Origin of the sequence: Nocardia macrotermitis (assembly GCF_009604405.1) — a bacterium.
Lineage (GTDB): Bacteria > Actinomycetota > Actinomycetes > Mycobacteriales > Mycobacteriaceae > Nocardia > Nocardia macrotermitis.
This window is the reverse complement of the sequence record NZ_WEGK01000014.1, coordinates 173,015-228,647: the sequence shown is the minus strand read 5'-3', so window position 1 is coordinate 228,647 and position 55,633 is coordinate 173,015. Positions and strand designations below refer to the sequence as shown.

The 55,633-nt window shown below is 65.8% G+C and carries 58 protein-coding genes, 4 tRNA genes and 2 pseudogenes (1 of these 64 only partly in view); 33 read left to right on the top strand and 31 right to left on the bottom strand.

Annotated features, from left to right (window positions below):
- Nucleotides 1–852: 852 nt before the first annotated feature.
- Nucleotides 853–3,882, top strand: a complete 3,030-nt coding sequence (locus NRB20_RS28760) for an alpha-mannosidase (RefSeq protein WP_153414505.1) — start codon at nucleotides 853–855, stop codon at nucleotides 3,880–3,882.
- A 108-nt stretch (nucleotides 3,883–3,990) separates the two neighbouring features.
- Here the strand turns inward: NRB20_RS28760 and NRB20_RS28755 are convergent, their stop codons facing one another.
- Nucleotides 3,991–4,776 (bottom strand): acyl-CoA thioesterase domain-containing protein, encoded by a 786-nt coding sequence (locus NRB20_RS28755; protein WP_153414503.1) that lies wholly within the window; start codon nucleotides 4,774–4,776, stop codon nucleotides 3,991–3,993.
- Between the two features lie 125 nt (nucleotides 4,777–4,901).
- Here NRB20_RS28755 and NRB20_RS28750 point away from each other — a divergent pair, with 125 nt between their 5' ends.
- Both NRB20_RS28750 and NRB20_RS28745 read left to right on the top strand, forming a co-directional pair.
- Nucleotides 4,902–5,339, top strand: coding sequence for a MarR family winged helix-turn-helix transcriptional regulator (locus NRB20_RS28750; protein ID WP_319945518.1), 438 nt, complete (start codon nucleotides 4,902–4,904; stop codon nucleotides 5,337–5,339).
- Nucleotides 5,340–5,495: 156 nt separating this feature from the next.
- Nucleotides 5,496–6,680: pseudogene (locus tag NRB20_RS28745) on the top strand (MFS transporter); the annotation flags it as partial.
- 44 nt (nucleotides 6,681–6,724) lie between these two features.
- Here NRB20_RS28745 and NRB20_RS38530 read toward each other — a convergent pair.
- From NRB20_RS38530 to NRB20_RS28730, 3 genes are all read right to left on the bottom strand, one after another.
- Entirely contained in the window at nucleotides 6,725–8,029 is a 1,305-nt protein-coding gene (locus NRB20_RS38530; RefSeq protein ID WP_153414501.1) for an alkaline phosphatase family protein, read from the bottom strand.
- A 67-nt stretch (nucleotides 8,030–8,096) separates the two neighbouring features.
- Complete coding sequence (locus NRB20_RS28735; RefSeq protein ID WP_319945517.1) at nucleotides 8,097–8,924, bottom strand: aminoglycoside adenylyltransferase domain-containing protein; 828 nt, start codon at nucleotides 8,922–8,924, stop codon at nucleotides 8,097–8,099.
- A 78-nt stretch (nucleotides 8,925–9,002) separates the two neighbouring features.
- Nucleotides 9,003–9,680, bottom strand: coding sequence for a hypothetical protein (locus tag NRB20_RS28730; RefSeq protein ID WP_153414498.1), 678 nt, complete (start codon nucleotides 9,678–9,680; stop codon nucleotides 9,003–9,005).
- Nucleotides 9,681–9,698: 18 nt separating this feature from the next.
- Between NRB20_RS28730 and NRB20_RS37725 the strand changes: the two genes are divergently transcribed.
- Nucleotides 9,699–9,863, top strand: coding sequence for a hypothetical protein (locus NRB20_RS37725; RefSeq protein ID WP_194290041.1), 165 nt, complete (start codon nucleotides 9,699–9,701; stop codon nucleotides 9,861–9,863).
- Here the strand turns inward: NRB20_RS37725 and NRB20_RS28725 are convergent.
- From NRB20_RS28725 to NRB20_RS28680, 11 genes and pseudogenes are all read right to left on the bottom strand, one after another.
- Nucleotides 9,846–10,532: an arsenate reductase/protein-tyrosine-phosphatase family protein gene (locus NRB20_RS28725; protein ID WP_406603887.1), complete on the bottom strand. Its 687-nt coding sequence runs from the start codon at nucleotides 10,530–10,532 to the stop codon at nucleotides 9,846–9,848. The two genes, NRB20_RS37725 and NRB20_RS28725, sit on opposite strands and share 18 nt — an antisense overlap.
- A gap of 296 nt (nucleotides 10,533–10,828) precedes the next feature.
- Entirely contained in the window at nucleotides 10,829–11,212 is a 384-nt protein-coding gene (locus NRB20_RS28720; RefSeq protein WP_153414496.1) for an alpha/beta fold hydrolase, read from the bottom strand.
- A pseudogene (locus NRB20_RS39675) lies at nucleotides 11,158–11,304 on the bottom strand (alpha/beta hydrolase); the annotation flags it as partial. The gene NRB20_RS28720 and the pseudogene NRB20_RS39675, both read right to left, overlap by 55 nt.
- A complete protein-coding gene (locus tag NRB20_RS28715) occupies nucleotides 11,301–11,798 on the bottom strand; it encodes an oxygenase MpaB family protein (protein ID WP_319945515.1) in 498 nt (165 codons plus the stop codon). The pseudogene NRB20_RS39675 and the gene NRB20_RS28715, both read right to left, overlap by 4 nt.
- A gap of 250 nt (nucleotides 11,799–12,048) precedes the next feature.
- The gene (locus tag NRB20_RS39385) at nucleotides 12,049–12,162 is read right to left on the bottom strand and encodes a hypothetical protein (RefSeq protein ID WP_319945520.1); all 114 of its coding nucleotides are present in this window, start codon (nucleotides 12,160–12,162) and stop codon (nucleotides 12,049–12,051) included.
- Entirely contained in the window at nucleotides 12,149–13,360 is a 1,212-nt protein-coding gene (locus tag NRB20_RS28705; protein WP_227833958.1) for an NADH-ubiquinone oxidoreductase-F iron-sulfur binding region domain-containing protein, read from the bottom strand. Before NRB20_RS28705 ends, NRB20_RS39385 begins: the two co-directional genes overlap by 14 nt.
- Nucleotides 13,357–13,923, bottom strand: a complete 567-nt coding sequence (locus NRB20_RS28700) for a ferric reductase-like transmembrane domain-containing protein (RefSeq protein ID WP_153414490.1) — start codon at nucleotides 13,921–13,923, stop codon at nucleotides 13,357–13,359. Before NRB20_RS28700 ends, NRB20_RS28705 begins: the two co-directional genes overlap by 4 nt.
- Nucleotides 13,920–14,903, bottom strand: a complete 984-nt coding sequence (locus NRB20_RS28695; RefSeq protein ID WP_153414489.1) for an FAD:protein FMN transferase — start codon at nucleotides 14,901–14,903, stop codon at nucleotides 13,920–13,922. The genes NRB20_RS28700 and NRB20_RS28695 overlap by 4 nt, the downstream gene beginning before the upstream one ends.
- Complete coding sequence (locus tag NRB20_RS28690) at nucleotides 14,900–15,202, bottom strand: hypothetical protein (protein ID WP_153414487.1); 303 nt, start codon at nucleotides 15,200–15,202, stop codon at nucleotides 14,900–14,902. The genes NRB20_RS28695 and NRB20_RS28690 overlap by 4 nt, the downstream gene beginning before the upstream one ends.
- Nucleotides 15,203–15,295: 93 nt before the next feature.
- Nucleotides 15,296–16,519, bottom strand: a complete 1,224-nt coding sequence (locus NRB20_RS28685) for an oxygenase MpaB family protein (protein WP_153414485.1) — start codon at nucleotides 16,517–16,519, stop codon at nucleotides 15,296–15,298.
- 114 nt (nucleotides 16,520–16,633) lie between these two features.
- Nucleotides 16,634–17,494 (bottom strand): oxygenase MpaB family protein, encoded by an 861-nt coding sequence (locus tag NRB20_RS28680; protein ID WP_153414483.1) that lies wholly within the window; start codon nucleotides 17,492–17,494, stop codon nucleotides 16,634–16,636.
- A gap of 218 nt (nucleotides 17,495–17,712) precedes the next feature.
- Here NRB20_RS28680 and NRB20_RS28675 point away from each other — a divergent pair, with 218 nt between their 5' ends.
- Nucleotides 17,713–19,362 carry an acyl-CoA synthetase gene (locus NRB20_RS28675; RefSeq protein WP_319945514.1) on the top strand — a complete coding sequence of 550 codons (1,650 nt, stop codon included), beginning with the start codon at nucleotides 17,713–17,715 and terminating at the stop codon, nucleotides 19,360–19,362.
- 266 nt (nucleotides 19,363–19,628) lie between these two features.
- Nucleotides 19,629–20,273 carry a TetR/AcrR family transcriptional regulator gene (locus tag NRB20_RS28670; protein WP_153414556.1) on the top strand — a complete coding sequence of 215 codons (645 nt, stop codon included), beginning with the start codon at nucleotides 19,629–19,631 and terminating at the stop codon, nucleotides 20,271–20,273.
- A gap of 4 nt (nucleotides 20,274–20,277) precedes the next feature.
- On the opposite strand, the gene NRB20_RS28665 is transcribed toward NRB20_RS28670, so the two are convergent.
- Nucleotides 20,278–21,090 carry an SAM-dependent methyltransferase gene (locus NRB20_RS28665; RefSeq protein WP_319945512.1) on the bottom strand — a complete coding sequence of 271 codons (813 nt, stop codon included), beginning with the start codon at nucleotides 21,088–21,090 and terminating at the stop codon, nucleotides 20,278–20,280.
- 231 nt (nucleotides 21,091–21,321) lie between these two features.
- Between NRB20_RS28665 and NRB20_RS28660 the strand changes: the two genes are divergently transcribed.
- Both NRB20_RS28660 and NRB20_RS28655 read left to right on the top strand, forming a co-directional pair.
- Complete coding sequence (locus tag NRB20_RS28660) at nucleotides 21,322–22,395, top strand: FO synthase (protein WP_227833974.1); 1,074 nt, start codon at nucleotides 21,322–21,324, stop codon at nucleotides 22,393–22,395.
- Nucleotides 22,388–23,857, top strand: a complete 1,470-nt coding sequence (locus tag NRB20_RS28655; protein WP_153414479.1) for a flavin-containing monooxygenase — start codon at nucleotides 22,388–22,390, stop codon at nucleotides 23,855–23,857. The genes NRB20_RS28660 and NRB20_RS28655 overlap by 8 nt, the downstream gene beginning before the upstream one ends.
- A gap of 60 nt (nucleotides 23,858–23,917) precedes the next feature.
- On the opposite strand, the gene NRB20_RS28650 is transcribed toward NRB20_RS28655, so the two are convergent.
- The gene (locus tag NRB20_RS28650; protein ID WP_153414477.1) at nucleotides 23,918–24,391 is read right to left on the bottom strand and encodes a MerR family transcriptional regulator; all 474 of its coding nucleotides are present in this window, start codon (nucleotides 24,389–24,391) and stop codon (nucleotides 23,918–23,920) included.
- Nucleotides 24,392–24,881: 490 nt separating this feature from the next.
- Between NRB20_RS28650 and NRB20_RS28645 the strand changes: the two genes are divergently transcribed.
- Both NRB20_RS28645 and NRB20_RS28640 read left to right on the top strand, forming a co-directional pair.
- Nucleotides 24,882–26,102 carry a tyrosine-type recombinase/integrase gene (locus NRB20_RS28645; protein WP_153414475.1) on the top strand — a complete coding sequence of 407 codons (1,221 nt, stop codon included), beginning with the start codon at nucleotides 24,882–24,884 and terminating at the stop codon, nucleotides 26,100–26,102.
- A 20-nt stretch (nucleotides 26,103–26,122) separates the two neighbouring features.
- The gene (locus tag NRB20_RS28640; protein WP_153414473.1) at nucleotides 26,123–26,773 is read left to right on the top strand and encodes an HAD family hydrolase; all 651 of its coding nucleotides are present in this window, start codon (nucleotides 26,123–26,125) and stop codon (nucleotides 26,771–26,773) included.
- Here the strand turns inward: NRB20_RS28640 and NRB20_RS28635 are convergent, their stop codons facing one another.
- Entirely contained in the window at nucleotides 26,774–28,039 is a 1,266-nt protein-coding gene (locus tag NRB20_RS28635) for a transcriptional regulator (RefSeq protein WP_153414471.1), read from the bottom strand.
- 157 nt (nucleotides 28,040–28,196) lie between these two features.
- On the opposite strand from NRB20_RS28635, the gene NRB20_RS28630 reads away from it, so the two are divergent.
- The 20 genes from NRB20_RS28630 (at nucleotide 28,197) to NRB20_RS28535 (ending at nucleotide 40,635) form a co-directional block, all read left to right on the top strand.
- On the top strand, nucleotides 28,197–28,445 hold the full coding sequence (locus NRB20_RS28630) for a helix-turn-helix domain-containing protein (protein WP_153414469.1): 249 nt from the start codon (nucleotides 28,197–28,199) through the stop codon (nucleotides 28,443–28,445).
- A 157-nt stretch (nucleotides 28,446–28,602) separates the two neighbouring features.
- The gene (locus NRB20_RS28625; protein ID WP_153414467.1) at nucleotides 28,603–28,917 is read left to right on the top strand and encodes a hypothetical protein; all 315 of its coding nucleotides are present in this window, start codon (nucleotides 28,603–28,605) and stop codon (nucleotides 28,915–28,917) included.
- Nucleotides 28,918–28,991: 74 nt separating this feature from the next.
- Nucleotides 28,992–29,669 (top strand): hypothetical protein, encoded by a 678-nt coding sequence (locus NRB20_RS28620; RefSeq protein ID WP_153414465.1) that lies wholly within the window; start codon nucleotides 28,992–28,994, stop codon nucleotides 29,667–29,669.
- 194 nt (nucleotides 29,670–29,863) lie between these two features.
- Entirely contained in the window at nucleotides 29,864–31,738 is a 1,875-nt protein-coding gene (locus NRB20_RS28615; protein WP_153414463.1) for a hypothetical protein, read from the top strand.
- Entirely contained in the window at nucleotides 31,735–31,992 is a 258-nt protein-coding gene (locus NRB20_RS28610) for a hypothetical protein (protein WP_153414461.1), read from the top strand. The genes NRB20_RS28615 and NRB20_RS28610 overlap by 4 nt, the downstream gene beginning before the upstream one ends.
- Complete coding sequence (locus NRB20_RS28605; protein ID WP_153414459.1) at nucleotides 31,989–32,162, top strand: hypothetical protein; 174 nt, start codon at nucleotides 31,989–31,991, stop codon at nucleotides 32,160–32,162. The genes NRB20_RS28610 and NRB20_RS28605 overlap by 4 nt, the downstream gene beginning before the upstream one ends.
- Nucleotides 32,159–33,073, top strand: a complete 915-nt coding sequence (locus NRB20_RS28600) for a helix-turn-helix domain-containing protein (protein ID WP_153414457.1) — start codon at nucleotides 32,159–32,161, stop codon at nucleotides 33,071–33,073. The genes NRB20_RS28605 and NRB20_RS28600 overlap by 4 nt, the downstream gene beginning before the upstream one ends.
- A complete protein-coding gene (locus tag NRB20_RS28595) occupies nucleotides 33,070–33,531 on the top strand; it encodes a hypothetical protein (RefSeq protein WP_153414455.1) in 462 nt (153 codons plus the stop codon). Before NRB20_RS28600 ends, NRB20_RS28595 begins: the two co-directional genes overlap by 4 nt.
- Nucleotides 33,528–34,838: a hypothetical protein gene (locus tag NRB20_RS28590; RefSeq protein WP_153414453.1), complete on the top strand. Its 1,311-nt coding sequence runs from the start codon at nucleotides 33,528–33,530 to the stop codon at nucleotides 34,836–34,838. The genes NRB20_RS28595 and NRB20_RS28590 overlap by 4 nt, the downstream gene beginning before the upstream one ends.
- 201 nt (nucleotides 34,839–35,039) lie before the next feature.
- The gene (ssb, locus tag NRB20_RS28585; protein ID WP_153414451.1) at nucleotides 35,040–35,528 is read left to right on the top strand and encodes a single-stranded DNA-binding protein; all 489 of its coding nucleotides are present in this window, start codon (nucleotides 35,040–35,042) and stop codon (nucleotides 35,526–35,528) included.
- A 26-nt stretch (nucleotides 35,529–35,554) separates the two neighbouring features.
- The gene (locus NRB20_RS28580) at nucleotides 35,555–35,770 is read left to right on the top strand and encodes a hypothetical protein (RefSeq protein ID WP_153414449.1); all 216 of its coding nucleotides are present in this window, start codon (nucleotides 35,555–35,557) and stop codon (nucleotides 35,768–35,770) included.
- 2 nt (nucleotides 35,771–35,772) lie between these two features.
- Nucleotides 35,773–36,270 (top strand): hypothetical protein, encoded by a 498-nt coding sequence (locus tag NRB20_RS28575; protein WP_153414447.1) that lies wholly within the window; start codon nucleotides 35,773–35,775, stop codon nucleotides 36,268–36,270.
- On the top strand, nucleotides 36,270–36,602 hold the full coding sequence (locus tag NRB20_RS28570) for a hypothetical protein (protein WP_153414445.1): 333 nt from the start codon (nucleotides 36,270–36,272) through the stop codon (nucleotides 36,600–36,602). The genes NRB20_RS28575 and NRB20_RS28570 overlap by 1 nt, the downstream gene beginning before the upstream one ends.
- Complete coding sequence (locus NRB20_RS28565; RefSeq protein ID WP_153414443.1) at nucleotides 36,602–36,907, top strand: hypothetical protein; 306 nt, start codon at nucleotides 36,602–36,604, stop codon at nucleotides 36,905–36,907. Before NRB20_RS28570 ends, NRB20_RS28565 begins: the two co-directional genes overlap by 1 nt.
- Nucleotides 36,907–37,368 carry a hypothetical protein gene (locus NRB20_RS28560; protein ID WP_153414442.1) on the top strand — a complete coding sequence of 154 codons (462 nt, stop codon included), beginning with the start codon at nucleotides 36,907–36,909 and terminating at the stop codon, nucleotides 37,366–37,368. The genes NRB20_RS28565 and NRB20_RS28560 overlap by 1 nt, the downstream gene beginning before the upstream one ends.
- Nucleotides 37,368–37,559 (top strand): hypothetical protein, encoded by a 192-nt coding sequence (locus NRB20_RS28555; RefSeq protein ID WP_153414440.1) that lies wholly within the window; start codon nucleotides 37,368–37,370, stop codon nucleotides 37,557–37,559. The genes NRB20_RS28560 and NRB20_RS28555 overlap by 1 nt, the downstream gene beginning before the upstream one ends.
- On the top strand, nucleotides 37,556–38,332 hold the full coding sequence (locus NRB20_RS28550) for a DUF2637 domain-containing protein (protein WP_227833957.1): 777 nt from the start codon (nucleotides 37,556–37,558) through the stop codon (nucleotides 38,330–38,332). Before NRB20_RS28555 ends, NRB20_RS28550 begins: the two co-directional genes overlap by 4 nt.
- Nucleotides 38,332–38,508: a hypothetical protein gene (locus NRB20_RS28545; RefSeq protein ID WP_153414438.1), complete on the top strand. Its 177-nt coding sequence runs from the start codon at nucleotides 38,332–38,334 to the stop codon at nucleotides 38,506–38,508. Before NRB20_RS28550 ends, NRB20_RS28545 begins: the two co-directional genes overlap by 1 nt.
- On the top strand, nucleotides 38,505–38,708 hold the full coding sequence (locus tag NRB20_RS28540) for a hypothetical protein (protein ID WP_153414436.1): 204 nt from the start codon (nucleotides 38,505–38,507) through the stop codon (nucleotides 38,706–38,708). Before NRB20_RS28545 ends, NRB20_RS28540 begins: the two co-directional genes overlap by 4 nt.
- A 1,294-nt stretch (nucleotides 38,709–40,002) precedes the next feature.
- On the top strand, nucleotides 40,003–40,635 hold the full coding sequence (locus NRB20_RS28535) for a hypothetical protein (protein ID WP_153414434.1): 633 nt from the start codon (nucleotides 40,003–40,005) through the stop codon (nucleotides 40,633–40,635).
- 118 nt (nucleotides 40,636–40,753) lie between these two features.
- On the opposite strand, the gene NRB20_RS28530 is transcribed toward NRB20_RS28535, so the two are convergent.
- The 3 genes from NRB20_RS28530 to NRB20_RS28520 all read right to left on the bottom strand — a co-directional run bounded on the left by NRB20_RS28530 (nucleotide 40,754) and on the right by NRB20_RS28520 (nucleotide 41,008).
- Nucleotides 40,754–40,825, bottom strand: a tRNA-Val gene (locus tag NRB20_RS28530).
- A 16-nt stretch (nucleotides 40,826–40,841) separates the two neighbouring features.
- A tRNA-Cys gene (locus NRB20_RS28525) sits at nucleotides 40,842–40,912 on the bottom strand.
- Nucleotides 40,913–40,935: 23 nt separating this feature from the next.
- Nucleotides 40,936–41,008: transfer RNA gene (locus tag NRB20_RS28520), tRNA-Gly, on the bottom strand.
- Nucleotides 41,009–41,415: 407 nt separating this feature from the next.
- Here NRB20_RS28520 and NRB20_RS28515 point away from each other — a divergent pair.
- Nucleotides 41,416–41,487, top strand: a tRNA-Val gene (locus NRB20_RS28515).
- 239 nt (nucleotides 41,488–41,726) lie between these two features.
- Here NRB20_RS28515 and NRB20_RS28510 read toward each other — a convergent pair.
- Together NRB20_RS28510 and NRB20_RS28505 are read right to left on the bottom strand one after the other, a co-directional pair.
- Nucleotides 41,727–42,164 carry a hypothetical protein gene (locus tag NRB20_RS28510; RefSeq protein ID WP_227833956.1) on the bottom strand — a complete coding sequence of 146 codons (438 nt, stop codon included), beginning with the start codon at nucleotides 42,162–42,164 and terminating at the stop codon, nucleotides 41,727–41,729.
- Nucleotides 42,165–42,283: 119 nt separating this feature from the next.
- Nucleotides 42,284–44,335 (bottom strand): PhoX family protein, encoded by a 2,052-nt coding sequence (locus NRB20_RS28505; RefSeq protein WP_319945511.1) that lies wholly within the window; start codon nucleotides 44,333–44,335, stop codon nucleotides 42,284–42,286.
- Between the two features lie 366 nt (nucleotides 44,336–44,701).
- On the opposite strand from NRB20_RS28505, the gene NRB20_RS28500 reads away from it, so the two are divergent.
- Nucleotides 44,702–46,000, top strand: a complete 1,299-nt coding sequence (locus tag NRB20_RS28500; protein ID WP_153414432.1) for a glycoside hydrolase family 27 protein — start codon at nucleotides 44,702–44,704, stop codon at nucleotides 45,998–46,000.
- 20 nt (nucleotides 46,001–46,020) lie between these two features.
- Here the strand turns inward: NRB20_RS28500 and NRB20_RS28495 are convergent, their stop codons facing one another.
- The 5 genes from NRB20_RS28495 to NRB20_RS28475 form a co-directional block, all read right to left on the bottom strand.
- Complete coding sequence (locus NRB20_RS28495) at nucleotides 46,021–46,824, bottom strand: SAM-dependent methyltransferase (RefSeq protein WP_319945510.1); 804 nt, start codon at nucleotides 46,822–46,824, stop codon at nucleotides 46,021–46,023.
- Nucleotides 46,825–47,058: 234 nt separating this feature from the next.
- Complete coding sequence (locus tag NRB20_RS28490) at nucleotides 47,059–47,406, bottom strand: hypothetical protein (RefSeq protein ID WP_227833955.1); 348 nt, start codon at nucleotides 47,404–47,406, stop codon at nucleotides 47,059–47,061.
- A gap of 59 nt (nucleotides 47,407–47,465) precedes the next feature.
- Complete coding sequence (locus NRB20_RS28485; RefSeq protein ID WP_153414430.1) at nucleotides 47,466–49,901, bottom strand: ATP-binding protein; 2,436 nt, start codon at nucleotides 49,899–49,901, stop codon at nucleotides 47,466–47,468.
- 38 nt (nucleotides 49,902–49,939) lie between these two features.
- A complete protein-coding gene (locus NRB20_RS28480; protein ID WP_153414428.1) occupies nucleotides 49,940–50,551 on the bottom strand; it encodes a DUF6879 family protein in 612 nt (203 codons plus the stop codon).
- The gene (locus tag NRB20_RS28475) at nucleotides 50,544–50,855 is read right to left on the bottom strand and encodes a hypothetical protein (RefSeq protein WP_227833954.1); all 312 of its coding nucleotides are present in this window, start codon (nucleotides 50,853–50,855) and stop codon (nucleotides 50,544–50,546) included. Before NRB20_RS28475 ends, NRB20_RS28480 begins: the two co-directional genes overlap by 8 nt.
- A gap of 122 nt (nucleotides 50,856–50,977) precedes the next feature.
- On the opposite strand from NRB20_RS28475, the gene NRB20_RS28470 reads away from it, so the two are divergent.
- Nucleotides 50,978–51,844: a methionyl-tRNA formyltransferase gene (locus NRB20_RS28470; protein ID WP_227833953.1), complete on the top strand. Its 867-nt coding sequence runs from the start codon at nucleotides 50,978–50,980 to the stop codon at nucleotides 51,842–51,844.
- Between the two features lie 6 nt (nucleotides 51,845–51,850).
- Here NRB20_RS28470 and NRB20_RS28465 read toward each other — a convergent pair whose 3' ends face one another.
- The 3 genes in view from NRB20_RS28465 to pglZ are tightly spaced (at most 5 nt apart) and all read right to left on the bottom strand, a layout consistent with a single transcriptional unit that may run on beyond the window.
- Nucleotides 51,851–53,995, bottom strand: a complete 2,145-nt coding sequence (locus NRB20_RS28465) for a DEAD/DEAH box helicase (RefSeq protein ID WP_319945509.1) — start codon at nucleotides 53,993–53,995, stop codon at nucleotides 51,851–51,853.
- Nucleotides 53,992–55,344 carry a BREX system ATP-binding protein BrxD gene (gene brxD / locus NRB20_RS28460; protein ID WP_227833952.1) on the bottom strand — a complete coding sequence of 451 codons (1,353 nt, stop codon included), beginning with the start codon at nucleotides 55,342–55,344 and terminating at the stop codon, nucleotides 53,992–53,994. The genes NRB20_RS28465 and brxD overlap by 4 nt, the downstream gene beginning before the upstream one ends.
- Nucleotides 55,345–55,349: 5 nt before the next feature.
- A protein-coding gene (gene pglZ / locus NRB20_RS28455; RefSeq protein WP_153414426.1) for a BREX-2 system phosphatase PglZ crosses the window boundary here: on the bottom strand, nucleotides 55,350–55,633 show its end. Its footprint extends 2,308 nt past the window's final position; the window shows 284 of its 2,592 coding nt (coding positions 2,309–2,592); its start codon lies beyond the right edge, outside the window — the gene reads right to left on this strand; the stop codon is at nucleotides 55,350–55,352.

Below are 55,633 nucleotides of genomic sequence, written 5' to 3'. Positions count from 1 at the left end.
ACTGACTCACCGAAAGGGTGCTCCTGCAACTGCCATATTCGAACCTAGACAACTCGAATTATCGCAGGTCAGAGCACCCTTTCCTCATACCGACACACGGTGTCGGAATTCCGGTGAATGCGCGAGGCTAGCCTGGATCTTGCGCCGGGCCTGCGGCCCGGCGTGATCGGGTTCGGATTGGTTGTTTGCCGCTGATCAGCGGCTTTCGGGCAATCTTGGGTGGCCCGGTCGGCGGGATGGATCGCACCCACCCACATCGACCCCACCCGCACCCCACGCGTCAACCACCGCCACCACGCCGCAGAACTCCTCGCCCAGATCGTCGCGCGAATCCATACCCGCCGGGAACGAGAACGCGCGGCGCACCAGCGTTGGCTACGGGAACGAAAACCCGGCGACCTCGCCGCCTGACCCCGGGGCATCACCACCTACCCCGAGGCATCACCGCCTGCCCCGGGACATCACCGGCTCCCCCGGGATATCACCCGGCTACCCCAGGGGCATCGCCGCCTGGTCAGGGCGATCGAGACTTTGCGGGACTGCGAATCGTCGCCACGGCAGGATGGAAGAGGCTCACCAGTGCGACGCCTACGGCCGACGTGGACTCGATCGGCTGCATGAATTCCAGCGAGCGGCTCGTGAGTTCCGAATCGACGCCCTGGTCCGCGAGATCCACTCCGGCGCAGACGACAGACGCGCGAGACACCCGCCCACGACCGGTACCGGCACACTCCAGCCCCGGAACCCGCACGCGCCCTCCGGAATTCACCGCACCGCACGGAAAGTTCACCATCTTCGCTGACAATGGGGACGCAGCTTCGTCACGTCCCCGGTCCGATGGGAGCCAGCGTCATGCACGATGACCGCCTGTTGATCGAAGGTCGCCTCGCGCGCGTCCTCGCCGAACGAATCGTTCCGGCGATTCACGCGGAGTCCAGGCCACTGGCCGCGAGTGTGTGGGTCGCGCCCGGAGAGCCGGTGCCGGTGGCCGAGGGGATTGCCGCGCCGCGTACGCCGATCGAATCGGGTGCGCGGTGGGGTGCGCCCTGGGGAACGAGTTGGTTGACCGTCGAAGGGGCGGTGCCGGTGGAGTGGGCGGGGCGGGTTGTGGAGGCGGTGATCGATCTCGGGTTCGATTCGGGGATGGCCGGTTTCCAGTGCGAGGGGCTGGTGTATCGGGCGGACGGGTCGCCGGTGAAGGGGTTGCATCCGCAGAACAGTTGGGTTCGGGTGGCCGCGCCCGCGGTCGGGGGCGAACGGGTGCTGCTGCATGTCGAGGCGGCGTCGAATCCGATGGTGCCGTTTCCCGGACCGACGCCGCTGGGCGATCGGACCACCGCCGGTGACGAGCCGCTGTACCGGTTGGGGCGGCTGGAGCTGGCGATCTTCGACGAGGAGGTCTGGGAGCTGGTCCAGGATCTCGAGGTGCTCGGCGAACTCATGCACGAGATGCCGGACAATCCCGCGCGACGTTACGACATCGCCCGCGCCATCGAACGCGCCCTGGACGCCATCGATCTCCAGAACGTGAACGCCACCGCGTCCGCCGCCCGCGCCTGCCTGACCGAGGTGCTCGCCGCCCCGGCCGTTCCCTCCGCGCACACGGTCTGCGCGGTCGGACACGCGCACATCGACACCGCGTGGCTGTGGCCGCTGCGCGAAACGGTCCGCAAGATCGCCCGCACCACCGCCAACATGTCCGCGCTGCTGGCCGACGCACCCGAATTCGTCTACACGATGTCCCAAGCGGCGCAATACGATCTGCTCGCCCGGCACCGGCCGGAGATCTACGCGAAGGTGCGCAAGGCCGTGCAGGAGGGCCGGTTCGTACCCACCGGCGGTATGTGGGTCGAGGCGGATACGAACATGCCGGGTTCGGAGGCGATGGCGCGGCAGTTCGTCCACGGCAAACGTTTCTTCCTCGAGGAATTCGGCACCGAGATCCGCGAGGTGTGGCTGCCGGACACGTTCGGCTTCGCCGCCGGGCTGCCGCAGATCATTCGCGCGGCCGGATGCACCCGGCTGCTCACGCAGAAGATCTCCTGGAGCCGCACCAACCAGTTCCCGCACCACACCTTCCTGTGGGAGGGTATCGACGGCACCCGGATCTTCACCCATTTCCCGCCCGTCGACACCTACAACTGTTCGATGATGGGTCGCGAAATCGCCCATGCCGCACGCAATTTCAAGGACAAGGGGCGCGCGTCGACCTCGCTCGCGCCGACCGGCTTCGGCGACGGCGGCGGCGGGACGACGCGCGAGATGATCGCCATGGCCGCCCGCATGCGAAACCTCGAAGGTTCGCCGAAGGTGGTGTGGACCGATCCCGCCGACTTCTTCGACCGCGCCGAGGCCGAATACACCGACCCGCCGGTGTGGGTGGGCGAGCTGTATCTCGAACTGCATCGCGGCACGCTGACCAGTCAGGCCGGCACCAAACAGGGCAACCGGCGCAGTGAACATCTGCTGCGCGAGGCCGAGTTGTGGGCCGCCACCGCGACGGTCCGCACCGCCGCCGAGTACCCGTACGAGGATCTGGACCGAATCTGGAAAGTGGTGCTGCTGAACCAGTTCCACGATGTGCTGCCCGGATCGTCCATCGCCTGGGTGCACCAGGAGACCGAGCAGGCGCACGCCGAGGTGGCCCGGGAACTGACCGCGATCATCGAACAGGCGCAGTGGACGCTCGGCGGCGAAGAGGCCGGACCGAACCTCTTCAATCCCGCACCGCACGAATGGTTTTCGATCCCGGCGGGCGCGGCGGGCCCGGCGCAGCCGCACCACCCGTGTGTGGTGACCAAACGCGCCGAGGGCGGATATGTCATGGACGACAGCCTGATTCGAGTCGAGATCGACGCATGCGGCCTCGTCGTCTCCGCCTTCGACCTCACCCGCCAACGCGAAACACTCCCGCCGGGCGCGACCGCGAACCTGCTGCAACTACACCCCGACCTGCCCAACGAATGGGACGCCTGGGACGTCGACCGGTTCCACCGCAACCGCGTCACCGACCTCACCGACGCGGATTTCCTTGCTGTACAGCCGGATTCACGATCAGGCGCAGTGGTGCGGATCGGCCGCTCGTTCGGCTCCTCCACCGTCGAACAGACCCTGTCCCTGCGCGACGGAGCCCTGCACATCGACACCGGCGTGGACTGGCACGAGACCGAGAAATTCCTGAAACTCGCCTTCCCCCTGGACATTCACGCCGACCGCTACGCCTCGGAAACCCAGTTCGGGCACATGTTCCGCCCGACCCACACCAATACCAGTTGGGAATACGCGCGTTTCGAGGCGTGCAACCACCGCTTCATCCATCTCGCCGAACCCGGCTGGGGCGTCGCCCTGGTCAACGACGGCACCTACGGCCACGACGTCACCCGCACCGTCCGCCCCGACGCCGGAACCACCACCACCGTGCGCGCCTCCCTGCTGCGCGCACCCCGCTTCCCCGACCCGCACGCCGACCAGGGCCCACATCGCTTCCGCCACATGCTGATTCCCGGCGCGAACATCACCGACGCGGTCCGCGAGGGCTACCGCGTCAACCTGACCACCCCGCGTCGCGGCGTCGCCACCCCCGTCGCCCCGCTGTTCACCATCGACAACGACGCCGTGGTCGCCAGCGCGATCAAACTCGCCGACGACCGCAGCGGCGATATCGTCCTGCGCGTCTACGAGGCCGACGGCGGCCGCGCCACCGCCCTGATCACCCCCGGATTCGAATACTCCGGCTTGCAGCTCTGCGACCTCCTCGAACGCCCTGTCCCCGAGGATGTTTCAGCCCACACCGAAGGAGACACCGGAGTCCGCCTGCAACTCAGGCCCTTCCAGCTGGTCACGCTCCGCTTCACCCGGACTCCGGCGCAAGGCGCCCACTGAACTGCGGCCCGAGGCACTCGGCATCGGGCCGCACGCCCAAAAGCCCCGCACCTCAACCGAATCCGGCGCGAGACCGCTCCCGCGACCGATCGAGCCCGCGGCGAGCGACTACTTGTCGCCCGAAAAGTCGATCTGCGCAGCGGCATTCGACACCGCGGTAACCATCCCCGTCCCGATCGGCCCGCTCGAATCGAACAACGTCGCCGTCCCGACCGACAACCCATTGGCCGTCATGTGCGTCTCGGCGTGCAGACCGATCCGATCCCCCACCGGCAACCGATCCAGCGCGACAGTCAGATCCGCGTTGATGTACCCGACCCCCTGCGACCCCCAGTTGGTCACCAGACTCGTCGACTCCGCGGCGATCACCGCCTGCACGAACGGACTCCGCTCCTCCCCCTCGACCGCGGTCAATGGCACGATCCACAGACTCTTGCGCCCGGAGTTCTGATGATCGGCCATGCTCGTGGACCACTCGTGGTCGCTGCGATGCCACCAGTCCAGACCCGCGTCGGCCGGCGGGTCGAACGGATGCTCCGAATGCCATTCGTCTCCCGGCGGCGCGTCGGTGGCACGCAACTGCACCAGCCGCGCCTCGGCGACCTCCACCTCACCCTGCATCACCTTGGCCGCGGTCACGTGCACCCGACGTCCCGCGCGCACCACCTCGGTCCGCACCTCGAGCGGCTGCCCCTTGGCCGCCTTGAACAGATCGATGGTGAATCGCGCCGGCACGAACCCGTCCAGACCGTGCTCGCGCTCGAGTGACCGCGCCGCCGCCGCGCAGACCGCGGGACCGTTGAGCATGTCCGCTCCCCAACGGCCGTACGCCCACTTCTTCGGGACGTAACGCCCATCGTCGTCGACGGTGAACATGGACGGCATATCGCTCATGTGTCCCATATTCCCGTATCGCCGAATCGCGCTTCACCCCGGACCGGGCCCGACCAGGGTTCCGAGACGTGGGTCACCCGCCACCGAAATTAACTTAGACACCCTAATGAGGTAAACTAATAAGCGTGGGTGGAAGGATTTCCGAGGACGATCTCGCCACGGTGACCACGCTTCGGGCGTCGGTCATGCGGCTGGCTCGCCGCCTGCGTCACCAACGGGTCGAGCACACCCTGAGCTCGACCGAGATGCAGGTCCTGGCAACACTTTCCCGCACCGGCCCGGCGACTCCGGGTGAGCTGGCCCGTCAGGAACACGTCCAGCCGCCGTCGATGACCCGGATCATCGCGCTGCTGGAGGACAAGGGGCTGGTCCGGCGCGACCCACATCCGCAGGACCGGCGGCAGGTGCTCGTCATCGCCACCGAGCCCGCCGCGGAGATCTTGGAGCAGAGCCGTCGACTGCGGGACGCCTGGTTGGCGGACCTGGTCGGCGAGCTCACGGAGGAGGAGTGGGCGCTGGTGCGTTCGGCCGCTCCGGTGCTGGAACGTCTCGCGCAGCTGTGACTGCCGAACGTCCGGAACCGCGACCGAGCCCATCGCGACCCGGAGAGGCAGTACGTGAGATCGAGCGACACCGACGAGAAGGACCCCACCCACAACACCCCGAACACTGATCCGGACTCCACCGACCTGGTGCCGCCCAGCCGCTCGCGTGTGGGCATGTTCACCTCCCTGCGAGTCCGCAACTACCGCTATTTCTTCCTCGGCCAAGTGGTTTCCAATACCGGCACCTGGATGCAGCGCATCGCCCAGGACTGGCTGGTCCTGAGCCTGACCGGCAGTTCCTTCGCCGTCGGCATCACCACCGCCATGCAGTTCCTGCCGATGCTGCTGTTCGGCCTCTACGGCGGGGTGATCGCGGATCGCTTCCGCAAACGCCGGCTGCTGATCCTCACCCAGGCCGCCATGGGGGTGCTGGCCGCGGTGCTCGCGGTCCTCACGCTGACCGATGCGGTGCACGTGTGGCACGTCTACCTGCTGGCCCTGCTGCTGGGCATGGTCACGGTGGTGGACAACCCGACCCGGCAGACGTTCGTCTCGGAGATGGTCTCGCGCGGGCAACTGCGCAACGCGGTCAGCCTGAACGCCGCCAACTTCCAAACCGCCCGGCTGATCGGACCCGCGGTGGCCGGTGCGGTGATCGCGGCGGTCGGCTCGGGCTGGGCCTTCGCGATCAACGCCCTGTCCTTCGCCGCGGTGATCGGCGGACTGCTATTGATGCGGCCCAACGAATTACACATCATGCCGCGCGTGCCACGCGAGAAAGGCCAACTGCGCGAAGGGCTCGCCTATGTGCGGGCCCGGCCGGAACTGATCTGGCCGATCGTGCTGGTCGGCTTCATCGGGACGTTCGGATTCAACTTCCCCACAGTGCTTTCCGGCTTCGCGTACGACATCTTCCACATCGACGCCGGGCGCTACGGTCTGCTCAATACCGCGTTGGCGGTCGGCTCGCTGGTGGGCGCGCTGCTGGCCTCCCGGCGCGGCAAGATGCGGTTGCGGATGATCGTGTTCGCGGCGGTGGCCTTCGGGGTGCTCGAATCGGTGACCGCGTTCGCGCCGGAGTACTGGGTGTTCGCCGCTGGGTTGACCATCGTGGGGCTGCTCGGGATGACGTTCAACACCTCGAGTAATTCCATGGTTCAGCTCGGTACCGAGGCGGCGATGCGCGGGCGGGTGATGTCGCTGTACATGATGGTGTTCACCGGCGGCACGCCGATCGGCGGACCGATCGTCGGCTGGGTGACCGAGCGGTTCGGGCCACGGATCGGGTTGTTCGCGTGTGGCGCGGTGTCCGCGTTGGCGGCCCTCGTCGTCGCGCGGATTCTGGCTCGCCGCAGCGGATTACGGCTGCGGGTTTCGCGGCACGGTGTCGAGTTCGTGCCCCGTCAGTCTGCGGTCGCGCGCGCTGAGGTTGCTTCGACGGCGGTCTCGAAGGTAGCTCCGGCCGGAGTTCCGGAAGCCGTTGCGGTGACGGTCACGGAGGTCGCTCCGGCTGAGGAACCCGAAGTCGCTCCGGCCGCGGTGTCGCGGAGTGCTCGGGCGGCGGTTTCGCGGAGCGCTCCGGTGGTGGTGATGAGCGGGACCAACTGTTCGTCGGCGGTCCATGCGCCGTGATGTCCCAGCAGCGTCGACTCGAGCGGTTCGCGTTCCGGGCGCACCAGGACGGTGCCGCCCCGGGCGACGGCGATCAGGTCCCCGATGCGGGCGGTGATGATCGCGTCGGTCGGGGTCGGGCCGAACCAGTGTTCGTCCAGGGCCTGTTCGCGGGTGACAACCGTTGCGTGCGTGGATAATCCGCCGGACCAGCAGTCGTGCGCGTCGGTGCGGGCGGCGGGGTTGTCCAGGTAGATGTGCCGTACCCGCGCTTCGCCGCCGATGAGCCGGACGTCGCGGTGCAGTTCGGACCGGGCGTCCAGGTCGATGACGTTGTCCGCCAGGATCATTCCGTGATCACCGGTGATCAGCAGCGAGCACGTCGCGGGCAGTTCGCCGAGCAACTCGGCCACGCAGGCGTCGACCTGACGCAGCATCGCCAGCCACTGCGGCGATTCGGGACCGTGCAGATGTCCGGTCGCGTCGAGATCGGCGAAATAGGCGTAGGTGAAACGGGATTCGACGCCGGGATGCATCGCGGCCGCGAGGATGCCCGCGCGTAATTCGTCCAGTGTCGCGGCCGGGTGCAACGTTCCGGGGGCGCGGAAAGCGGCCCGGGTGAGTCCGGAGTCGCGCTGGTAGGCCGGGACCACGTAATGGATCTCGATGCCGTGCGCCGCGAGATCCTGCAACCGGCTCGGCCGCTGCTGCACGGTCTCGGGCGGATGGGTGGACATGGCGTCGTCGCCGGTGGCGGTGTCCAGACGCCAGCGCAGGGCATTGAGCAGACGCGGGCCGTCGACGTCCGGGACGGCGAAGGTGTAGCCGATGACACCGTGCGTGGCGCACGGTGCGCCGATCGCGAGGCTGGTCAGGCTGGTCGCGGTCGTCGCGGGGAATCCGGCGGTCAGCGTGGTGGCGACGTGGGCGGCGAGGGTGGGTGCGACGTCGCGGTGGCGGGCCAGCAGTTCGGCTCCCAGACCGTCGATCAGCAGCACCACGACGTCACGGTGCGGGACGAGGCCCAGCGGGTCGGCCGCCGCGATCCCGAAGGAGGCGGCGACGGACGGCAGGATATCGGCGAGTGTGTACGTCATCGTGGTCCATGCTGCCCGATCGGCCGCGCCGACGCCCGTATCCGCCTGTCCCGCAATCCGGCCGCGTTCAGCTCGGGTCTGGCACGTCATCCGCGGATTCGCATTGTCGACCGACCGTTTCCTCAACCACCTCGCGTACCCAGTTCAGAAACTCTCGCACTTGGTCGGGCGGCAGGTCGGACGCCTCCGCGCGCGGTCTCTCGAAACTGCGCAACGCACTGCCGACAATCAGCCCGAAGTCCGGCTCGGATTCTGAAATCACCTGCCCTGCACGATATTTCGCCACCCATCGACCGGTACGGCAGAAGACGACCGCCCGGCAACCGTTGAGCACCCGATTGTCGCTCATATGCCCGGCATCCCGCGCCTGGTCACGCACCGAATCCAGCACCGCCGCAAGCTGATCCGCACGCGCGGGCGCGGCCAGCACCTCCCGCACCGGCCTCCCGAACAGCAGCCGCCCCGACTGGAACCCGATCGCCCGATCGATGACGAACCAGAACGCCGGTGACTCCGACGAATCGAACGACACCTGATACCGCAGCAGCGGCCCGGTATTCAGATTCAACCGGAATCCGGCCACACCGGCGGGCCTCGCCGCGAAATCGGCGTCGTACAGCACCAGCTCCAAACCCGCTGCGGGACAGGGCAGATCCGTGAGCGAGTCCGCCAGCTCCCGCACCGCGCGGTCCGGCAGCGACGGCTCGACCACGACGTTCACATCGACATCACTGCGCCCGTGCCGGTAATCCCCCAGCGCGATCGATCCCACAGCGAACACGCTCACCAGACGCGATCCGCACACCGCATCCGACCGCCGCACCAACTCGGTCAGATAGGACCGCAATTCGGCGGGTACGGCCGGCGGATCGGCAAGACGGTCAGCCCTCGGCACAGCATCACCTCTCACATTGCGCGACAACGGATCACGAGCGACCGGGTCGTGGGACCCGAGTGCGCACGCGGTGCCGGATCACGGGTGCTCGGCATCGGGGGCCGGTGGGATATCGATCGGGATCTCGCCGCCGAGGTGGTATCCCTCGTTGAGCCGCAACGTATCTCCGCTCCAGAACCGGCCCGGGTCGTACCAGTTCGCACGACGCTCGGGCAGCAGACCCATCGACTGATAGGTCAGCGCCACGACCTCCGCGCAGTACGCGCTGCTCAGATCCTGGCCCGGCACCGGATCACCGTGCGCCACACGCCTGCTGTCCCGCACCCGCGCCAGCCGCCCGCCGAACCAGCGCGCGGCCAGCGTCGAGGTCGACGGGAACGGCAGCCCGTCCAACCGGGCCACCGTGCGCAGCGCGGCGTCCTCCATCTCGTGGGTCACCGGACGGTCGAGCTGGCGCAGCCACGCGCTCTGACCGTAGCGATGCGCCCACACCAGCACCGCCTCGCGCAGATCGTGCAGTTGCGCGCCGCGCTGATGCTTGCCCGACCACATGTCCGGCAGCGATCTGCCCAGTTCGGCGTGCCAGATCAGCACCGGCAGATCGTCCACCGCGATCACCATGCCGACATGATTCACCGGACTGTTCGTGGTCATCCGGATCGCCCGGTCCGCCGCCGAATGTCCCCGGAACAACCACAGATCCCCGGTCCTGGTGAGCTCGAGAGCCCGGTCCAGGTGGATGCTCGTACCCGCCATGACAAGTAGCCTAGGCATATGCGGTGGTGGAAGGTACTGGGTTTGGCGGGCGCGGCGGGCGTCGCGGCCACGGGTGTGGTGATCGTGCGCGCGGAACGCAAACGGCGTTCGTACACACCGGATCAGATCCGCGACCGGCTGCACGAGCGGGTCGCCGAACTCGATTCAACAGGCGATCGGTAGATCCAGGCTCGCCAGCAGATCCCTTACGCGACGGTCGATCTCGTCGCGGATCGGCAGGATCTCGGTGACCGACAGCCCGGCCGGATCGTCCACGATCCAGTCCTCGTAGTGGATGCCGGGCACCAGCGGGCACATGTCCTCGCAGCCCATGGTCACGATGATGTCGGCCGCGCGGATGATCTCGTCGGTCCAGCTCTTGGGGAACTCGTGGGAGATGTCGATCCCCGCCTCGGCCATCGCCGCGACCGCGCCCGCGTTGAGCCCGCCGCTCGGCTCCACCCCGCCGGACCAGGCCAGCGCCCGGCCCTGCGCGTAGTGCTCGAAGAAGCCCAGCGCCATCTGCGAACGTCCGGCGTTGAACGTGCACAGGAACAGCACCACCGGAATCGCGTGCTCGATGCGTCCCTCGACGCGGGCCCGCGCGTACAGCCGCTGCCGCGCGAACCGCTCGGCCAGCAGCGGCAGATACAGCTGCACCGACGCCTGGGTGCCGAGTTCGGCGTAGGAGTCGAAGAGGTATTCGTGAATCGTGTTGGCCTCGAACAGGATGGTGAACTCGCAACACAGCCGACGTTCGGCACGGGCCAGCGCCGTGCTCTGGACGATGTCCAGCAACCGGTACGCCGGGGTGATCTCGGCGTATCCGTTCCCGTGGTTCCGTTCGGGTATGGCCACGATATTCACGATCGCATCGGTGCAGCTCGGCGGCAACCGAACTCATGATGAATCCGGTTGAACCTTCCAGCAACGAAAAATCGTACCGGTGACCAAAGGCGCACGGTTTCAAGGTTCTTCGGAGCAATCCGCCCGAAATCCCTTAGCTCAGCTAATCTTTCACCTGGAAATATCGAAGTTCCGAATATCCAAGTAGCCCTGGGTAATTCCCGTCGTCACCGTACCGCATCGGTGACATATCAACGCAACGAATATTTTCCACGCATTTGCTGCGCCCGCACCGGACGCCGCTACGCGCCCGCGGGTCCGATGTACTCCTGGATCAGGTCGCCGACCACCTCAGGCTGTTCGAGCTGGAGGAAATGCCCCGCACCGGACACCGGGACGATGCGACTCCCCTGAGGCAGCCGACCTCGAACGGCATCGAACAGCTGCGGGCGCAGACAGCCGTCGGACACACCGTGCAGTTGCAGGCTCGGTTGCTGCGGCCGCGCCATCGCATAGTTCTGGAACGCGGCGTGCCGATCCGAAAGCCGGTGCGGCCGTGCGAAACTGCGATAGTAGCCGATCACCGCGCTGCGCTGCGCCGAATCCTGGACGGACTCGGCCAGATACCGCAGATCCTCGCCAGATGACGCCACGTCCAGGCCGTGTCCGGATAGCCGTGCAGGCACAGCGCCAGGGGTGCGCCCGGGTCGCCCCAGGTCAAGGCGTGAATCCGCACGTCATCGAGGTCGAAGGTCCGCCGACCGGCCGTCGCGCTCACAACTCCCCCTCACTGCCGCCGAAGATCTGCCACCCGACCACCACACTCACGACTCCACCTCGCCGATACCCGCGCCCGGACGTCACGCCCCTCCCGCACGGCCGTACTCTCGCCACTGCTTTCGACAATCTGCGGCCTCGATTCGGGAGGGGCTCTTCCATCTCGTAGCGCGCCTGACGCACGTAACGAGCCCGCCGCGGCGTCACCGAGAGGCTCGCACGCACCCCGGCGGCATAGGTGCGCAGAGCCAGCCGATCACCGGGTTTCACCTCGACGCCCAGCAGCTCACGCGCGGCCGGGTACTGCATGGCCCGCACCGCACCGTCGGGTATCGACCGCACCGACCACCAGTCCGGCCGCAACACCTGGCCGACGAACCGCTCCCCTTCGGGCGTCATCCGCAACCGGGTCGCACACGCCTCATCGAGATATGCGACACCGCACGCTTCTTGTGCTGCCACAGGCCCGTGGTCGCATGCCGTTAGGTGGATCACTGCCCCTGCGAGAACTCGGGCCCGCCGGATATCCCGACGGGCCCGAATCCTCCTGCCCGAACTCAGGATTCGATATTCCGCAGGGCGACCGGGCCCGCACTACCGAACCCCGAGGATCCCAGGTCCAGCTGGTTGAGCAGGTTCTGAATCGCGACCCAGAAATCCATCTGTGTACTCCTTGTCTACCGTCCGCGACCGGGGATCGGCCGTGGATCTGTTCACTGCGAGCCGCGCCGATCGGCGCGGAATTTCATCGCCGCCAGCGCAACGCGCGCGACGGACAGAGTTTGATCGCCTCCGCGGCGAGCCCCGGATCGGGGGCGGCGTCGCGGAGTATCGGATATCCCCAGTCATCGAGATCGATTGCGCCGGATAGGATGTGGGCGCAGATCCCGTGTCCGGTGCAGGCGATGCGATCGACGGTGAGCAGGCTGGTATCCGAGGGTGCTGCGGTGCCGAGCAGGCGGTTCATCGCTGACATGGTGACGTCCTGAGGATGTGACGGGTAACGACGTTTCGGTGGACGGCGAGCGGGTGCCGAACACCTCGAGCGCCGAGGTGAGGAATCCGGTGACCCCGTCGGGATAGCCGCACGCACCCCGACCGGACACCTGAACAAGCCTGCGCGACAACCGATCCGCCGTCCCGACGGGCGGCCGTACTTGCAACACACCGCGCAGATCCTCGAGTATCGCGGGCAATCCGAACATGCAGGGCCCGCACTGCCCGGCCGACTCCCCGACCGCATACTCCAGCACCTCGAGCAGATCCGCCCACGGATCGATCCCGGCCTCGATGACCCGCAGCGTCCCGGCCGAGGAGCGAATCCCGTAGCGCGCCAAACTCTCCCGCGACCAGAGCACATCCCCGGCATCGTCGGCGGACAGGAATCCCCCGCCGAGCCCGCCGACCCACACCGCCTGCATCGGCACCGTGAGTCCCCCTGCGCGATCGAGGATCTCACGCAGCGGAACCCCCGCCTCGACCGAATGCACACCCGGCGAACCCACCCCGTTGGCGAGGGTGATCAACTGCGGTCCCGGCTCCTCGAAGGTGCCGAACGCACGAAACCACTCCGGCCCGTTCTCGGCGATCTGCTGTACGCGCCAGACGGTTTCGGCATTGAGCACCAGGGTCGGCGGCAGCTTGCGCCCGTGGGGATCCCGACTCCCCGCGGCCACGGGTTGCGAGCGCATGAGCGGCCGGGCCGGGCCGCCGTATGCCAGCCGCACCAACGCCGACTCCTCCGAGGACACATACCGCGGCGGCACCACGACGGTGTCCACCCGAGCCGCGCGCAACACCGCCAACGTCTCCGAATCCCGGTGTGCCGCAACCCTTACGTGTCTACGCGTGAGCTGCTGCGCGCCCTCCAGCACCTCGGCCAGATGATGCGCGATCACCCAGGCGTCCTTCTCCGAATCCGGCTCGCCGTCACAGGCATTCACGATCAGCTCGGCGTTGTGCCGTTCGGCCAGTTCGAGTTTCACGCCGGTGGCGAATCCGGCCCCGCCGCGCCCGGTGAGCCCGGCGGCGAGCAGTAGTTCGGACAGTGCGCTCATGTCCACTCCTGTGCGGCGATCTCCGCGCGACGACGGGTATCGGGATTGCGCGAGAGCCACCGCCACGCCGCCACGAGCGCCATGGCCGCGCCGCAGGCGACCGCGACCCCGAGCAGCACCGGACTGTCCGGAGCACCCGTGGTCAGCGCGTGCACGATCGCGATCGGCCCCATCGCGTAGGCCAGATAGTGCACCGCCCGCCACACCCGCACCGGCAGCCGATGTCGCAGCAGCGAGGTCAGGTTCAAGGTGAGCAGGATGTCGAATGCGATGGTGCCCAACGCAACCCACTCACGACGGTACCCGGCGGCGAACGGTACGAGCACCGACCACCAACCCAGATGCACATAGGTGTCCACCAGCGCGGTCAGGATGTGCACCGCGAGGAAGACGACCATGCCGAGCGCGAGGGTGCGATGCAGGCCCATCGCCACGGCCGTGGCCGCACTGTGCGGGCGCGGGCGCGCGCTGGTCAGCATGCCCAGCAGCACGATGAGCGTGACCAGGATCAGGCTGACCACACCCGCCGCGCGCGACAGGTACCACAGCCACGGGCTGGTCATGACGCCCGCTGCCGTACGCCACCGGCCGGGGCGGGCCACCCGGGTGTGGTGGTGACCTCGTGTTCGGCGGTGGAAAGCCTTGCGGGAACGCCACGTTCGGCCAGCCAGCCCGGCGCGCGCTCGTCCAGGATGATCGCGGCGGTCGAGGCCGCGTTCGCCTGCACCGCGTCCGGTCCGGCACAGGTCACCTGCGCCCAGCGGGTGCGGGCCGGCCGTCCGGTACGCGGATCGATGATGTGATGCTGGGTGCTGCCCCGATGCGTCCAGGTCCGCAACCGGGTCGAGGAGGTGGCGAAGGCCTGCCCGGTGGAGCGGACCACCTGCTGCACGCCACCTTCCCAATCCTGTACTCCCACAGCCCATCCACCGTCCGGCGGGACACCGCCGGTCGCGATGTCACCGCCCAGGTTGACCAGGAATCCGCCCGCGTAGCGCGCGGCCAGCTCGGTGGCGAGCGCGTCGGCCGCCCACGCCTTGGCACTGGCCCCGAGATCGAGCATCGTCCCGGCGGGAACCGTTACCTGCCAACGCTCTTCGTCGAAGGTCGCCGCCGCACAGGGCGCCGGATCGTCCCCTGCCGGACCCGACGCCCCGGTCGCACCGCGAGCGCGCACGGCGTCGAGATCGTCGTCGTAGCCACACGCCGCCAGCATCGTGCCCAGCGACGCGCACACCAGCCCTTCGGTCTGACGCTCCACGCGCATCGCCGCCCGCAGACACGAACCGAGCGTCCAGCCGACCGTGACCCGCAGCGAGCCACGGTCGTCCGTACGCGCCAATTCCACACTGCGGCAATTGATCTGCCACAGCTCCGAATCGTGCCGGAACCGCGACGCGGCCCGGTCCAGTTCGTCCAGGCGGGCCCGAACCAACCGGGTCGCGAAGGCCAGTTCGCGGGCGTCGGTGCACACGATCACGACGGTTGTTCCGATGGCGGACAACGTCGTCGACGCGCTGACGGCCGCCCGCGTACCGGTCATGACCCGGCCGTGTTCGTGTGCGGTGGCTTCTTCGTGTTCTGCACCGTGGGCGTCGGTGTCCAGGTCGGCTCCGGAGACTGTTGCTCGGTCAGATCCCGTTGCAGTGCAACGGAATCCGACAGCGGTCTCGTCGCGACCCAGACGCCACCGGATGTTTCGGCCGACGCGGTGTCCGCCAGGCCGAAAGTACCTTCCTCCCTGGCCGTTTCCACCGTGAGACCGGCGATCGCGAGGACCGCGGCCACGGAGATGCCGGCCGCGACCCGACGGATTCGCCGCAAATTCTGGCTGTAGTTCATCGGATCTGTCCTTCCGTGCTCGACCACCCGACTGCGGCGGCATACAGACCACGGGCCGATCACCCGTGCGCCGCAGCGGGCGGATGGGGTGAATTACCGGTTGGTCTGGGGGATTTCGATGCTCAGCGGCATCCGCAGCTCGGAGATGTACCACAGGACGAACTGGCGCAGGAACTCGTCGAACATCCAGTACGCGTCCTTGGAGGGCGGCACGACCCCGAGGATGCCCTCACGCACAGCGAGGAACGGACCCCAGCTGAACTGCAACAGCGGTCCCCAGACCGGCTCACGCGGAATGGCCAGCCAATCGGCGATCTTGTCGCCCAGGATGAATCGGGTGAAAGCACCCAGGATCGGCCTGCTGAGCAGGGTCAGATCCAGGTCGGCACCGAGATTCAACAGGTCGTTGGACAGCGCCTTACCCTCCGGCGTGGGCGCGATGATCGGATCCAGCACCTGCGCGGCCTGGATATTGGCCTGATCCCACGACACGGGGATGTACTCGTCGCGGATACCGAGCAGATGCCCGGCCAGTTGCCAACTGTGCAGGTAGCCTTCCGATTCCGCGGCCGGCATGGGGATCTTCCACTCGGTCAGCACACGCATGATGGTGGTGCCCAGGCTGTGCCAGGTGACCATCATGTCGTCCTGGCTGATCGGGATGTGTCCCTTCGGCCAGACCGGCGCGGTCGGCAGCAGATGCCGCACGGCAGCGTGGATGATCCGCGTCTTGACGCAGGTCACGACCATTTCCCCGCCGGGACCGTAGGCGTTGACCGTGCCGATGTCGTACCCGAATTTCGCGGTCTTGGCGATGCGCTCCTTCAGGTGCGACCCCCCACGGGAGTAGTACACCGCGAGCGCCTCGTGCGGGATGACGTTCGCCATCATGCCGCTGGCGAACGCGTACAGCACCCCGAGGTACGTCCCGCGCCGCTGGGTGAACTGGAACGAGTTGGCCAGCTTGCCCTGATCGGTCCACGACGGCAGCTGCCGCGCGTATTCCATGAAGTCACGCAGATTCTTCGGCAGCCCCGCGGGAATCGGCTGATCGTTCTTGATCCACGTCGCCAACAGCCGGTTGACCTGCGGCACATCCGCGTGGTCCATCACGTCGGCGATCACCGGATCGGCTTCCGAGTCCCACACCGTCATCGGGTCCGCGCCCTTGCCGCTACCGAGAACCGAACCGCTGGGCGACCAGGTCCAAGGCTCTGCCCTGACCGTTCGCGCGCCCAGTGCGAGCGCGCCGGCGGCTCCTACGAAACCACTGCCGACCCGCAACGCGTCACGTCTGTTGAGTCCGATGCCATCCATGCCACGTTCCTCTTCGTCGAGTCACTGATACAGAGATACAAAGTGTGCATCTGCGTATCTCTATATCAGCACACTGTGTCTGCCATCACAAGCCGAGTAACCGGATTTTTCCCGCTAGACAAGCGGTTTCCCCTGCGCGTGCCGGGCCCGCATCTCGTGCAGATACGTCTCGAACGGGTACAGCCGGTAGCTCTCCGGTAGCACGGTGAACACCGCGCCGATCGCCCGCATGATCACCTCGAACGCGCGCTGCCGGCCCGGACCCCACTCCATGTCCAGTTCGTCCCGGAACTGTTGCGGCAGATAGCCTGTGGTGAAGAACCGATTCGCCCGCCGGAACAGGGTCCGCTGCACCGCGCCGTACGGCCCGAGATCGACGACCTGCTCGAGCAGGTACCGGCGCACCTCGGCGTCGAAGGACAACGTGCCGACCCGGGAGTCCCAGTACTCCGCGAATGCGGCCCGATCCGCGGGCCACATCTCCGGCCGCACCTGCAACGTGGTGCCGAAGCGCGCGGCCTCGTGATACAGCTCGTCGGCGGATTCCTCGTCGATACCGCCGTACAGGAAGGTCAGCGAATCCAGCGTGCCGCGATACAGGCACGCGGCGACCCACAGCTGCAATTCGGGGTTGAAAGCGTTGTACGCCACCGGACTCGACGCATCCGAGCGGACCTGGCGATGCGCGGTGTTCACCGCCGCGCGATAGGTCTCGCGATCCTCGTCGGTGCCCAGCATCGCCACGGCCAGGTAGGTCAGGGTGGTGCGGCCGCGCTTGCGCGGATGCAGGTCGTAGCGGCCGCTCTCGACCTTGCTCTCGATCACGCCCCGGCCCACCGGCGGCAGCCCCAGTTGCATGATGACGTTCGCCGGGCCGCCCAGCAGCGCCGCGGGACCGGCCATGAACCGCCGCCGCGCGGGCGCGGAGTCGTCGACCGGATCGTTCCGACGCAGGAATCGGGTGGGGAGAGACATGAGAACTCCACGAGTCGATGAGATGATTTTCACACCATCATGTCAGCGCGGATTGCGCCTGACAATGCTCGGGGTCGGGACTCGCGTCTCGGCAAGCGATGTTGTAAGTTACTGAACATTCTTGTTCACCTATTGTGACCTGCGCAACTCGGCAGCGCTAGTAACATGCTCATACGCAGGTGAATTCACTCATATCAGCGATCGATCAGGAGTGGTAAGTGAGGGCACCATCGAGTTTCAAAGCGGCGTCGAAGGCGATCGCGGAGCCCCTCGCGGCACTGTCGGTGCTCTTCCGGCGCGGCGTCGTCGAACCCCACCACCCCATCGAGCTGATACGAACCGTGCATGATTCCGGCATCTACGGTCCGTTCGTCACGGTCCTGCGCCACGCCCGGCGCACCCGGCCCGGCTCGAACGCCCTGATCGACGAACGCGGCACCCTCACCTTCGAACAGCTCGACGCGCAATCCGACGCGCTGGCCCGCGGCCTGGCCGCCTCGGGTCTGGCCCCGGGCACGGTCGCCGCGCTGCTGTGCCGCGACCACCGCGGCATGATGCTCTCGCTGCTGGCCGCCGGGAAGCTCGGCGTGCGAATCGTGTTGATGAACACGGGATTCGGCGGTCCGCAGCTGGCCGCGGTCGCCGAGCGAGAGCAGGTCGGCGCGATCCTGCTCGACGAGGAATTCCTCGGCCTGCTCGGCGACGTTCCCGAGAGCGTGCCCCGATTCCTCACCTGGACAGACGATCCCGACCTCGCGTCCGGGCCGATCGCGACGGTCGACGCCCTGGTCGAGGCCCACCCCACCGGCGCCCTGGCCGCCCCGGAACGTCCGGGCGGCATCGTCATCCTGACCAGCGGCACCACCGGCACGCCCAAAGGCGCTCCGCGCGACAAGGTTTCGCCGCTACAGTCCGCGCAGTTCCTGGATCGCATACCGCTGCCGCGTGACTCGGTGATGATCATGGCCGCGCCCACGTTCCACGGTACCGGCCTGTCCCAGCTGACGCTGGGCTGGGCGCTGGGCAACGCGATCGTCTGCCGTCAGCGCAAGTTCGACGCCGAGGGCACCCTCGCCGATATCGCGAAACACGGTGCGGCAGCACTGGTTCTGGTGCCGACCATGTTGCAGCGGATCGTCGATCTCGGCGAGGAGGTGCTGTCCCGGCACGACACCTCGAGCCTGCGGGTGGTGTTCGCGGCCGGGTCCTCGCTCTCCCCTGACCTGAGCCGCCGCACCGAACAGGTCTTCGGCGAGGTCCTGTACAACCTCTACGCCTCCACCGAGGTCGCCGTCGCCGCGGTGGCCACGCCCGAGGACATGCGTTGTGCGCCAGGCACGGTCGGCCGTCCGCCGGTCGGTTGCCGGGTCGCGATCTACGACGAGCAACGCCGCGTCGTCACCGAACCGGGCGTGATCGGCGCCATCTTCGTCTCCAGCGGCCTGAGCTTCTCCGGGTACACCGACGGCCGGCACAAGGAGATCGTCGACGGCCTGCTGTGCAGCGGGGATCTCGGCCATTTCGATTCCGCCGGAAGGCTTTTCATCGACGGCCGGGAGGACGACATGATCGTCTCCGGCGGCGAGAACGTCTATCCGCTCGAGGTCGAGAACCTGCTCGTGGACCGGCCCGACGTACTCGAGGCCGCTGTGGTCGCCGTCGACGACCGCGATTTCGGTAAACGGTTGCGCGCGTTCGTCGTCCAGGCCGCGGACGCCCCCGGCGACGCCCAGGAGATCATGACCTACGTCAAGACGCATCTGGCTCGGCACAAGGTGCCGCGCGAGGTGATCTTCCTCGAGGAACTGCCGCGCAACGCCACCGGCAAACTGCTGCGTCGCGAACTCGAACAACTCGATGTGGGCTGAATCGAGGTAAGCGCGGCAACCGCCACCTTCCCCCTCCACATCGCGGGTCGCCCCGGTGATCCGCGATGTTCCCGCGCATTTTCCGCAGCGAGTCCGGCAAACCGGGTGATACGCTGAATCGAACGTCGTATCTCAGTATCATCCGACGCGGTCAACCGAGATCAACGTCGGCGTATCGTCACATATTTCGCCGTCGCACTCCGGTCGTCGCATCGTGGGCGGAGATCGCGTGGGTAGGAGGAGTCGTGGCAGACGCGGAATCGGGGATGGCCTCGGGGGCGGAGCGGTTGATCGCCCGCGCCTACATCGAGGCGCTCGAACAGGTCGACGAGGTGGACGAAATCCGTTTGCGCCTACTGGATTCGGCGTACGAGCAGTTCTGCCGAATGGGTATCCAGCGCTCGACCATGGAGGATGTCGCACGGCGCGCCGAGGTTTCGCGGATCACCGTCTATCGGCGTTTCGCGACCAAGGACACCCTGGTCGAACAGGTGATCCTGCGCGAATTCCGGCGTTATTTCGATCAGTTCCTGGTGGATATCCGCCAGGCGCGCACCGTCAGCGACCGGGTCGTCATGGGTTTCGTCAGCTCACTGCGGGCAATCCGGGGCAACCCGCTGATCGGCGGGATGCTGGCCACCGATCCAGATCTGCTGGTCAGCATCCTGATGCGGGACGAGGGACGCACGGTCGCCGCGGTTCGCCAGTTCGTTGCCGGACAGCTGCGCCGGGAACAGGGCGCGGGCAATATCGGTGCCGGGGTCGACACCGATATGGTCGCCGAACTCATGGTCCGGGTCTGCGCGTCCTTCCTGGCGATTCCGAGTCAGCTCATCGATCTCGACGACGAAACCCAGCTCACCAGTCTGGCCGAGCGTTTCCTGGTCCCGATGCTCGAGGCCCCGGCGTGATCGCTCAGACCTTGCGGCCGATCGCGCCCCACAGCGACACCTGCTTGTCGTGGCTCGGCGGATGTTCGATGCCCTCGTTGCGCCAGCGGTGGATCACCTCGACGCCCGGCTCCAGCAGTTCCAGGCCGTCGAAGAACCTCGCCACCTCCGCGCGACTGCGCGGACGCACCGGAATCCCGCGGTCGATGTAGACCTGCAACAGCCGCATCATCCCGTCCGGATCCTCCGGGCCGTCGTCGAAATCCGTTGTCACATGGGACATTGCGAGATAGGAGCCGACCGGCAGCGGTTCCATCAGCGCCCTGACGACCTCGTACACATCGCCCGGGACGAAGTGCAGCAGCGCCATCAGCGACACCGCGACCGGCTGGGTCAGATCCAACGTCTCGGTCAGTTCGGGCGAGGCCAGGATCGCGGCCGGATCACTCGCGTCGGCCTGGACGTAGGCGGTGCGGCCCTCGTCGGTGCTGACCAGCAGCGCCCGCGCGTGCGCCAGCACGATCGGATCGTTGTCGACGTACACCACCCGCGCGTCGGGCGCGCCCTCCTGCGCGACCTGGTGCAGATTGGGTTCGGTCGGAATACCGGTGCCGATGTCCAGGAACTGCCGCACACCCTGCCCGACCAGGAATCGCGTGGCGTGCCGCATGAAATCACGGTTGGTGCGGGCGGTCACCCGGACCGCGGGGAAATTCTGCAACGCCTGCTCGGCCGCGACCCGGTCGGCATCGTAGAAATCCTTGCCACCGAGGAAATAGTCGTACATCCGGGCGGGATGCGCTACATCGGTGCGCAGATCGATCGGGCCGTCGGCCACGGCGAACTCCTTGTCACGTCGAATTCGTACCATGCACATATACCCCATCGGGGCAAGTAGCCCAACGTATTCCGGCATACCGACCCCGAGCCTCCCTGCCCCCAGAACGCACTCGGGGGCGGGTTTCGCCGGTTCGAGCGAAGGGACCGCCTCGACGCTCGGGGAGCCGCCTCCACCGGTGAGCAGGCTGCGTGCCGAGGCGTGTCGGTGGGCGGCGGTATGGTTGGCGTCGTGGGTGATGTTGTTGTCGCCGGATCCGGTTTGCCTGATGCGGGCTTGGTGCGCAAGTGGCTCGACGAGGCGGCCGACGCCCCGGCGGACCTGCCCGACGAGGGCTATATCGCGCTGCTCGGCGCCGACGGGCCGGAGCTGGAAGAACTGTGTCGGGCCGCCGATCGGCTGCGCCGACAAGCCGTCGGCGATGTGCTGACCTACGCGGTGAACCGCAATCTGGACACCGCCGCGGTCGCCGGTACCGGCGCGCCCGCCCGCGCCCGGCTCACCGCCCTGGTAGCCGAGGCGCGCGAGCTGGGCGCGACCGAGATCTGCATGCAGGGCCCGCTCCCGGCCGACACCGACGACGACTATCTGGCGTTGATCGAGACCATCGCCGCGGCGGGCCCGATCCACCTGCACGCCTTCCGCGTCCCCGAACTCCTCGACGGCGCCGCGCGCCGGAATCTGCCCCTGCCCGATTTCCTCGCCGCCGCCCGCGCCGCCGGACTCGGCTCGGTCCCGGGCACGGCCGCGCGCATCCTCGACGACGAGGTCCGCGCCCGTATGCTCGGCGGCCCCGACCTGCCGGTGCGCCGCTGGACCGAGGTGATCGAGGCCGCCCATCGCGCGGGCCTGTTCTCGACCTCCACCATGGTCTACGGCCACATCGAAACCCCCGCGCAGCAGCTCGCCCACCTGCGGCTGATCGCCGAAATCCAGGACCGGACCGGCGGTTTCCACGAATTCATCGCGATGCCATTCACCCCCGGCCCGGTCTCCCCCGGCGTCGGCGCGCTGCCCGGCCCGACCTGGCGACAGACCCGCGCGGTCCACGCCGTCGCACGCCTGCTGCTGCACGGCCGGATCGCGAACATCCAGGCCGCGTGGCCGAAATTCGGATTCGACGCGGCGCTCTCGCTGTTGCGCGGCGGGGCCAACGACCTCGGCGGACTGCTCCTGGACGGCGCGCTGGCCCCCGATTCCTTCGCCGAGGCCGGAATCACCCTCACCACCCGCGAGGTCGAGCGGGCCGCGCACACCCTGGGCCGCACCGTCCGCCAGCGCACCACCGGATACGCCGATGTCTGAACTCACCCATGTCGACGTGCTGATCGTCGGCGCCGGTTTCGCAGGCATCGGCATGGGCGCGCAACTGGCCCGGCGCGGACGCGAATCGTTCGTGATCATCGAACAGGCCGACGACGTCGGCGGCACCTGGCGCGACAACCGCTATCCCGGTGTGGCATGCGACATTCCGGCGCACCTGTACTCCTTCTCCTTCCTGCCGAATCCGCGGTGGAAGCGAATCTTCGCCGAGGGCGCGGAGATTCACGAATATCTGCGCACCTGTGTGCGGCAGGAGGGCCTGGAACCGCATCTGCTGCTGAATTGCACACTGCGCCAAGCACAATGGAACGAAGCCGACGGCCGCTGGATCGTGCACACCAGTCGCGGCAGCTTCGCGGCGGTCACGCTGGTCGCGGCCACCGGACGTCTCACCGAACCGAAGATCCCGCGGGTGCGGAATCTGCGCGAATTCCGTGGCAGGCATTGGCATTCCGCGCGCTGGAACCCTCGGGTATCGCTGGTCGGCAAGCGTGTCGGGCTGGTCGGGACCGGCGCGTCCGCGATCCAGATCCTGCCGCGGCTCGCCGGTGAGGCCAGCGAGGTCGTCGTCTTCCAACGGTCCGCGCCGTACGTGCTGCCGCGTGGCGACCGCCTCTACAGCCACGAGGAGATGTCGCAGTTCGCGGCCGACCCCGCCGCCATCTCCACCCTGCGCGACGAACTGTTCGCCGAGGCCGAACGCAGCATCCCCGCCCGCAAACGGCGGCATCCCGAAATCGATCTGCTCCAGCAGCGAGCCCTGGACCACCTGTCGAGCCAGGTCCCCGACCCGGAACTGCGCCGGCAGCTGACACCCGATTACGAGATCGGTTGCAAGCGGATCCTGTTCTCCGACGACTACTACTCGTCCCTGCAACTCGACCACGTCCGGCTCGAGCCGACCGAGGTGACCAGGGTGACCGACGCGGGCGTGCAGGCGGCGAGCGGAAACGTCTACGACCCCGAAATACTCGTGTTCGCAACGGGTTTCGACACCACCCAACTGCCCATCGCCCGGCAGATCCTGGGCCGGGGCGCCCTGCCGCTGGCCGAACGCTGGAGCGAGGGCATGGTCGCGCACGCCTCCACCACGGTCGACGGTTTCCCGAACATGTACGTCCTGGACGGCCCGAACGCCGCGCTGGGCCACAATTCGGCGATCTACGTCATCGAGACGCAGATCGATTACGTGCTGGGCGCGCTGGACCACCTGGCCTCCACCGCGGACACGGTCCTCGAGGTCACCCCCGAGGCCGTGCGGACCTCCACCCGCCGCATCGATGAGCTGGCCCGCGACACCGTCTGGACCCGGGGCGGCTGCACGAACTGGTACCGCGACGAACGCACCGGCCGCCTGACCCTGCTGTGGCCGGACTCGGCGACCTCGTTCCGGCAGCAGAACGCGACGTTCGACATCACCGCCTACCGCGCGTCGGCGGTGTGAGGCGGTGCGGCGCTGATCATGGTGCACCGCAGCCGATTCGGACGGGGTGACCGGTCTAGATCAGCGGTGCGCGCGCACAGCCTCCGCCAGCCACGCGAACGCCGGTACGGCCCGCTGTCCGAGCGGGCGATCGTCGATGAGGCTCAACAACTCCCAGTACCGTTCGACGCGCGGTTCGGCGACCAGGTCCAGCCATTCGAGCAGTGCCGCGGTCTCGGTCGGCCCGAGGTCCGTGGGCACGATGCGATCGAGAACCGCACGGCCGGAATCGGATTCGGGCGCGGTCCCCTGTTCGACGGCCCGCCCGGCGTGCTCGAGCACCTCCCGCACCCGCGCCAGCCCAACCCCCAACTCCCGCAGGGTCCGCACCAACTCCAACCGCCCCACCGCCTCGACCCCATACAACCGATACCCACCCGCCGACCGCCCCACCGGAGGTATCACCCCCGCATCCGACCAGAACCGAATAGTCCGAGCCGACAACCCGGTCCGCTCCGCCAACTCCCCGATCGTGTACCGCACCACGTCATCCATCCCCCCAACCTCCACCTTCCACCCACTGGAACGTCAAATCGACCGACCGCGAGCCTGGCTCCTCTTCAGCAGCGAGTCCTCGATTGCCTCGAAGATGACAACGTCATGATGCCGGTATGGGAAATCCCGCAAGAGGTCTGCGGCCGTGGGATGCCCCCATCGGCTTCGGAGAAGAAAGCGGATAGTTTCAGGCCCCGAACCCCACGCTTACCCCACGAAACAAGTCAGCCCCGGTGAAACCGGGGCTGACTTGCTATTCGGTGCGCGATACTGGGATTGAACCAATATTGTGTCCTGGTGTCGCAAATCTTCGACACCAGCAGCGATTCGCATATTTAGCCTATCTACCAGCAGTTATTCTGATGGACAACCATGAATATTGATGAACATACGTGGACATCAGACGGGCACGGATTGGGCAGAAATCCGTTGATTGGGCACAGATTGGGCACTACGATTGGCCTCATTGTTGATCGGGCAAGGAGGTTGCATGGCACGGAAGGATGGCGAAGTCAAACGGTCGTTCGGAACGATTCGCCAGCTGCAATCGGGACGCCATCAGGCTCGGTATACGGGACCAGACCTACGACGCCACAAGGCCCCTACGACCTTCGCAACAGAGGACGATGCGAAAAACTGGCTTCGAGGTGTGCATCGAGAGATTCGAGATGGTCTGTGGACTCCCCCCGGAGTGACGGGGTCCGTCAAAGGCGGGCTGACCTTCAAGGAGTACGCGAACGACTGGTTGAAGCATCGGCTCGTCAAAGGTCGGCCGTTGAAAGACCGAACCCGAGAGCACTATCAGGACATCCTTGATGATCACATCTTCCCGGAGCTCGGTACTCTACCGCTGAAATCGATCAGCCGAGAAGATGTGCGCGAGTGGTACGACGCCACGCTGATCGACCGGCCAACCTATCGGGCGCACGCCTATTCACTGCTGCGAACAATCCTCGGCACTGCTGAGGACGAAGAGAAGATTCCCGCGAATCCGGCCAAGATCCACGGTGCCGGGTCCGTTGACCCGGTACACGAAGCACCTCCGGCAACGTTGCAAGAGTTGGATCTGATCGTCGCTGAGATGCCTGATCGGTTGAGACTCATGGTCCAGCTGGCCGCATGGTGTGCCCTTCGTTTCGGCGAACTGACCGAACTACGGCGATCTGACATCGTCCGGGTCGATGGGCGCACCGTGATTCATGTGCGCCGCGGCGCTGTCCGAACCAAGAAACAGGGGCGAACCGCGACAACGCCGAAATCCCGTGCTGGAGTGCGCAAAGTCAACGTTCCGCCGCACCTCAATAGCGCAGTTCGGGATCACCTTCGTGATCACGTCGCCCCCAAAAGTGATGCTCTGCTCTTCCCCGCTGGCCATGGAGGCCACTTGGCCCCGAGCACGCTCTATCGGCACTACTACCGAGGACGTGAATCTGCGGGTCGAACGGATCTGCGTTTTCATGATCTTCGCGTCACTGGTGCGACGATGGCCGCGCACGCTGGCGCAACGTTGAGGGAGCTACAGGCCCGTCTGGGCCACACTACGGCGGCTGCCGCGCTGAGATACCAACGGGCTGTTGAGAGTCGGGACGTTGAACTCGCGGACAAGCTCTCCGCCATATCCAAAGTCACACCGAAGTCGGGTACCGATGAGCCAGTTGCATCGAGGCGGCACCCGGTCAACAGATTGCCTCGACGGCAGCCTCGAACATGAAGAACGGTACGGTTGGGAACATGATTTCGGCGGTGGTCTTCGATGTGGGTGAAACGCTGGTTGACGAGACTCGCGAGTACGGCACTTGGGCCGATTGGCTCGGCGTTCCGCGACATACGTTCGTCTCGGTCTTCGGAGCAGTCATTGCGACCGGCCAGGACTATCGCGAAACCTTCCAGGTGTTCCGCCCAGGGTTCGACCTACAGAAGGAGCGCGAAGCCCGAGCCGCGGCAGGATACCCGGAATCATACGGCGAGGAAGATCTGTACCCGGACGTGCGCCCAACGCTGTCGAAGCTGCAAGACCTCGGCGTCTGGGTTGGGATCGTCGGCAACCAGACCGTTCGATCAGGTCAGATTCTGCGGAGTTTGAACCTACCCACCGACTTCATTGCTACCTCCGATGATTGGGGTGTCGAGAAGCCCTCAGCGGAGTTCTTTGCCAAGGTGGTCGAGGTCGCGCCGGGCGAACCGGGGCAGATCGTTTACGTTGGCGACCGGCTCGACAATGATGTTGCGCCAGCCAAGCGCGCAGGGATGCGAACCGCATATCTCCAGCGGGGGCCGTGGGGATGGATTCACCGTAACAAGCAAGAAGTCGCGGATCTGTCCGATTGGCAGATCCGCGACCTTGGCGAACTCTCGGAAATCGTTGTGGCAGAGAACGATTAGTCAGCCGATCAACGAGTTGACTGTTGTGTGCCAGTCATAGAGTCGATCGTCGAGACTTCGAACCGCGGGGAGCGAATCCCACTCTCGCAGCGACTGACGAACTTCTTTGACGCGATCCATCGCGGTCGCGTACCAGTTGCGACCAAGGAGATCGAGCGCTTCTTCGAGGTATCGGCACGCCAGTTCCGGATCCTGTTCCAAAACGGCGGCAGCCGCGATGTCGGCCAGGTAGACAGTGCGCTGCTTGATCGACTCATCCGGCAGGTCTGCGAGCACTTGCTCCAGCGTCTCTCGCGCTTCGCGACCACGCCCTGCGGTCATCAGGGTGTTGCCTTTGAATCCCGCCAGCCGGATGGGTGAGAACCAGTCCATCCAAGCTGGTGATGGATTCGAGTCGGCATCGTGTTCTTGGTAGATCTCCTCGGCGTGGTGTACCAGCTTCAAAGCCCGTCGGGTATCTCCGAATCGGGTTTCGACCTCGGCCTCAACCGCATCGAGCCATGCAAGGACTTCCACGTTCGCGTCTCCGCGACGTGCGAACGCGCGGGCTGCGCGCAACTTGTCTCGTGCCTCTTCCGCACGGGAGGGATCGCCGGAGAAAGCCGGTGCGAAGGCCATATGAGCAAGTACCGCGGCACCGAGGAGAGGATCGTCGGCCTCATGCGCAGCCTGTAGCGCGAGTACAAAGCTCGGCTGAGCGAGATCTGGTTGTTGGAGATCGAAGAATTCGAGTCGACCGGCGAGCAAGCTTGATTCCGAAACTGCTTGTGCTAGAAGCTTTTTCGCCGATCCCGACAGTTGCTGCAACAGATCAGCACCCAGCGCGGCATGTTCGGCAACCGAACGATGCAGTCGCGCGGCTGGGATCGACCAATAGAAGTGGCGATGGGAGACCGTCACCGTCATGAAATCTGTTGCAACCGAAGGCGGTAGCGCAGCAGCCGACGCAGCGATGTGACGGGTTGCCCAGGTGTCGTGATGGGCACCTGCTGCCGTTCGTTCCGACTCCCGGTTCTCAGACCACGGCGGCGTAAAGCCCAACTCCGACACCGAACGTTTGAACAGGGCTTCGAGCGCGGTTGCGTGCTCAGGATGAGGCCAGGGCGGCTCGGTCGACTCCCAGCGGCGGACGGTCCGGGCGTTGATCGAGACGCGAAGTCCGATTGTTCGAGCAGTCTCGTTCAGTGCGTCAGCCAGCGCGGATTGCGAACGGTATCCGAGCGCTTGTCGAGCGGCGCGAAGTGCAGCGTTGCCGGGGTTGGTCATGTCCCCAGTCTAGTCCTCTATAGGTGGCCTGTCTGGCGTTTGGGTCCAAAAACGGCCTATCAATGTCCTCTTGTCCGCCCTTTTTTCGGCCCTTTTTGGGTCGCATCCTCGGTTGTGAGCAGTTTTCACACGTTGTCCAACCGAGGGAGATCAAATCATGACAAGTTCACGACCGCGCAAGGACGCGGAGGGTCGAGGAACCACACTGATTCGCCTGTCCGAAGCTGCCGCGCTGGTAGACGTTCACGTAAAGACGTTGCGGCGCTGGATATCTGAAGGCAAGTTGACCGGCTACCGGCTGGCGTCGAACCAGATCCGTATCGATCAGGGAGAGCTGCTCAACCTTGCTCGCCCCATGCCCACGGTTGCACTGGACGGTGCCGTCGATCGCAAGGGAGTGGCGTAATGCTTGCCCTCTTGGCGACCGCAGGGTTGGTCATCCTTGGCGCGGAGTATCCGCAGCTCGGATCGGTGGTACTTGTCGCAGCGATCTTGTTGGGGGTCGCCTGGCTGATCGGTCGGCGCGGGAAGCGCGCAGCCACTGGTTGGCGGGGTGGTCGGCGATGAGCGCGTTTTTTGGTTCGCAGGGTCGGACTGTTCGGGTGCAGGGCTACTCGCCGCTGGATCACTTCGGCGGGCCGGAGTTCAACGCCAATCGTTTGAGCGAGGAGGCGGCGTATTCGATGCCGCCGCAGATGTTCGCGGTGCTGGTGTTGGCGGGGTTCATCTTCGCAGCAGGGGTGTTCGGCGGGATGTTGCTGTTCGGCTCTCGTGCGCAGGAGGCACCGGTCGTCATCACTTGTCCCGCGCCGGGTGTGCAGGTGGCGGCACGTCCTGTGGAGTGCGGTTCGGGGACTCCGCAGGTGGTGACGCGATGAGCGGGCGGGAGGTTCGGTTGCAGCCGCGTGATACGCGGTGGATGGAATTCATTGCGCAGCAAGGTGGGGTGCCGATGTCGCTGATTGGGCAGGTCGAGCAGATCGGGTCGAGCCAGCTGCACGAGATGGTCAAGCGTTGGAAATCAGTGGGCCGCGTGCTGGTGGAGCGAGTCGATTACGGTGCGCCGGGGCGGTGGCGAAATTCGAAGCATTTCGACGAGCCGGGTGCGGTGCCTCAGGGGCCACTGTGGGTGTACATGACGCGCGAAGGTGCTTGGGGTTACTTGGATTTCGACCCTGGCGCATGGTGGCCGAAACCCACGACCGTGGCGCATCTGACCGCGCTGACCGAGTTGCGGTTGGCGTTGACCGGTTTGGAGACCGATCCGGAGGTCTGGACCAGCGAGCGGCTGTTACGTCGCCGGTTGCGGACCGAGTCCGGGCAGTTGGGGGCGCATGTGCATGACGCGTGGTTCCAGGACATCGGTGATCCGGACAAGGTGTGGGCGATCGAGGTCGAGTTGTCTCGCAAGTTCGGTGCGGGCCGGTTGATGGCTGCGATGGCTCGTGCGCTGGATGCGGCGGATCGGCACGAGTTGGCGGGCGTCTTGTATTTCGTGCGTGGGGAGGCCTTGCGCAGGGCGGTGGAGTCCACGGGGACACGGCTCGCGCACAAGCGGGGTGTGGAGCGTTTGTCGAATCTCGAAATCCATGACCTGGATACGACTTTGAGTAAGAAAGGGGTGCGGTGATCATGACCGATTGTCTTCCGATGATCACGCCTGTGGACTGCGGCACACCCGCACCGGTCGCACCGGCACCGCCGGTGCCGGTGTCGTCGGGGCCTGTGGTACCGGTGTCGAGTTCTGTTCCGGTGCAACATCATTCGGGTACGGGGTTCTCGAATCCGTCGTTGCCGAATGGGTGGCATGTGCCGGATTGGCATGTGCATGTGCCGACTGTGGCCGATGCGTTGGGTGTGGTGGGTACCTCGGCGGTGGGTGTGGGGTTCGCCGCGGCGCTGGGTGTGGGAGTGAATCTTGTTGCCTCCAAACGGGTTTTGGAGGCACGGCAGGTTCGTAACTATGCGGCCGGTTCGCTGGTGTTGCCGGTGGGTGCGGTGTGTGCGTCGGGTTCGTGGACTGCGCCGTTGTCGTTGTGGTGGCAGGGCGCGCACGAATTCATCGCGCACGGCGCATGGGTGGGTGGCCCGGTGGCGATGTCGATTGCCGCGGTGCCCGCGGCGTTGGGTTGCGTGGCCTGGTATCGGGCGCGGTTCCTGGGCCGGTTGAACACCGAGGGCATCGGCAAGCCCGCCAAGACGCGCAAGTTGCGGCGTCGTCAGGAATTGGGCAAGGCCCGTGCCGCGCGCCAGGCCGCGAAGTACGGTGCGCCGCTGGTGACCGGGTGGCGCAAGAACAAGGCCGTGCTGGGCACGCTGTCGGAGTACGTCGATGCGTCACAGCCTGATACCTACACCCAGTTGGTGGATCAGAAGTCCTCGAAGCTGGAGGTCCCGATCGAGGGTCTGGGACATCAGGTGGTGCTGGGGATGTCGCAGAAGGCCGGTAAGACCACGATGTTGGTCCGCTACGGCACCGCTCTGTATACCGCGTTCTGGCACCGGTACGTGCGGACCGGGGAGAAACGCCCGCTACTGATTTTCGTGGACTGCAAGGGCGGCAAGCCCGGTCTGGCGACGGGCCGTCAGGTGGTGAAGATCGCCGCGCGGCTCGGGGTGGCACCATCGCGAATTGCGTTGTGGCCGATCACGAATCGTCTGGATCTGTGGGCGATGGACACCGAGGACATGTGCGCGACCCTCGAAGCGATGATCAACCCGGTCCAGGCCAACGAGGCGGGTTCGGAGCACTTCAAGCAGAACCGGATCCGGGTGATCAAGCTCGCGGTCGAGGCTCCGTGCGGGCCGCCGCGCTCGAAACAGCAGTTCCTGGAACGACTGTCGAACGACTGGCTGACCGGCGCGTACGCCAACGACACAGCGATCCTGGACGAGCTGGATGCGTTGGGCAAGAACAAGCCGCCCGCGATCGGGGACGTGTCGGGCAAGATGCGCAACATCTTCGCCGCGATCGGTGAGGGTTTCGACGGCGGCCGACCCCTCGATAGCTTCGATGTGATCTATGCGACCGTGCCCGGCACGGTCCGCGGCGAGTATGCCCGTGCGCAGGTCGCGGCGTTGAACACGCTGATCGAGCAGTTCGCCGCGGGCGAGCACGACCGTCAGATCGTGCTGATCGAGGACGAGGTGTCCGCGGTCGCGGACAAGACCGGCGGTATCTCGCAGATCAACATCGCCGAACGCCTGCTGGGTATGGGTGTGATCGCGATCTTCGCCGCACAGAACATCTACGGACTCGGCCAGAACCCCGATGACCGTCGCCGTCTGCTGGAGGCGTGCCCGTCGGGTGCGTTGCTGATGAAACTTGAAGCGGGAGGGAAGGTTTCGGAGGTGTTCGGGTCCGCGCCGGTCGCGGAGAGCACCTGCAAGACCCATGACGGCAAGCCCGGGGATGAGGGTTCGCTCGGGAATCGGGATACCTGGTTCATCGATCCGAACCGGCTCGCGCAGTTCGAACGCGGCGACATCGTGTGGGTGCACTCCCTGCAAGCCCGGTTCGGGCACGTGATCCCGGTCGATGAGGACCAGATCGCGCCGCTCCCGGCGGATCCGTTGGCGCAGCGGTGGGCGACGGGCACATTGCCGCGGGTGCCGCTCAAGACGGTGCGGGATCTGGAATCCGGGCGCGCTCGCCGCGCGGATCTGGGATTCGACGGCGAAGGCGGTGAAGCCGCATGAGCAATCACACGGAGACTGCGGGTGATCAGGGCCGGTTGTGGTTCACCCAGGTGCCGATGAAGCACTGGCCAGCGCCCGATGCATGGACTCATCGCATCACCGGGGATCGGCACGAGACCGGGTTTTACATCCCGGATGGGCGGTGGGTCACTCACCACAGCTACGGCTCGGAACAAGAAGCCGCAAACGGGCTGGCACGTCTGATCGAGTGCTCGACCCGCTTCGGGGAGATCGGCACAGGAGGCCTGTCATGACCGACTACCTGCGTTCCATCAGCGCCTACGTGGCCACCCGCCACTACGCGTCCATTCCCGCCGACCGCCCCGGTCACCCGAGCAAGCCGACGCCGACGAGTGCGGACACCCCGGCGGACAGTGCCGCCGCACTGGTGGACACCCCCGAGGACAAGGGGTGGACACGATGAGCGCGTCGAGTTCGCCGCAGCGGGGACGGTTCGTGGCGTGGGCGGGATTCGTGTTCGGGTCGGTGTCCTCGGTGGCGGCCAATGTCCTGCACACCTGGTTGCCCGCGGCGCATATGCCTGCGGGGTGGACACCGGGTATCGCGCCGCAGATCGGTGCGGCGGTGTGGCCGATCGGGCTCCTGTTGAGTGTGGAGGTGCTCTCGCGGGTGCGGTGGCAGTCCGGATGGTTGTGGGCATTGGCCCGCTACGGCGGTGCTGGCGCGGTCGCGGTGGGTTCGGCGATCATCTCCTACTCCCACCTTCGGGATGTGCTCGTGACCTGGGGATACGGGCATCTCGCAGCCGGTGTCGGCCCGGTGGCCCTCGATGGGTTGATGGTGGTGTGCGGATTCGCACTGCTGTCGATGACCCTGGCTCGCGAAACCAGCACCACCCCCGAACCCGTCGAGGTATCACCGGAGCCGCCCGAACCGGTCGCACCCGTGGCTCTGGAAGTGGCAACCCCCGATGACCGCCTCGTAGGGCCGGTGTGGACACCGCGGGCGCGGCGGGACGAGGTGACCACCGCACAGGTGGCCACCGAGGTCACCGAAACACCAGCACCGAGTGTCCGGCTGGCCATCGGACCGTCGACCGACCCGGGTGAGGACACCGGGGCGGACACCCGGCGGCAGACCGCGCGGGAGTTGTCCGGTGACGGGTGGACACACGCGGAGATCGCCGCGCATCTGGGCGTGAGCAAGCGCACCGTGCGCCGCTACTTGTCCGCCCCCTCGGGTGAGGCGATCGGCGCACCGGACACCGAGACCGAACACGGTCCGGTGCAGGAAACCAGCCTTCTGGAACTGCCCGCACCAGCGGCGGCGGTCGAGGGGAACCATCACCAGTCTTTCGAAGGAGTTCTCGCATGACCAGCAACAACAGCGGTGGTAACGGTGTGGATTGGGACGGTGAGCTGCAAGCGCTCATGGAGTCTTCGGGTATCGACCCCGCACAGGTGGTTCGCCCGAAGTGGGTGACCCGAGCGCGCCGCCGAGTGTTCGGCGCGAAATCCGCGGTCGCCGCGGTCGCGGTGATGGCGCCGGTGGGGTGGGTGGTCGCCGAGTCCGGTGCTCCGGTGATCGCGACCGCGCCGATGCTGTTGTGGTTCGCGGGCTGGATCGGGTTCGGGGTGTACGTCAGCCTGGGCCGCCCGGATCTGTCGACCACCAGTGACACCGTCGCCGGGTTCGCGGTGCGGGTCTCGCACACCGGGTCCCGGTTCGCGTACGCCCGCACCCGTCCGGCGCGGGTGCGGTGGCGGGCCTGGCGCGCCGCCCAAGCCCGCGACGCTGCTGTTGGTGTGGAGTCGGGGCAGGTGACCCGATGAGCGGGCAGACCCAGCGCACCGGTAAATCGGTGATCTTCTCCGATGAGGGCACGCATTCGGGTAGCGGCGAGATGGACGAGGTGGCCCGCAGCTGGCCGCAGCTGATGTCGCTGCTGACACAGCTGATGCGGCACCTGCACACCGCGACCTCGGATGGATCGATGAAGCTGTCGCGGCGGCAGTGGAAGGAAATGATCACCGAGGCTCGCAGCTTGCACGAGAAGTTCGTGCGCGAGAACGCGGTCAGCCGTTCCTGGTACACCGCACGCGTCCGGGACTACCAGCGCGAAGCATCCGCCGTGGCCGCGCGCGCACGTCATGGAGCCACGCCGGAGCAAACAGCAAGGGACGCTGGATATCTCGCTGGTGTGCGGGCCGGGATCGAGCACACTGTGCATCAGACCGCCCTGACGTCCGAACAACGCGGCCAGGTGATCCAGTCCCTGGACGCGGTGGACGCGGATCCGATGAATCCGGTGTCGGACAACATCTTCCGGGAACTCGACGCGAACGCCGCGATCGGTGCCCGATACGTCGCCGCGGACAGTGAACAGCGCGCCGCGAAGCACAGCGAACGCCTCGACGCCACCGCCGCACCGACCGCCCGCCCGCAGACCGCGACCCAGCACACCGCGGAGGCGGACCGGTTCGCGCACGAGGCCACCCGGCGGATCCATGATCTGTCCGAACAACTCGATGCCCTGGAACGCAGGATCGCCACGGCCAGCCAAACTGCCACCGCTGCAACAGATGTCAGCGAGAACTCTGATCCGCAGCGTGAACGGCAGGAGGCTCACGCGCCGACGAATGGACAGCGGTCGGGAACTGCCGGTAACGCCACACGCGCGAACGCCGAGGCCGCGCAAGCACAGGTGAAGCGGGAGGCGAAAGCCAACGCTGCGTTGTTCGTGAAGCTGTACGAATTCGGGCAACGCGCCGCGGAAGAAGAAGCCCAGGAGAACGAACGCCAGGCCCGGCCTACCGCGCACGCAACCAGCCACGCGCAGTCGAACAACAGCGGTCTGCGCGTGGTCATCGTGCCCGACGCCGAACAGGCTGCGGCACCGACTCCGCAGGAACATCGCGCGGCAGCCTATGCCGAGCAGATGCGGGGACTGATCGCCGAGGACACCGGACACGGGCAGCACCGTGACCGCCCGCGCGCCGAGCAGACCGTGCAGATCATCGAACCCGATCACAGCCCACGCCACACACCCGCGGCTACGGCTACCGCGACTGCCGAGCAGCACAGCGTGACCGATCACCTCATGAACGAATACGCCGCCGAGATGGAAGCCGAAGCGTGAACGCTGATCGGCCCGTCTCCCAAGGTTTTCAGCAACAACAACAAGAAAGGAGAAATCACCACGGAATCAAGGATTCGGCCGAATCGGCCGACCCCGCAAGGTAATTCGCACCAACGACAACAACAACCCTGTCCGGCTTCGGCACGGACGAGGAACTGTCCAACGGACACCCAACCACACAGATACCAGGAGTGACAAATCATGTCCGGAGAGACCGTCATCACCGTCATCGGCAACCTGACCGCGGACCCCGACATTCGGGCCATCCCGAAGACCGGCGACTGCGTGGTCAACTTCACCGTTGCTTCGACACCGCGCGTGTTCGATCGCAACAAGAACCAGTGGGTCGACGGCAAAGCACTGTTCATGCGGTGCACCGTTTTCCGCGAGCCCGCGGAGAACGCCGCCGATTCCCTGGCCAAGGGAACGCGCGTCGTCGTGGTCGGCAAACTCCAGCAACGCGAGTACACCGACCGCGACGGCAACAAGCGCACCATCGTGGAACTGGTAGCCGACGAGGTGGCGACATCCACCAAGTACGCCATCGCCAAACCCATCAAGCGCCGCACCAGCAACAGCACTCGCAACGGCTGGAACGGCAACGGCCGCAACACCAACGACAACGGCGGCGCTGCTGCCGATGATCCGTGGAATGCGGCTCAGCCCGAGGACGAAGAGGTGGCGTTCTGATGACACGCGCCTTCCATCCTCATCGCGTGACCCACGGGATTCACGGCGCGCGTTACTACCCGACCCAATGGATCGACGGATTCCTCGTACCCGCACGAATCATCGTGTGGTTCCGCGGAGACCAGCGACTGCGGCTCTCGGTGCAGGACGCGTACACCCTGCTGAACAAACTTCCGGACCTGCTGGAAGACCACGAAACCGCGACCGCTCACGTTGTCGCAACAATTGGCGAGGAGAACTGATCATGGCATACGTATCTGCACGGGTCCGCACCGAGATCGGTAGCGCGGAAATGGATTTGGTTCAGCACAAGGCGAAAGTCAATGTCCGGACCCGTAATCCCGGTGGCCCGCTCGGCGAGATCGAGATTCACTGGGGTGATCTGATGGACGACAGCCGCATGCAGGCACACCTCAACGAGGAGGAAACCCGCGAGCTGATCGCCAAACTGACCGCCGCCCTCACCGCACTCGGCGATGCCGACGTCATGAATATCCAGGCACCGGCTCCCGTCGAGGACGACGGCGAAACCGAGTCAGAGCCGGTGATCACCGGGCAGTGCGATATCTGTGATCACGGTATCCACTGGATCGCTTGCCCGACCGGTGGATGGTGGGCGCACGACGACGTGCACCCCGCCGACTACCACGACGCTTCCACGTCCGTGAAAGTCCAGCAAGACATGGACGACCACGGGCTTTGGGAGACGATCGGGATCAAACGATCCGAGGAGGTGTTGTGATGACGTTCGCATACATCCGCACCGAATCCGATACGTGGGCAGTCGGATTCCGCACCGGCGATGGTGAATGGGTCACCGAGTCCGAGCACAGCAGGCACGACGCTGCGGTGCACCGGGCCACGGAACTCAACCGCGCCGCGATCGGAATCCTCATCGCCGAACTGATCGAACAGCGCGACGCGCTCCGCGAGGAATGCGGCGAACTGTTCGACCAGGTGCAGTCTTTGCAGTGGCATCACGGTGCCCTGCTACGAGAGCACGACCGGTGCCCCACATCCGCGGTCGGCATGAGCGTTGATCGCGGCATCCTCCGCATCGCGGAGGTGGCGTGATGGGGTTCGTCTACCTGCGTACCGAAACCGAACTGTGGACAGTCGGGTTCTATTGGCCCGATGGTTCCTGGGAACCGGAGTCCGACCACGGCAGCAAAGACGCTGCCGCGCAACGAGTCACGATCCTCAACGGCGAGGACCTGACCGTTCATATGGCCGAGCTGATCAAGGAACGCGACGAGCTGAAAGACCAGAACCGGGAACTGCTCGATCAGGTGCAGTGCCTGCAATGGGATCTCGGGGCGTTGCAGTCCCAGCACGATCGGTGCCCGGAATCTTCGATGACGACACCGGGGGTGCAGTGATGGATTCCCAGCTGATGTTGCAGAAGATCCGGGAATTGATCCGGGAGTACGACATCCTCACCATCGACCAGGAGTGTGACCGGGACAGCTCCGAGCGCCTCTTGTTGCGTCTCGCTGGTGCGTTCAACGACCTGGACCGGCATCTCTCCGCAGGTGGGATGTGGCCCAATTATTGGACGTTCAGGGAGAACACCGATCTCGCCCGGCTCATGTTCGACCTCGATCAGGCGTGCCTGTTCCGCGATCTCGCCGAAACCAAAGTCAGCGAACTCGACAAAGAGAATGTAGATCTCGCCAACGAGAACTCATATCTCGAGAAAGAGAACGCCGAGCTGCGGGAATCGCGGGATCGCCTGGTCAATGCGTGCGCCGAACTCGTGATCGCGGTCGGCGAAGCGCGTAACGGGCTCCAGCCGTCGCTGTTGGCGGACCTGGATGAGCGTGACCGGAAGGGGGCGTGATGGTCATGTTGGCCGATGTGCACGTCATCAACCGTTCGGAGTTGGCCGCGGTGATCGGGGCCGCGTTGGCGGACCTGCGGGAAGTCGGGGTGATCGTCGGAGACATTCATGTCGCCGATGAGCAGATCGTGCAAGCGATCGCAGCCCGATGGAACGCAGTGTTCACCGACGCACCGGAGGTGATCGCATGAACGCGCGGGTTTCCCAAGCGATGCGGTGGGCTCGGTGGTTCGCGGTGCTGGTCACCGTGACCGTGGGGTCCGCGGCGTTCGCGTTGAGTTTCGCGGCGTTGCGTCAGCTGGCGATCATGGCGCACGTTCCAGCGGGTTTGGCGTGGCTGTGGCCGGTGATCGTGGATGGCACGATCATCCAAGCCACGGTCTCGGTGCTGGTGCTGGCATCGTCCCCGCAGAGGCGTTCGTTCCTGTGGGTGCTCGCTGCCGGGGTCGGGGTCTCGATTACCGGGAACTCGGTGCATGCCGCCTTGGTGGGGCATGTGCTGCCGTGGTGGGCCGCTGCGATGATCGCGGCGGTGGCCCCGGTGTCGCTGCTGGTGGACACGCACGGCCTGGCCGTGTTGTTCCGGGCAGCACACCAGGACACCACCACAGTGGTTCCCGAACCGCTCAACCCGGTTACTGTCGAGCCCGAGCCCGAACCGGTGCAGGTCTCGGAAACCGTTGCGGGGCAACCCGAACCGGTTACCGAGCCCGAACCTGTGGCGGCAGTGCGCAAGCCTGCGAGTCGGTGGGATCCGGACAAGGTCGCTCGCGCGAAAGCGCTGCGTGCCGAAGGCCGGAGTTACGCCGAGATCGGCCGAGTGTTGGAGGTCTCGCCGCGCACCGCGGCCAGGTACGCCAACGCCACGCACACCACGCGGACCGAGGCGGCCACGCCTCTGCACGCGGTGCGACCGGTCCAGCAGGTTTTGCCGCTGGCGACCGCAGCGGTAGGGGGTGCCTGATGACCACCGCGGAATCGGGTTACACCTGGTGCGGCTGCCGAGACTGCTTCGACATCGTGATCGGCCCCATGGACCGGCCCGAGCTGTGCTCGGACTGCCACGAGGCAGGCTGCGAAATCGAAGGTGGCGAATGCCAGTGGTCCTACGACTACGAGACGGCGGAGTGGGAATCATGACTCGCGCCAAACCGTTGTCGGCCCAGCGAGCATTGCGGCTGGGGCGGGAGATTCAGGAACAGTACGACCACGGTTCGTCGTGGGACGAGATTGCCGTCGACTTCGACATGTCGAAGTGGAAAGCACGCAAACTCGCCCGCGCGTACCGGGAGGACTGCGATCGCAGAGCCCGCCAGAACCAGCTGACACTGTTCGGCTGACCAACCCTGGACACAACCGAATACCAACTGAATATCGACACCACGCGGAGTCCGTGCCTGCTAGAGACAGGCACGGGCTCCGCCCCTTTTTTACCAGGCACCCGCCGGTCGGCGGGCACCGGGCTCATCCCGGAGTGCCGGACGCCAGCGATTCGCCGAGAGCCGGGGTGGGGGTGCGCGCACCATGCGGGCAGGCCCCGCCTGCCCGGCATCTCTGCCCGCGTCGGCGCTGCGGATCCTCGGTGTCAAGGGCACATCCACACCCACCGAACCGGCTGTACGAAGGTCGCCCTTGACAGCGAGGCAGCGCCGGTACGATCGCGCACCCCCACCCCGGCACGGGCGTAGCGGGCCGTCGAACACTCGACTGTATGCCGGAATCGCTGACACCAGTGAGACTGTCGGCACCGGCGGCAAGTACCGATCGTGATCAGAATGTCTCCGCTTGCCCTGGAACAACCCCCGATTGAATACACTCTTGTATTGGAAATCTCCCGGATCTACTCTTATGCGGCCGAATAGACCCCGGAAGTCAGGCCATGGTGACCTTATGGGTTTTCCGGGGGTAATTTTGCGTTTCCCCACCCCTGACCAGCAGCGTTGGGTGCGTGGTCGCTCCCCTCGCCCAGATCACCATATGCACGCTTCGCTGTGTATATGGTGATCTGGGCGAGGGGAGCAGTGGAGTAGTAGTCAGGGGTGGGGAGATATGAAATCAATGATGTGAGAAATGAGTTGGGTAAAAAGACGAGTGGTTGCGTTGGGTGAGAAACGTTGCCGTTGGGAGCAGGGTGGCGTCCGGTAACGAGGGTGCGTACGTGGCGGTGGCGTGTGAAGTGGCGTCCGGAGCGCTGCGCGGTAGTACCGTCCGGAGCGAATGTTGCGTGTAAGTAGCTGAGCTGGGTGCGAACGGTCCGGTTCTCGTTCCGGCACATGGCTGGTCCCGTCAACCGGGTTCGGGTCGGATTCCCTGCGCGCCGCCGCATTGTGCGGGCCGCCCCTCCAGATTCCAGGGTCCGCGCCCGGCACAACCGAATTTCGGTCACGGTCCGCTGCATTCGTATCGGCAATCAAGGAAATTCGGCCGTGCACGCTCCGGCGCGTTCCCTGGATTCCGGAGCCTCTGCGACCCTGGGCAGGCGGTGAGGGCAGGCCGCGGGCCTGCCCCGGGACGGCGCGGCGCGCGCCCAGGGAATCCACGCCCTCCCGGGCACCCCACCCGTTGACACGTACGTGTCACAACCGCGTTCGGCCGGTTGACACGTACGTGTCACCGAGACCGGAAGGCCGGGAGATGACCGAATCCGACACCATCACAGGACTACTCGTCACCGCACTGGAACAAGCATGGGCGGCAATACGATCCCATCACCCCGAAGTACCCGACGTCGTCCTGACCGTCGGGGCCGGATCGACCGGCACAGACCTCACTCTCGGACACTTCGCCTCCTACCGGTGGGTCCGCGGCGAATACGAGATGCACGAGCTGTTCGTCGGCGGCGAAGGTCTGCAACGCGGCGCGGCTGACGTGCTGGGCACACTACTGCACGAGGCCGCCCACGGACTCGCTGTCGCCCGCGACATCAAAGACACCAGCCGCCAAGGACGTTGGCACAACGAGCGGTACCGCGAACTCGGCGAAGAACTGGGCTTGACCTTGACGCAGCACCCGAAAGTCGGATGGTCGCTCACCACCATGCCCGCCGACACCCGAACCCGCTACCGCGACCAGCTTCACGAACTCACCGACGCACTCGTGGCCTACCGCCGACACGAACCCGACCGCCGCAGCGGACGCAAATCCAACAACAACGGACTCGCCGCCCAATGTCAGTGCGGACGCAAGATCCGTGTATCTCGAACCACTTACGATGTTGGACAGATCATCTGCGGATGTTGCCGCACGACGTTCACATCGTCCGACTGAGGCGCAGTTCGTGCCGCCCTATCGAGTAACACTTCAGCAACGACCCTCATTGGGCACGCGTTGGGCACTACGCAAGAAAGCCCCGGTGAAAACCGGGGCTGACCTGCCTTTTCTTCGGTGCGCGATACTGGGATTGAACCAGTGACCTCTTCCGTGTCAGGGAAGCGCTCTCCCGCTGAGCTAATCGCGCGTGGTTTGCCTCTAAGAGGCGGCGACGGGAATCGAACCCGTGTGCACGGCTTTGCAGGCCGTTGCCTCACCACTCGGCCACACCGCCAACCAAGGCCGGGTTGGCCTTCGAGCGGATGACGGGATTCGAACCCGCGACCCTCACCTTGGCAAGGTGATGCGCTACCAGCTGCGCTACATCCGCATGCACTGTAATGTGCAGTGTGCTCCGTCCGGCTCTTTCTGCCTTCCGGCTGCGAGAGAGAACATTAGCCCACCATCGGCGACAACAACAAATCCGCTGGTTAGAGTGGGTAAATCGGAATTACAGCCATGTCGTTCCGCAGGCAGCGTTCACCATCCGGCCGCCGCGGCGTCATCCATCCGCAGCGCCCTGCGGGTCACGCGCGCCGGACAAACCGCGCAACCACTCGACGCACCACCCCTTCACGAATCCACCACAGCCACAAGCAAACCCACCTCCCCCTCTACCTCACCCACCCACCGAAAAACCCCAAGGTAGAGACGCGATTTGGTGTCACCCGGGTGATGCGTGTTAAGGTTCCATCTCGTTCGGAACGGAGCCCACACTCCCCACCGAACACCCATCCCGGTCCTATAGCTCAGCGGGAGAGCGCTCGCCTCACACGCGAGAGGTCGCTGGTTCGAAACCAGCTAGGACCACAAAGAAACGGCAGGTCATCGCATTTTTTATGATGACCTGCCGTTTTCGTGCAATATCTCATTGCGAGACCCCATCTCGAACCTGCCACGTGAACCGATCATGACATTGGCGAACTCGACGTCCGGCAATGCCGAATGCCGTTGAACCGGTCCCCCGATGTCGGCGTCCGAAGATCAATGCGGCGAACATGATTCGCGACAACGTGATACCCCCTTCGTCCCGGCTTTGATGCCGGGCGTCACTCTGGGGCAGAGGCCAGGGCTGTGCGTGCTGCTGCCATGAATGCGGCCTTGGGTTCTTCGAGGAACTCGTTCACCTCGCTGTCGCCGATCTCGCGCCACACCGCTTGATTGAGTTCCCGGCCGTAGTTGTGGATCGGAGGCTGCAACGTGGCGGCGCACAGCAACACGACGGCGCGTTCGGCGATCCACAGCTCGGTCATCACGGGCGAGGTGCGTGTCATCCAGCTGTCCTCGTCATCACCCCACGGCTGCGGTCGGCGGTAGGCGGCACGTTCGGCCTTCTGGGCGCACGCGATGAAATCCTTTATCGCTTGGACCTGTTCGGCGCGACGAGCCTCGGCAGTGGCCACTGCTTGCCGCCGACGTTCGATCCGTTCGGCGGACCGCTGGGTCGCACGTTGGGTGAATGCCGTGAGCCCTCCACCGAGCGCCACTCCAGCGAGCGAGAAGGCCGATACCCATAGTTCCCCGCCATACACATGCCCCTTTCCACACCGATCCGATCCGGCAGGAGCCATAGTGCCAGCCACGGCCGACCGATACCGGCGCGGCACTACACGCCGATGCTGCCGCCCTGGTCCTTCCACACCGCGACCACGGCGGGGCGGGGTTGCGAGGCGCCTCCGTCGGGCCAGTGCGAGGCGGGTTTGTCCGCCGACGCGCCGTCGACCTCACCCGGATGTTGCACGCACACCATCACGCGCTGCTCGCTGACGACCGGGCCGCAGGTCTCCGCACCCTTCGGCACGGTGAGGAACTGCTTGGTCTCGCCGCGACGCTCGCCCTCCAGCACCACCGAGAACAGTCCGTCGTTGGACTTCAGCGCATTGCCGTCGGTGGCGATCCACAGGTTGCCGTGGGGGTCGAACGCCAGGTTGTCCGGGCAGGAGATCGGGCTGACCTTCGTCTTGTCGAATCCGGCGAAGTAGGTGTCGGCGGCTGCGGGGTCGCCGCAGACCAGCAGCAGCGACCAGGTGAACGTGGTGCCCTTGTGATCGTCGACGATCTCCAGGATCTGGCCGTTCTTGTTCTGGTTGCGCGGGTTCGCCTCGTCGGCGGCGGCCTTGCCCGCGGTGCCGCGATTGCTGTTGTTGGTCAGCGCCACATAGACCTTGCCGGTCTTCGGGTTGGGCTCGAAGTCCTCCGGGCGATCCATCTTGGTGGCGCCTACCGCGTCTCCGGCGAGGCGGGTGAAGACCGCGACCTCCTCCGCGGACAGGCCCTGGACCAGGGAGGCGCCCTTGCCGTCGGCACCGGTCTGCAGGATCGGAATCCACTGGCCCTTGCCCGTGAATCCCTTGTCCGAGGGCACCTTTCCGGCGCCGTCGATCTGCTCCGCGTGATCGCCGGTCAGTTTCGCGACGTACAGGGTGCCTTCGTCGAGGATGGTCATATTGCGCCTGCGAGCGGCCGCGGTGGCGCCCTGCTCGATCTTCTTGGCGGAGACGAACTTGTACATGTACTCGAAGCGCTCGTCGTCGCCCGAGTAGGCGACCACGGTCCCGTCCGAGGTCACGTAGATGTTCGCCGACTCGTGCTTGAACCGGCCCAGCGCGGTGTGCTTGATCGGAGTCGAGGACGGATCCCACGGATCCAGCTCGACGACATAGCCGAAACGGTTGGATTCGTTGGGTTCGGCCGCCACGTCGAACCGCTTGTCGAAACGCTCCCAGTGCCTCGGCATCTCGCCCTGCCCCGCGCCCGGATGGCCGAGCCCGTAGCGCCTGCCGCGGTCCTGCGCGACCGGATCGGCCAGCACCCCGGCGAAGTACTGGTTGAAGTTCTCCTCACCGGACAGCACCGTGCCCCACGGGGTGAGCCCGCCCGAGCAATTGTTCAGTGTCCCCAGGACTTTCGTGCCGGACGGATCGGCGGAGGTCCGCAGCAGCGCACTGCCGGCCGCGGGGCCGGTGAGGGTGAATTCGGTGGTTCCGGTGACGCGGCGGTTGTACCGGCCCGGAATCGGCGTCAGCCTGCCCGATCCGGACTCACCCTTCACCTCGACGACCGAAAGCCCGTGGGCGGCAAGGCAGATCGCGAACTGCTCCGGCGTCGGCGCGTCCGGGGCGTAGCCGGTGAACATGTGCGGTTCGGTGGTGTACTCGTGGTTGACCACCAGCAGGTACGAATCGCGCTGCCCCTCGATCGGCAGCAGCCCCTGGAAGTCGTTGTTGTAGCCGAACTGCGTGGCCTGCGCGGCCGCGGACTGTGCGCCGAAATCGAAGGCCGGAGCGCCCGGCAGCACCGGGTCGCCCCAGCGGATGACCACCGATTGCCGGTAGCCATCGGGGACGACCAGGGCGTCCCGGGTGTTGGGCGGCACCGCCGTGAAGCCGGCGCCGGTGCCTGAGAGGGCATGCGCGGGCTCGTCGTCACCGCAGGCCGCGAGGGCCGCGCCCGCGCCGGTCGCCAGCACGACGGCCGCGCCACCCCGCAGCAGGCCACGCCGCGAGATCGACGCGACGATATCGCCGAAGTACTCACCGGCGGAGGTGTTCGGCGCCTCGTGGAAGCAGGCGTTTCCGCATTTGTACGCGCAGGTCGTCGCCGAGCGCGACGACCGTCCGTCGTGCGTGACCAACAGAGACAGGGGCTCGAGATTCACGATCGCTCCTCACGTGGGCTGGCGGTGCGCAAACGGTAAACGGGCCGCGCGGTACCCAGGCGGACAATAGGTGAATATCAGACAAATTAGACAAAGTGGACGATGGGGAGTCGCGGTCACTCGTTCACCACCCGAAGCGCGGACGCACACCGGCATCGCCATGTGAGCGATCACAAATCCTTCCCAGCAGCGAACCGCTGCGACCATGATGTCGTGCTCCGGTCCACAACAGTGAAGACGACTGCCCGACATCGCGGCATACGACGAGTTCGCCAGTGTGTTGCCACGGTCTGTGTGACGATCGGGGCGCTCGGGGCGGCTCCGCTACCGAACGCGACGGCCGCACCCGCGAGCTCGGGTCCGCCGATGGGCTGGAACTCGTGGAACTCCGGAATCCCGTTGACCGAGAGCGTTATTCGGTCCACCATCGACGCCCTGGTGAGTTCGGGCATGCGGGATGCGGGTTACCACTACGTGAATCTCGACGCCGGATGGGCGGCGCCCGCTCGCGATGCGGCCGGAAGCCTGGTGGCCGACCCTCGGAAATTCCCCGGCGGAATCCCGGCGCTGGCGCGTTACGCCCACGATCGCGGGATGCTGCTGGGGCTGTACTCCAGCCCGTACAACGAAACCTGCGGCCAATCCCTGCAGAACGCGAGCGCCGGGCACGAGAACCGGGATGCGCGGACCTTCGCCGCCTGGGGCGTGGACTTCCTGAAATACGACTGGTGCCGTAACGACGACGACCTGGAAACGCAGGTGCGGGTGTTCACCGCGATGCGAGATGCGTTGCGCGCCAGCGGCCGTCGCATCGTCTACAGCATCAATCCGAACAGCTCCGCCGGACTGCACGCGGCGCGGGCCTACGACTGGTCCCGTATCGCGGACCTGACGCGCAACGCCCACGATCTGTACCCGTTCTGGCACAACGGAACTCCGGCTGTCGCAGTGCACGACTTCTCCTCGGAGCAGTTCCTGGGCGTCACCGAGCAGCTGGCCGCCGCGACTCCCCTGGCCGCGCGCAGTCGTCCCGGGTACTGGAACGATCCCGACATGCTGGTCGTCGGCACCCAGTTGGCCGAATTCCTCGGCATGCACCCGGGTACGGTACCCAGCGCGCTGCTCAAGGCGCTGCCGCTGACTCTGCAACAGCGGATCTCCGCCCGCGCGACCGTCAAAGGCGCGACGTCACTGCTGACGCTGACCCCGGAACAGATTGCGGCCCTGCGGGATCCGCAGTTCAGCCTGACCGTCGAGGAACAGCGCACGCATCTCTCGCTGTGGGCCATGCTCGCCGCGCCCCTCATCGCGGGCAACGACGTGCGTGCCATGAGCGAGCAGACCCGGTCGATTCTCACCAATCGTGAGGTCATCGCCGTCGACCAGGACCCGGCATCGGTGCAGGGCGCCTTCCTGCCCGGCAACGACCGGGTAATGGTCAAACCGCTCTCCGACGGCTCGATCGCGGTCGCCCTGTACAACCCGGACGACAGCCCCGCCGATATCGGCACCTCGGCCACCGCGGCCGGATTGCCTGGCGCACAGTGCTATACGGTGCGCGACCTGTGGGCCCACACCTCGACGACCACAGCGGGCCCGATCGGCCACTCCGGCGTCGCGCCGCACGGTCTGGTGCTCCAGCGTGTGACTCCGAAGTGCGGTTGAGGCCGAGCCCCGCGAGACAGTCAGATGCGGGCGACGCCCGCGTACAACGACGCCTCGACGTCCAGGCTGGCGGGCATCTCGATGGTGTCGGGTTTCCAACGGTGTGCCGAGACGATGCCGGGCTCGAGCAGTTCACGGCCCTGGAACAGGCGATGGAACTCCTCGCGGCCGCGTGCCTGCAGCGATACGCCGCGTTCGTTGTAGATGCGGGTGAGCTCGCGGATCGCGGGCGGGTCGAAATCACCGGTCACATGCGAGAGCACCAGGTAGGAGCCGGGAGCCAGAGCATCGACCAGGGTGCCGATGATGTGGTGCGGGTCCTGATCGTCGGGGATGAAATGCAGCAGCGCGATCAGGCTCAACGCGACGGGCTGGGACAGATCGAGGACCTTCTCCAGTTGGGGAGAGTCGAGGATCGACCGCGGAGAGCGGGCGTCGGCCTGGATGTAGTCGGTGCGGCCCTGTGGCGCGCTGACCAGCAGCGCTCGCGCGTGGGTCAGCACGATCGGGTCGTTGTCGGCGTAGACCACCCGGGCGGTGGGATCGACCTGCTGCGCGATCTCGTGCAGGTTGGGCCGCGTCGGGATACCGGTCCCGACATCGAGGAACTGCCGGATCCCCTGGCCGGCGAGGAACCGCGTCACACGATGCATGAACTCGCGGTTGACCCGCGTCGCGACCACCACGGTCGGCCACTGCTGCTTGACCTGCTCGGCGGCCTCCCGATCGGCGGCGTAGTTGTCCTTGCCGCCGAGGAAATAGTCGTACATACGAGCGCTGTGCGGTAAGTCCGTCCGTAGATCCAGCGAAGGGCTGTCGGTCACAGAAGGTCCTCCTCACAGGCACAAGCACAAGTCACCACAAGTGATACCGCACCGGACGAGCGCGTGTCGACTCGGCGAGACACGAAATACCTTGACGCCGAGAGGTTTACGTCTTCCATTCCTGGGCATGGGTAGCGCTCGACACCTTCCCGCAAAGGGGTGGGAGGTGGAGGTGCCCGCCTCGTGGAGCAGGGAGTGGGCGGCCACGTCGGAGGTTCTCCTTCCGTGGTGGTCTCAGAAGTTGATTCCGCCTTGTATGTCGCGGGCCTGCACGGCATTTCCGGATACGGTGCCGGAAATGTCATTGGTTACCGCACCATCCCCGGACCGGACTGTGCCGCACACCTGTGCCCACTCCGCGCGTAGCCGGGTCCCGAATTCCGAGTCATCGGTTTCCGCTCGCTCCAACGCCTCGGCCAAGCGTGCGATCTGTGGATCCCGCTCGTCGACACCTGCCGCAGCCTCGAGGGTAGCGGTGTCGTGCCGACTCGCCGCGAACTTCTTGCGCACGAGATCGTACAGAGCACCGGTCGCCTTGCCTGCCAGCGAGTTCGCGATGGCGATCAGAACAGGTTCGATCACGGGGCCCCCTCGACCAGAGTCCTGACATTTTGCGTTACCTCCACCATAGCCGAAAGCCCTTATCTCACTTCGCCTTCGAGAATCTTCGCGATGCGCCGCCGCATACGGACGGCCTTCGGATCGTCGAACCCGGCGAGGATGGACCGGGCTTCCTCCAGGTACGGACGAGCACCGTCGGCGTTGTCGGCACGTCGCAGGTCGGCACCGAGCTGTTCCAGATCCGACGCGAGCAACCACCGGTCGTCCAGCTCACGCTGCGTGGCGACGGCCAGCCGGTGAAAGGATGCCGCCTCATCCGGTCGGCCCAACTCCCGATACACCTCGCCGGCGCCGGCCCACGATTGCGCCTCGCGGCCGCGATCACCGATCCGGCGATGCAGCGCGGCCGCGCGTTGATACGACTCCAAAGCTTCACCGTGCCGACCGAGCGTCCGTTGGACCGCTCCCAGCTCCATCGTCCAGCACCCTTCCCACATGTGGTTGCTGTGCGCACGAGCGATATCCACCGCCTCCTGGGCGGCCTGTAAAGCCTCTTCGGAGCGATCGAGCTCGCGCAGGGCCGTACTGAGCAACCACAGGGCATTCCCGATATTCGCCGACTGCTGATGCTCCCGGAAAATCGCCAGCGACGGGCGGATCAAAGCCTCGGCTTCACCTTGTCGATCGAGACGAAGACAAGCCTCGGCGATGTTGACCGTGGTGAGCGTCTCCCACATCGAGTCGCCGAGGTCGTGCAGCACGGCTCGACTCTGCTTCAGGGAGTCCAGCGCCGCTGCGAGATCGTGTTCCCGAAAGGCGAGCAGCCCCAACCCGTTCAGCGACATAGCCTCTCCGAAGCGGTCGCCGATCGCCTGCCGGATCGCCAGTGCCGCACGATGGTGTTCGGCTCCTTCGGCCAGACTCCCGGATTGGGTGTAGGCGATCCCGAGACTCTCCAGAACCTCGGCTTCGCCGCCGAGGTCGCGGGCTCGTCGTGCGGCGGCAAGTGCGACGTGGCCGGTGATCAACCAGTCATCGAAGGAATTCTCCCGCATGTAGATACTGCGCAACACGACGTGGAGCCGCCAGCAGAGACGATCCATCGCCGAGTCCGCCGCCACCCGAACGGCGGCGACCAGGTTGGCGTGCTCGAGGTTGTACCAGTGGACTGCTTGTTCGGCGTTGTCGAACGCGGGCGGCGTGGCGACGGCCCAGATCCGTTCCGGTGCGTCGTCGGGGTCGAACGCGACATGTCGTTCCATCGGGCTGATGACGGTCTGAGCCGCGTCCGCACCGAGCAGGTACCAGAGCAGAGTGCGTCGTAGGGCAGCCGTGCGAGTCTCCGGACGCTCAGCGGACTGAGCCTGGTCCAGCGCGTACGCGCGTAGCAGGTCATGGAACTGGTAGCGGTCCGGCGCATGCTGTTCTACGAGATGTGCGCCGACGAGGACATCGAGCAGATATCGCGTCTGCCGGATGGGCCGGTCACCCAGGGCCGCGGCTGCCGCGGTACTGAACTCGGGCCCCGGATGCAGGCTGAGCATGCGGAACAGCGCTGCGGCTTCCTCGGAGAGCGCCCGATACGACCATGCGAAGACAGTGCGCACGTCTGTTTCATCCTCCGGCTCTCCCCCCAGAGCATCCCAAAGTTTGGACTCGTCGCGAAGATCGGCAATCAGCTCGGACAATGGCACGTACGGTCGGCTGGCGGCGCGATCGGCAGCAATGCGTAATGCCAGCGGCAGTCTCCCACACAGCCGCGCCAGTTCCGCCAACTCTTCGGCATCGTCGGCGATCCGCTCGTCGGACGTCGAGGCACGCAGCAACGTCACCGACTCGTTCTCGCTCAACACGTTCAGCGTGAGTCGTTTCGCACCGGCCCGTACGGCCAAGCCGGGAAGATCACTCCGGCTGGTCACCACCGCCAGGCAGCCGGAGGTACCCGGGAGCAGCGACAACGCCTGAGTTGTCGTCGCCGCATTGTCGAGTACGACCAGCATCCTGCGCTCTGCCAGCAACGACCGGAACAAGGCCGCTTTGTCGGACTCGGCCGCGGGAATCCTGGCGGGCGTGGTCCCCAGTGCACGGAGGAATCCATCGAGGGCCTGGCCGGGCGTGATCGGATCACCCGCGTCGTAGCCACGCAGATCGACATAGAGTTGTCCGTCGGGAAACCTCTCGCGGACCCGGTGCGACCAACGCAACGCGAGCGAGGTTTTGCCCACCCCCGCGGTTCCCGTGATGACCGATACCCCGCACACGAGCGGCTCGCCGGGATCGCCTGCCAGGATCCGGTCGAGACGTGCGAGTTCGGCCAGCCGGTTGACGAAGCCACGGACATCGGCCGGCAGTTGCCGCGGTACCGGATCATCGGCTGTGCGGTGCTCGCCTCCGGCATGAAAATGCACGCCTCCTTGCACATCTCGGGCCTGCACGATATCCCCGCCCGAGCCGGACAGCTCGGAATGCGTGGAACCGCCGCCGGAGTCACCGCGATCATCGCCGACCCCGGTCATGCGACACCCCACAAGAATTCATCACGCATGGCGAACGGTCAGACTCTTCCCTGCGGATCCACAGCGGCCACTCGTCGTGCGAGGAAACTTCGCAGGTCCTCACCGACCGTGTAGAGAGCCTTCATGAAATCGGTACAGCGAGCGTAGATTTCGTGATCCGTGTAGCGGTGAGCGCCGGACAGGGTGCCGGTCTCGTCATAGCGGAACTCGTACACCGTCTCCATCCCCACGGTCAGCAGTTCGGGCAGCGCACCAGCGGATTCGAGCGGCACGACGACCTCGGGCCCGATGACACGAATCTTCTCGCCGTACTCGGCCCGCAAGGCCAGCAGATGAAGTTCCCATTGCAGATACGGCGCGATCGGCTCCTCGACGACCCGCACCCGGTACAGGTCCATACCTCTCGCGACCGTCTCCCTCTCCAGGTCGGCCAGACTCGTACGTTCCTGCTCCATCAGCCGCAGCGCTTGCTCCCACTCACCCCGGTCGAAAGCCACCCAACTGGCGAACTGCGGATCACGGAAATGTTGGCGGCGTTCGAGCTTCCATGAATCGAGCCCATCGGGCGCGGCGAACCGCCTCTCATAATCCGCGTGCATCGCGTCGGCAGCCAGGTATTCACCCGCGATGCCGCGAAACAGATCAGGCATCCGGAATATCCGTTTTGGCTGCGACGATCATCGCACGCGGAATGATAACCAAACGCTCATCGTGATAGATTGTCACGTCTTCCGGGAGACGTGACACGTATGTATCCGTCAGATCCCGACCGATCACCGCGATGTCGCCATTGTCGAGTTCCCAAATGTCGGGACACGAGTCCCGTCCACCGGTCTGCCCCAGCTCCTTGGCCGACTTACCCAGGCGTCGCCTCATCGACGCCGACGGATCGGCCTCCCACCCTCGCTCCATAGCCACCCCTGTGCGTCGGTCGAAGTCACGTTCGGAATCCAATTCTATAGCATGTCAACACAATCCACGCGAGATCCACCGCGAGACAGGCGTGTACCACCCTCCCGTAGACAACACGGGAACGGCAGTCCCGCGGCGAGACTCGCACGTAGAGAGGGGCTGTTTTGGTTGCACCACTGCGGGTCGCGCTCGCCTCGTCGAGGGCCGACGGACTCGTAGCTCTATACGATGCCTGCACCCGGGCCGGACACCTTCCGGCAGCGGCTGTCACACCTCGCTCCACAGTGCCCGACGGTGCGCAATCCACCGCCGAATTCTCCGCATTCGTTCATTCGATACCGGGCAGTTTGGATTTGATATCGGTCGCCGGAAACAACGAACTCCGTGCGGGATTATCCAGTTACCGAACCGACATAATGATCTGTCATGGATTTCCGTGGCGACTCACCGATGCCGTTTTGACAACACCACGACTGGGAGTTCTCAACATTCACACCTCACTGCTGCCACGGCACCGCGGCCCGATGCCCGTCCACTGGGCTCTGTTGCACGGAGATGCCGAGACAGGGGTCACGATTCACTGGATGGATCGCGACTTCGACGCGGGGCCGATCGTGGCACAGCAAGCCGGCGTCCTCCTGCCCGACTCGATCGACGACGAGGTTGCCGACGGACTGATCCGGACATTCGACGACATAACGCAGGATCTGGTGCCGGTCGCGCTGGAACGCGCGGCGCGAGGCTGCCCGGGCGAGCCGCAGAACCAGGCGGAGGCGACATACGAGGGCCCGGTCGGTCCCGAGTGGTCCACCGTCGACTGGTCGAGAACGGCCCGCGAGATTCACAACCAGGTTCGAGCCCGACGGTTCGGGATCTACGATCCCCCCGGCCCTGTCGCCGAATTGAACGGTCGCCGAATCTCGCTGCTACAGACCAGCTTGCGGCCCGCCGAGGGCCTGCGAGCCCAATGCTCCGATGCTCCCCTGTGGATAACCATGCATCTCGACCTGTTCGAGTCCATCGGAAGCTGAGACCATTCACGACATGAGGTGAAAGAGCGCTCGTTCCCCGAGTACCTCCCGGGCACCCGGCAGATCCGCCAAGCGGGCGGCAACAGTGGCCGCGGCAAGGCGCTCCGGCAACAGAGCGGCGAACTTCAGTCCATCGACGGCCCGAGGATCCACTTCGGGGAGCGCCACGTCGATGTCGGTGATGACAGCACGCCACATCTCCGGAGTCAGATCGGGACGTAGTCGGATGGACAGATCCGTCGGTCGCTGATCAGGCTCGCTGATCGCCGCGAGGGTATACGCCAGCGTCGCGTTGGCGCGATAACCGGCCCAGGTCCACCAACGGGCGCTCTTCTCATCACGGGTGATCACCGTCCCATCCGTTGTGACTGTGCCGGAACGTTTTTCGCGTTGGCCGGCGAGAGCGGCAGTGGCGCGGCGAGTCAGCGATACCGGCGGGTCGGCCCCGAGGACGACCTCCCGCATAGCACGGGTCAGGGCGCGGGAAAGACCTCGCAGACCCGAACTCGACCACTTGGAACGGCCACCACCATCGACAGGTTCGACGAAGAGACAGCGACGTTTCCAGTCGATGTGGGTGACGTGCCAACTGCTCCCGGCCAGCAGCAGCACGCGTGGCCCCGGTCGGTCCTCGGTGAGCAGCGAGGCGTCGACCTGGCCGATCTCGTGTCTGCCGACGAACACGGTGAACTGCGGCGGAGCGGTGAACGAAGCGGTGAGATCGATGAAATTTCGTCTCCCGAAACGCTTTTCGGCCTCCGGCCCGATGAACAACAGGCCCTGGTCGTCGTCCAGGAAACCGGCGCTCCTCAGGTGTCCCAGAATCGGCTCTCCGGAACGATCGAAGGGAGACAAGCCATTCCATTCCCGCTCCCAGACACGGTCGCCGACGGTCCCCTGTTGCAGGGCCACCGCGAGAATCTGCTGAGCGACCAGATGTCGAGGCTCCGGCGGCGGAGCCACCGGTTCCACCCAGCCTCGCCCCCACAACAGCAACAGCCCGGCTGCCTGTAACGTCGAATCGTCACTGGTGGTGAGGAACAGACAGTTGCGCGTACTGCCGGATCGTCGGCCGGTGCGACCGATGCGCTGGAGAAACGATGCGACGGTGCCGGGAGAGTCGATCTGAATGACCCGATCCAGATCACCGACGTCGATACCCAGTTCCAGAGTGGAAGTCGCGACGATAACGGTGTCGCGCGCCTCGGCGAATGCCTGTTCGGCTCGACGGCGTTCGTCGGCGGACAGCGAGGCGTGCGAGAGGAATACCGTGATTCCACGGGCCCGCAATGCCGCACCGAGTTCCTCGACCTGACGACGAGAGTCACAGAACACGAGCCGCTTCTCACCACGGTGCAGCATCGCGATCACCTTGGCGGCGTTGTCCAGCGAGCCGACATGGTCCAGTTCGACTTCGCCAGGCGGCGGAGAGGACGAAAACGGCTGTCGCGCGGCGGTTGTCGGTGTGTCGAGATCCGGGGCCACAACGCGACCCGGACGATGCCCGGCTCCCGAGCCCTGCAGCCAGGTCAGCAACTCGTCCGGATTGCCGACAGTCGCCGAGAGCCCGACGCGCTGAATCGGGCGGCCGGTCACCCGCTGCAATCGTTCGAGTACCGCCAACAGGTGCCAACCTCGATCATCACCGGCGAACGCGTGCACTTCATCGACCACCACGACACGAACCCCACCGAGCAGGTCACGATGATCGGTCTTCACTCCGATCAGCATGGCTTCCAACGATTCCGGAGTGGTGAGCAGAATGTCGGGGGGCATACGACGGATGCTGTTGCGTTGGGATTCGCCGATGTCGCCATGCCATACCGCCGCTCGTCGGCCGAGCCATCGGGCATAGCTGTCGACCCGGGTGAGGAGGTTGTTCAGCAGCGCCTTGAGCGGGCACAGATACAGGACCGAGGCACCGTGCCAGTCTTGTCGCGCCATCGCGCTGAGCAGGGGGAAACAGGCCGCCTCAGTTTTGCCGCCGGCGGTGGGCGCGAGCAGCACGGCATCGTTTCCGTCGAGTAGTGGTGCTATGGCTGCTTTCTGGAGAGGTCGAAGATCCGGCCAGCCCAGCGTGTTGACGATGTGATGCAGTACGACCGGATCGAGACGATCGATCGAGTCGGCGCCCTCGTCGCGCTCGATCACAGTTCCAGGTCGATCTCGTCGGCTCCGGTGAGATTCCGTTCGGTTGCGGTCAGTTCGGTCGGCGTCACGGTCAGCCGATAGTGCCGACGTGGATCGAAATCGGGGTACTGGTCGACGCGGTCGAGGACATCACCAACCAGTTTCTTCAGGAACAACCGCGGTGCCACGCCGACCTTGCCACCGAGCGCTCCGCCCACTGCCTTCGCGAGGTCGGCGACATACGCGTCGTCGACGACGGCTCGAATCCGGTCGCCGTTGCCCGAGCCGTGCACATACAGATCACGGATCATGATCCCGAGCCGGGTCAAGGACTCGAGGGTGAAGCCGGACAACCTCAGTTGCACCGCACGTGGGTTGTCGAAGCGGGGATCCGTGGTGAAATCGGTGGCCAGGCGCTGGGCCAGCGGCGCGAGCCGTTGCACGCCCTGCTGTCCGTCGTAGAAAGCGGGCGTTCCGGTGATCAGGAGATAGAGACCGGGGAAACGTCCCGAATGCACCTCGTCGATGAGCTGACGCAGTGCATTGAGGGCCTTGTCGCGAGCATCCGACCGCACCCGTTGCAGCGTCTCGACCTCGTCCAGTACCACCAGCAACCCGCGGTGTCCGCTGTCACGCAGTACGACCAGCAGACCCTGTAGAAAACCGAGCGCACCGAAATGATCCAGGTCGCCGCGCACTCCGGCGGCCCGGCGCGCACCGGCGGCCACATTCGGCTGCCCACCCAACCACGCCGAGACCGCGGCGGCAGACGATTCGTCACCGGCCGAGACGGCCTTGCGGTAACCGCGCAGTGCGGCGGCGAAAGATGGTGCGTGCCTGGATACTTCGGCAAGACGCGCGGTCATGAGCCGCTCCACCGCCACGGACAGATCGGCGTCGGACGCGCCGTCGGCGAGCGCGTCCTCCTCCAATGTGTAGAACCAGGCGTCGACCACCTGACGCAGGGCACTGGGCGGGAAGCTCGACGTGGTGAGACCCTCGATCAGCCGTCGATACACCGTCTCCAGCCTGTGCAGTGGAGTTTCGGTCTCGGAGACCTGGATCTCGGCGACCGCGAAGTTGCGACGTTTCGCTCCCTCGGCCAACCATCGCGCGAAAAACGTCTTGCCGGAACCGTATTCGCCACGCACCGCCTTGAACACCGCTCCACCGGAGGCCACCGTGTCGAACTCCGCGTCGATCGCCGCCTCGAATCGATCGAGTCCGGTGGCGAACAGGTCGAGCCCCGCCTCGGGTACTGCGCCGCGGCGGAGCGCGTCGAGCACTGTGCGGCGGCGGACCGCGCTCACGGGCGGCGGCACGCTGTTCACATGCTCGGTCTCACATTCCATCCGTTCGCCGGGACTCATCGCGGTCACACTCCGAACTGGGTACGCAGACGGGCGACATCCAATTTCAGCGTGCGGCCGTCGCCTAATGTCTCCAACACTGTGATGCCGTCGAAATTGAGCAGTTGACTCAGAATGGCGGCGAAGCCGGTGGCCCGGACGGCGGGGAAACCTACGCGCTGCGCCAGCGCCGTGATGGGTAGCGGGCCGCGCAGCAGGGCCCGAATCGCCTTGTCCACTGTTGCCGGTTGCGGCGGCCGGGCCAGCAACGCGCGCTGGCCTTGGAAGATATCCGACCCGAGCAGTCGGG

Coding starts and splice junctions, on each gene's coding strand:
- NRB20_RS28760 (WP_153414505.1), top strand. CDS start 853: ATGCACGATGACCGCCTGTTGATCGAAGGTCGCCTCGCGCGCGTCCTC.
- NRB20_RS28755 (WP_153414503.1), bottom strand. CDS start 4,776: ATGAGCGATATGCCGTCCATGTTCACCGTCGACGACGATGGGCGTTAC.
- NRB20_RS38530 (WP_153414501.1), bottom strand. CDS start 8,029: ATGACGTACACACTCGCCGATATCCTGCCGTCCGTCGCCGCCTCCTTC.
- NRB20_RS28730 (WP_153414498.1), bottom strand. CDS start 9,680: ATGGCGGGTACGAGCATCCACCTGGACCGGGCTCTCGAGCTCACCAGG.
- NRB20_RS37725 (WP_194290041.1), top strand. CDS start 9,699: ATGCGGTGGTGGAAGGTACTGGGTTTGGCGGGCGCGGCGGGCGTCGCG.
- NRB20_RS28705 (WP_227833958.1), bottom strand. CDS start 13,360: ATGAGCGCACTGTCCGAACTACTGCTCGCCGCCGGGCTCACCGGGCGC.
- NRB20_RS28700 (WP_153414490.1), bottom strand. CDS start 13,923: ATGACCAGCCCGTGGCTGTGGTACCTGTCGCGCGCGGCGGGTGTGGTC.
- NRB20_RS28695 (WP_153414489.1), bottom strand. CDS start 14,903: ATGACCGGTACGCGGGCGGCCGTCAGCGCGTCGACGACGTTGTCCGCC.
- NRB20_RS28690 (WP_153414487.1), bottom strand. CDS start 15,202: ATGAACTACAGCCAGAATTTGCGGCGAATCCGTCGGGTCGCGGCCGGC.
- NRB20_RS28685 (WP_153414485.1), bottom strand. CDS start 16,519: ATGGATGGCATCGGACTCAACAGACGTGACGCGTTGCGGGTCGGCAGT.
- NRB20_RS28680 (WP_153414483.1), bottom strand. CDS start 17,494: ATGTCTCTCCCCACCCGATTCCTGCGTCGGAACGATCCGGTCGACGAC.
- NRB20_RS28670 (WP_153414556.1), top strand. CDS start 19,629: ATGGCCTCGGGGGCGGAGCGGTTGATCGCCCGCGCCTACATCGAGGCG.
- NRB20_RS28655 (WP_153414479.1), top strand. CDS start 22,388: ATGTCTGAACTCACCCATGTCGACGTGCTGATCGTCGGCGCCGGTTTC.
- NRB20_RS28650 (WP_153414477.1), bottom strand. CDS start 24,391: ATGGATGACGTGGTGCGGTACACGATCGGGGAGTTGGCGGAGCGGACC.
- NRB20_RS28645 (WP_153414475.1), top strand. CDS start 24,882: ATGGCACGGAAGGATGGCGAAGTCAAACGGTCGTTCGGAACGATTCGC.
- NRB20_RS28640 (WP_153414473.1), top strand. CDS start 26,123: ATGATTTCGGCGGTGGTCTTCGATGTGGGTGAAACGCTGGTTGACGAG.
- NRB20_RS28635 (WP_153414471.1), bottom strand. CDS start 28,039: ATGACCAACCCCGGCAACGCTGCACTTCGCGCCGCTCGACAAGCGCTC.
- NRB20_RS28630 (WP_153414469.1), top strand. CDS start 28,197: ATGACAAGTTCACGACCGCGCAAGGACGCGGAGGGTCGAGGAACCACA.
- NRB20_RS28625 (WP_153414467.1), top strand. CDS start 28,603: ATGAGCGCGTTTTTTGGTTCGCAGGGTCGGACTGTTCGGGTGCAGGGC.
- NRB20_RS28620 (WP_153414465.1), top strand. CDS start 28,992: ATGTCGCTGATTGGGCAGGTCGAGCAGATCGGGTCGAGCCAGCTGCAC.
- NRB20_RS28610 (WP_153414461.1), top strand. CDS start 31,735: ATGAGCAATCACACGGAGACTGCGGGTGATCAGGGCCGGTTGTGGTTC.
- NRB20_RS28605 (WP_153414459.1), top strand. CDS start 31,989: ATGACCGACTACCTGCGTTCCATCAGCGCCTACGTGGCCACCCGCCAC.
- NRB20_RS28600 (WP_153414457.1), top strand. CDS start 32,159: ATGAGCGCGTCGAGTTCGCCGCAGCGGGGACGGTTCGTGGCGTGGGCG.
- NRB20_RS28595 (WP_153414455.1), top strand. CDS start 33,070: ATGACCAGCAACAACAGCGGTGGTAACGGTGTGGATTGGGACGGTGAG.
- NRB20_RS28590 (WP_153414453.1), top strand. CDS start 33,528: ATGAGCGGGCAGACCCAGCGCACCGGTAAATCGGTGATCTTCTCCGAT.
- ssb (WP_153414451.1), top strand. CDS start 35,040: ATGTCCGGAGAGACCGTCATCACCGTCATCGGCAACCTGACCGCGGAC.
- NRB20_RS28575 (WP_153414447.1), top strand. CDS start 35,773: ATGGCATACGTATCTGCACGGGTCCGCACCGAGATCGGTAGCGCGGAA.
- NRB20_RS28570 (WP_153414445.1), top strand. CDS start 36,270: ATGACGTTCGCATACATCCGCACCGAATCCGATACGTGGGCAGTCGGA.
- NRB20_RS28565 (WP_153414443.1), top strand. CDS start 36,602: ATGGGGTTCGTCTACCTGCGTACCGAAACCGAACTGTGGACAGTCGGG.
- NRB20_RS28560 (WP_153414442.1), top strand. CDS start 36,907: ATGGATTCCCAGCTGATGTTGCAGAAGATCCGGGAATTGATCCGGGAG.
- NRB20_RS28555 (WP_153414440.1), top strand. CDS start 37,368: ATGGTCATGTTGGCCGATGTGCACGTCATCAACCGTTCGGAGTTGGCC.
- NRB20_RS28550 (WP_227833957.1), top strand. CDS start 37,556: ATGAACGCGCGGGTTTCCCAAGCGATGCGGTGGGCTCGGTGGTTCGCG.
- NRB20_RS28545 (WP_153414438.1), top strand. CDS start 38,332: ATGACCACCGCGGAATCGGGTTACACCTGGTGCGGCTGCCGAGACTGC.
- NRB20_RS28540 (WP_153414436.1), top strand. CDS start 38,505: ATGACTCGCGCCAAACCGTTGTCGGCCCAGCGAGCATTGCGGCTGGGG.
- NRB20_RS28535 (WP_153414434.1), top strand. CDS start 40,003: ATGACCGAATCCGACACCATCACAGGACTACTCGTCACCGCACTGGAA.
- NRB20_RS28500 (WP_153414432.1), top strand. CDS start 44,702: ATGGGCTGGAACTCGTGGAACTCCGGAATCCCGTTGACCGAGAGCGTT.
- NRB20_RS28485 (WP_153414430.1), bottom strand. CDS start 49,901: ATGACCGGGGTCGGCGATGATCGCGGTGACTCCGGCGGCGGTTCCACG.
- NRB20_RS28480 (WP_153414428.1), bottom strand. CDS start 50,551: ATGCCTGATCTGTTTCGCGGCATCGCGGGTGAATACCTGGCTGCCGAC.
- brxD (WP_227833952.1), bottom strand. CDS start 55,344: ATGAGTCCCGGCGAACGGATGGAATGTGAGACCGAGCATGTGAACAGC.